Source organism: Vibrio sp. SCSIO 43155, from assembly GCF_023716605.1.
GTDB lineage: Bacteria > Pseudomonadota > Gammaproteobacteria > Enterobacterales > Vibrionaceae > Vibrio > Vibrio harveyi.
In genome coordinates, this window is record NZ_CP071852.1 from 401,007 (window position 1) to 458,677 (window position 57,671).

General features: G+C 45.9%; 52 protein-coding genes and 1 other RNA gene (2 of these 53 cut by a window edge). 39 read left to right on the top strand and 14 right to left on the bottom strand.

What is annotated here, in order from left to right:
* Window positions 1–243, bottom strand: the 5' portion of a protein-coding gene (plsY, locus tag J4N44_RS01910; RefSeq protein WP_005450419.1) for a glycerol-3-phosphate 1-O-acyltransferase PlsY. The gene continues 369 nt to the left of window position 1, outside the view; only the first 243 of its 612 coding nucleotides appear in the window; its start codon is at window positions 241–243; its stop codon lies off the left edge, out of view.
* A gap of 265 nt (window positions 244–508) precedes the next feature.
* Here plsY and folB point away from each other — a divergent pair, with 265 nt between their 5' ends.
* From folB to J4N44_RS01925, 3 genes are read left to right on the top strand one after another with little or no spacing between them, the layout of a single operon-like run.
* Window positions 509–868 (top strand): bifunctional dihydroneopterin aldolase/7,8-dihydroneopterin epimerase, encoded by a 360-nt coding sequence (gene folB / locus J4N44_RS01915; protein ID WP_005436044.1) that lies wholly within the window; start codon window positions 509–511, stop codon window positions 866–868.
* Entirely contained in the window at window positions 865–1,347 is a 483-nt protein-coding gene (folK, locus tag J4N44_RS01920; RefSeq protein WP_005450416.1) for a 2-amino-4-hydroxy-6-hydroxymethyldihydropteridine diphosphokinase, read from the top strand. The genes folB and folK overlap by 4 nt, the downstream gene beginning before the upstream one ends.
* Window positions 1,348–1,362: 15 nt before the next feature.
* Window positions 1,363–2,166 carry an undecaprenyl-diphosphate phosphatase gene (locus tag J4N44_RS01925; protein WP_009697588.1) on the top strand — a complete coding sequence of 268 codons (804 nt, stop codon included), beginning with the start codon at window positions 1,363–1,365 and terminating at the stop codon, window positions 2,164–2,166.
* A 78-nt stretch (window positions 2,167–2,244) separates the two neighbouring features.
* Here the strand turns inward: J4N44_RS01925 and J4N44_RS01930 are convergent, their stop codons facing one another.
* Window positions 2,245–3,465, bottom strand: coding sequence for a multifunctional CCA addition/repair protein (locus J4N44_RS01930; protein ID WP_252044805.1), 1,221 nt, complete (start codon window positions 3,463–3,465; stop codon window positions 2,245–2,247).
* A 148-nt stretch (window positions 3,466–3,613) separates the two neighbouring features.
* On the opposite strand from J4N44_RS01930, the gene J4N44_RS01935 reads away from it, so the two are divergent.
* On the top strand, window positions 3,614–5,242 hold the full coding sequence (locus J4N44_RS01935) for an ExeA family protein (RefSeq protein ID WP_252044806.1): 1,629 nt from the start codon (window positions 3,614–3,616) through the stop codon (window positions 5,240–5,242).
* A complete protein-coding gene (locus J4N44_RS01940) occupies window positions 5,242–5,967 on the top strand; it encodes a general secretion pathway protein GspB (protein ID WP_009697591.1) in 726 nt (241 codons plus the stop codon). Before J4N44_RS01935 ends, J4N44_RS01940 begins: the two co-directional genes overlap by 1 nt.
* Before the next feature lie 107 nt (window positions 5,968–6,074).
* Here J4N44_RS01940 and J4N44_RS01945 read toward each other — a convergent pair whose 3' ends face one another.
* The 3 genes from J4N44_RS01945 to J4N44_RS01955 form a co-directional block, all read right to left on the bottom strand.
* Window positions 6,075–6,686 (bottom strand): TIGR04211 family SH3 domain-containing protein, encoded by a 612-nt coding sequence (locus tag J4N44_RS01945; protein ID WP_005450408.1) that lies wholly within the window; start codon window positions 6,684–6,686, stop codon window positions 6,075–6,077.
* A 194-nt stretch (window positions 6,687–6,880) separates the two neighbouring features.
* Complete coding sequence (locus J4N44_RS01950; protein ID WP_005450407.1) at window positions 6,881–8,140, bottom strand: inorganic phosphate transporter; 1,260 nt, start codon at window positions 8,138–8,140, stop codon at window positions 6,881–6,883.
* A 130-nt stretch (window positions 8,141–8,270) separates the two neighbouring features.
* Window positions 8,271–8,951 carry a TIGR00153 family protein gene (locus J4N44_RS01955; protein ID WP_005450406.1) on the bottom strand — a complete coding sequence of 227 codons (681 nt, stop codon included), beginning with the start codon at window positions 8,949–8,951 and terminating at the stop codon, window positions 8,271–8,273.
* A 205-nt stretch (window positions 8,952–9,156) separates the two neighbouring features.
* Here J4N44_RS01955 and J4N44_RS01960 point away from each other — a divergent pair, with 205 nt between their 5' ends.
* A complete protein-coding gene (locus tag J4N44_RS01960; RefSeq protein ID WP_009697592.1) occupies window positions 9,157–10,689 on the top strand; it encodes a CYTH and CHAD domain-containing protein in 1,533 nt (510 codons plus the stop codon).
* A gap of 25 nt (window positions 10,690–10,714) precedes the next feature.
* Here the strand turns inward: J4N44_RS01960 and J4N44_RS01965 are convergent, their stop codons facing one another.
* Window positions 10,715–11,533, bottom strand: coding sequence for an ion transporter (locus J4N44_RS01965; protein WP_005450400.1), 819 nt, complete (start codon window positions 11,531–11,533; stop codon window positions 10,715–10,717).
* A gap of 48 nt (window positions 11,534–11,581) precedes the next feature.
* Between J4N44_RS01965 and J4N44_RS01970 the strand changes: the two genes are divergently transcribed.
* The 3 genes from J4N44_RS01970 (at window position 11,582) to hldE (ending at window position 17,310) form a co-directional block, all read left to right on the top strand.
* Entirely contained in the window at window positions 11,582–12,838 is a 1,257-nt protein-coding gene (locus J4N44_RS01970; protein ID WP_005450397.1) for a methyl-accepting chemotaxis protein, read from the top strand.
* Between the two features lie 120 nt (window positions 12,839–12,958).
* Window positions 12,959–15,802, top strand: a complete 2,844-nt coding sequence (gene glnE / locus J4N44_RS01975; RefSeq protein WP_252044807.1) for a bifunctional [glutamate--ammonia ligase]-adenylyl-L-tyrosine phosphorylase/[glutamate--ammonia-ligase] adenylyltransferase — start codon at window positions 12,959–12,961, stop codon at window positions 15,800–15,802.
* 77 nt (window positions 15,803–15,879) lie between these two features.
* On the top strand, window positions 15,880–17,310 hold the full coding sequence (gene hldE, locus J4N44_RS01980) for a bifunctional D-glycero-beta-D-manno-heptose-7-phosphate kinase/D-glycero-beta-D-manno-heptose 1-phosphate adenylyltransferase HldE (protein WP_005450394.1): 1,431 nt from the start codon (window positions 15,880–15,882) through the stop codon (window positions 17,308–17,310).
* A gap of 206 nt (window positions 17,311–17,516) precedes the next feature.
* On the opposite strand, the gene tolC is transcribed toward hldE, so the two are convergent.
* Complete coding sequence (gene tolC, locus J4N44_RS01985) at window positions 17,517–18,839, bottom strand: outer membrane channel protein TolC (RefSeq protein WP_005450392.1); 1,323 nt, start codon at window positions 18,837–18,839, stop codon at window positions 17,517–17,519.
* A gap of 229 nt (window positions 18,840–19,068) precedes the next feature.
* Here tolC and nudF point away from each other — a divergent pair, with 229 nt between their 5' ends.
* The 6 genes from nudF to parC all read left to right on the top strand — a co-directional run bounded on the left by nudF (window position 19,069) and on the right by parC (window position 26,096).
* On the top strand, window positions 19,069–19,719 hold the full coding sequence (gene nudF, locus J4N44_RS01990) for an ADP-ribose diphosphatase (RefSeq protein WP_005450390.1): 651 nt from the start codon (window positions 19,069–19,071) through the stop codon (window positions 19,717–19,719).
* Window positions 19,719–20,162 carry a DUF1249 family protein gene (locus J4N44_RS01995; RefSeq protein WP_005395930.1) on the top strand — a complete coding sequence of 148 codons (444 nt, stop codon included), beginning with the start codon at window positions 19,719–19,721 and terminating at the stop codon, window positions 20,160–20,162. Before nudF ends, J4N44_RS01995 begins: the two co-directional genes overlap by 1 nt.
* Window positions 20,163–20,223: 61 nt before the next feature.
* Complete coding sequence (gene cpdA, locus J4N44_RS02000; RefSeq protein WP_009697596.1) at window positions 20,224–21,030, top strand: 3',5'-cyclic-AMP phosphodiesterase; 807 nt, start codon at window positions 20,224–20,226, stop codon at window positions 21,028–21,030.
* A gap of 54 nt (window positions 21,031–21,084) precedes the next feature.
* Complete coding sequence (yqiA, locus tag J4N44_RS02005; protein WP_009697597.1) at window positions 21,085–21,669, top strand: esterase YqiA; 585 nt, start codon at window positions 21,085–21,087, stop codon at window positions 21,667–21,669.
* Between the two features lie 254 nt (window positions 21,670–21,923).
* Window positions 21,924–23,804 carry a DNA topoisomerase IV subunit B gene (gene parE / locus J4N44_RS02010; RefSeq protein WP_005447744.1) on the top strand — a complete coding sequence of 627 codons (1,881 nt, stop codon included), beginning with the start codon at window positions 21,924–21,926 and terminating at the stop codon, window positions 23,802–23,804.
* A 3-nt stretch (window positions 23,805–23,807) separates the two neighbouring features.
* Entirely contained in the window at window positions 23,808–26,096 is a 2,289-nt protein-coding gene (parC, locus tag J4N44_RS02015; RefSeq protein ID WP_005447746.1) for a DNA topoisomerase IV subunit A, read from the top strand.
* 38 nt (window positions 26,097–26,134) lie between these two features.
* Here parC and degS read toward each other — a convergent pair whose 3' ends face one another.
* The 3 genes from degS to zapG all read right to left on the bottom strand — a co-directional run bounded on the left by degS (window position 26,135) and on the right by zapG (window position 29,438).
* A complete protein-coding gene (gene degS, locus J4N44_RS02020) occupies window positions 26,135–27,202 on the bottom strand; it encodes an outer membrane-stress sensor serine endopeptidase DegS (protein ID WP_009697598.1) in 1,068 nt (355 codons plus the stop codon).
* A gap of 206 nt (window positions 27,203–27,408) precedes the next feature.
* Window positions 27,409–28,776, bottom strand: a complete 1,368-nt coding sequence (locus tag J4N44_RS02025) for a Do family serine endopeptidase (RefSeq protein WP_005447751.1) — start codon at window positions 28,774–28,776, stop codon at window positions 27,409–27,411.
* A gap of 218 nt (window positions 28,777–28,994) precedes the next feature.
* Window positions 28,995–29,438 carry a Z-ring associated protein ZapG gene (gene zapG / locus J4N44_RS02030; RefSeq protein WP_005447760.1) on the bottom strand — a complete coding sequence of 148 codons (444 nt, stop codon included), beginning with the start codon at window positions 29,436–29,438 and terminating at the stop codon, window positions 28,995–28,997.
* Between the two features lie 196 nt (window positions 29,439–29,634).
* Here zapG and zapE point away from each other — a divergent pair, with 196 nt between their 5' ends.
* The 8 genes from zapE (at window position 29,635) to sspB (ending at window position 36,197) form a co-directional block, all read left to right on the top strand.
* A complete protein-coding gene (zapE, locus tag J4N44_RS02035; RefSeq protein WP_005447762.1) occupies window positions 29,635–30,738 on the top strand; it encodes a cell division protein ZapE in 1,104 nt (367 codons plus the stop codon).
* A 254-nt stretch (window positions 30,739–30,992) separates the two neighbouring features.
* Complete coding sequence (rplM, locus tag J4N44_RS02040; RefSeq protein WP_005372872.1) at window positions 30,993–31,421, top strand: 50S ribosomal protein L13; 429 nt, start codon at window positions 30,993–30,995, stop codon at window positions 31,419–31,421.
* A gap of 15 nt (window positions 31,422–31,436) precedes the next feature.
* Window positions 31,437–31,829 (top strand): 30S ribosomal protein S9, encoded by a 393-nt coding sequence (gene rpsI, locus J4N44_RS02045; RefSeq protein ID WP_005436094.1) that lies wholly within the window; start codon window positions 31,437–31,439, stop codon window positions 31,827–31,829.
* Between the two features lie 547 nt (window positions 31,830–32,376).
* Window positions 32,377–32,967: a ubiquinol-cytochrome c reductase iron-sulfur subunit gene (petA, locus tag J4N44_RS02050; RefSeq protein WP_005436095.1), complete on the top strand. Its 591-nt coding sequence runs from the start codon at window positions 32,377–32,379 to the stop codon at window positions 32,965–32,967.
* On the top strand, window positions 32,967–34,232 hold the full coding sequence (locus tag J4N44_RS02055) for a cytochrome b (RefSeq protein ID WP_005447764.1): 1,266 nt from the start codon (window positions 32,967–32,969) through the stop codon (window positions 34,230–34,232). Before petA ends, J4N44_RS02055 begins: the two co-directional genes overlap by 1 nt.
* The gene (locus tag J4N44_RS02060; protein WP_005447766.1) at window positions 34,229–34,966 is read left to right on the top strand and encodes a cytochrome c1; all 738 of its coding nucleotides are present in this window, start codon (window positions 34,229–34,231) and stop codon (window positions 34,964–34,966) included. Before J4N44_RS02055 ends, J4N44_RS02060 begins: the two co-directional genes overlap by 4 nt.
* Before the next feature lie 96 nt (window positions 34,967–35,062).
* Window positions 35,063–35,698 (top strand): stringent starvation protein SspA, encoded by a 636-nt coding sequence (sspA, locus tag J4N44_RS02065; RefSeq protein WP_005436105.1) that lies wholly within the window; start codon window positions 35,063–35,065, stop codon window positions 35,696–35,698.
* A gap of 19 nt (window positions 35,699–35,717) precedes the next feature.
* A complete protein-coding gene (gene sspB, locus J4N44_RS02070) occupies window positions 35,718–36,197 on the top strand; it encodes a ClpXP protease specificity-enhancing factor (RefSeq protein ID WP_005447768.1) in 480 nt (159 codons plus the stop codon).
* A gap of 63 nt (window positions 36,198–36,260) precedes the next feature.
* Here the strand turns inward: sspB and J4N44_RS02075 are convergent, their stop codons facing one another.
* Genes J4N44_RS02075 through J4N44_RS02090 form a run of 4 tightly spaced genes read right to left on the bottom strand, consistent with a single transcriptional unit; the run spans window position 36,261 to window position 39,685 of the window.
* Complete coding sequence (locus J4N44_RS02075) at window positions 36,261–36,902, bottom strand: BON domain-containing protein (RefSeq protein WP_005447770.1); 642 nt, start codon at window positions 36,900–36,902, stop codon at window positions 36,261–36,263.
* A gap of 22 nt (window positions 36,903–36,924) precedes the next feature.
* Complete coding sequence (locus J4N44_RS02080; protein WP_005447772.1) at window positions 36,925–37,515, bottom strand: phosphoheptose isomerase; 591 nt, start codon at window positions 37,513–37,515, stop codon at window positions 36,925–36,927.
* A 3-nt stretch (window positions 37,516–37,518) separates the two neighbouring features.
* Complete coding sequence (locus J4N44_RS02085) at window positions 37,519–37,887, bottom strand: YraN family protein (RefSeq protein ID WP_029788788.1); 369 nt, start codon at window positions 37,885–37,887, stop codon at window positions 37,519–37,521.
* Window positions 37,874–39,685: a penicillin-binding protein activator gene (locus J4N44_RS02090; protein WP_009697603.1), complete on the bottom strand. Its 1,812-nt coding sequence runs from the start codon at window positions 39,683–39,685 to the stop codon at window positions 37,874–37,876. Before J4N44_RS02090 ends, J4N44_RS02085 begins: the two co-directional genes overlap by 14 nt.
* A 68-nt stretch (window positions 39,686–39,753) precedes the next feature.
* Between J4N44_RS02090 and rsmI the strand changes: the two genes are divergently transcribed.
* The 16 genes from rsmI to lpxC all read left to right on the top strand — a co-directional run.
* Window positions 39,754–40,617: a 16S rRNA (cytidine(1402)-2'-O)-methyltransferase gene (gene rsmI, locus J4N44_RS02095; protein ID WP_005447783.1), complete on the top strand. Its 864-nt coding sequence runs from the start codon at window positions 39,754–39,756 to the stop codon at window positions 40,615–40,617.
* Window positions 40,618–40,973: 356 nt separating this feature from the next.
* Window positions 40,974–41,402, top strand: an RNA gene (rnpB, locus tag J4N44_RS02100) — RNase P RNA component class A.
* Between the two features lie 176 nt (window positions 41,403–41,578).
* Window positions 41,579–42,529 carry a 16S rRNA (cytosine(1402)-N(4))-methyltransferase RsmH gene (rsmH, locus tag J4N44_RS02105; protein WP_005447784.1) on the top strand — a complete coding sequence of 317 codons (951 nt, stop codon included), beginning with the start codon at window positions 41,579–41,581 and terminating at the stop codon, window positions 42,527–42,529.
* Between the two features lie 5 nt (window positions 42,530–42,534).
* The gene (ftsL, locus tag J4N44_RS02110; RefSeq protein ID WP_005428577.1) at window positions 42,535–42,852 is read left to right on the top strand and encodes a cell division protein FtsL; all 318 of its coding nucleotides are present in this window, start codon (window positions 42,535–42,537) and stop codon (window positions 42,850–42,852) included.
* Window positions 42,849–44,654, top strand: a complete 1,806-nt coding sequence (locus J4N44_RS02115) for a peptidoglycan glycosyltransferase FtsI (RefSeq protein ID WP_005447785.1) — start codon at window positions 42,849–42,851, stop codon at window positions 44,652–44,654. The genes ftsL and J4N44_RS02115 overlap by 4 nt, the downstream gene beginning before the upstream one ends.
* A gap of 60 nt (window positions 44,655–44,714) precedes the next feature.
* On the top strand, window positions 44,715–46,190 hold the full coding sequence (murE, locus tag J4N44_RS02120; RefSeq protein ID WP_050934694.1) for a UDP-N-acetylmuramoyl-L-alanyl-D-glutamate--2,6-diaminopimelate ligase: 1,476 nt from the start codon (window positions 44,715–44,717) through the stop codon (window positions 46,188–46,190).
* Window positions 46,191–46,192: 2 nt separating this feature from the next.
* Window positions 46,193–47,557 carry a UDP-N-acetylmuramoyl-tripeptide--D-alanyl-D-alanine ligase gene (locus J4N44_RS02125; protein ID WP_005447788.1) on the top strand — a complete coding sequence of 455 codons (1,365 nt, stop codon included), beginning with the start codon at window positions 46,193–46,195 and terminating at the stop codon, window positions 47,555–47,557.
* Window positions 47,557–48,639, top strand: a complete 1,083-nt coding sequence (mraY, locus tag J4N44_RS02130) for a phospho-N-acetylmuramoyl-pentapeptide-transferase (protein WP_005447790.1) — start codon at window positions 47,557–47,559, stop codon at window positions 48,637–48,639. The genes J4N44_RS02125 and mraY overlap by 1 nt, the downstream gene beginning before the upstream one ends.
* 39 nt (window positions 48,640–48,678) lie before the next feature.
* Window positions 48,679–49,992, top strand: a complete 1,314-nt coding sequence (murD, locus tag J4N44_RS02135) for a UDP-N-acetylmuramoyl-L-alanine--D-glutamate ligase (RefSeq protein WP_050925266.1) — start codon at window positions 48,679–48,681, stop codon at window positions 49,990–49,992.
* A gap of 18 nt (window positions 49,993–50,010) precedes the next feature.
* A complete protein-coding gene (ftsW, locus tag J4N44_RS02140) occupies window positions 50,011–51,207 on the top strand; it encodes a cell division protein FtsW (protein WP_017190080.1) in 1,197 nt (398 codons plus the stop codon).
* Entirely contained in the window at window positions 51,194–52,261 is a 1,068-nt protein-coding gene (murG, locus tag J4N44_RS02145) for an undecaprenyldiphospho-muramoylpentapeptide beta-N-acetylglucosaminyltransferase (protein ID WP_005447796.1), read from the top strand. Before ftsW ends, murG begins: the two co-directional genes overlap by 14 nt.
* Before the next feature lie 22 nt (window positions 52,262–52,283).
* Window positions 52,284–53,741: a UDP-N-acetylmuramate--L-alanine ligase gene (gene murC, locus J4N44_RS02150; protein WP_005447797.1), complete on the top strand. Its 1,458-nt coding sequence runs from the start codon at window positions 52,284–52,286 to the stop codon at window positions 53,739–53,741.
* 191 nt (window positions 53,742–53,932) lie between these two features.
* On the top strand, window positions 53,933–54,718 hold the full coding sequence (locus J4N44_RS02155) for a cell division protein FtsQ/DivIB (RefSeq protein WP_009697609.1): 786 nt from the start codon (window positions 53,933–53,935) through the stop codon (window positions 54,716–54,718).
* Complete coding sequence (ftsA, locus tag J4N44_RS02160; RefSeq protein ID WP_005447800.1) at window positions 54,711–55,973, top strand: cell division protein FtsA; 1,263 nt, start codon at window positions 54,711–54,713, stop codon at window positions 55,971–55,973. The genes J4N44_RS02155 and ftsA overlap by 8 nt, the downstream gene beginning before the upstream one ends.
* A gap of 30 nt (window positions 55,974–56,003) precedes the next feature.
* Window positions 56,004–57,248, top strand: a complete 1,245-nt coding sequence (gene ftsZ / locus J4N44_RS02165) for a cell division protein FtsZ (RefSeq protein WP_252044808.1) — start codon at window positions 56,004–56,006, stop codon at window positions 57,246–57,248.
* A 101-nt stretch (window positions 57,249–57,349) separates the two neighbouring features.
* Window positions 57,350–57,671: the 5' end (the start) of a UDP-3-O-acyl-N-acetylglucosamine deacetylase gene (gene lpxC / locus J4N44_RS02170; RefSeq protein ID WP_005447804.1), read on the top strand. Its footprint extends 596 nt past the window's final position; 322 of the gene's 918 nt are visible here — the first part of the coding sequence; it begins with the start codon at window positions 57,350–57,352; the stop codon falls past the right edge of the window.

Sequence of the window (57,671 nt, forward strand, 5' to 3'; positions counted from 1 at the left end):
GATTGGGTCGATACCAAGAAAGTAGCCGCTCCAAACTGGAATTGTTCCTTTGAGCATGTCGAACAGCAACACTGCCGCCGCTGCACCTTTGCCTCCGATACGCAGGACATTGGTGGCTCCAGGATTGTTAGAGCCCACTTTACGCGGATCCGGCAGTCTTAATAAACGACAAATTAGCACCGCGCTGGAGATAGAACCCAGCAAATAGGCTGCCATTGTCATTATTAGTGCCAGTGCGTCCATAGAAGTCCTTGATGGATTGGAATTTAATGCTCAGTTCCTGAGTAATTGCTATCATACCGTGATTCGGCTTTGAGCAAAAATACTCTCTGCGATAGAGCTTGCATTATGGGATTTCTTGTATATAAAGAGTCTTCGCAGTTTATACCCAAGCGACTTTTTCAGCCAATTTACAGAGTGAAAGGTCATAGTAGGTTGCTTGGGTATAGAATAGTACGATCAATTTGCCCAAATCGGGTATCCGACCTCTGTAAAAGAAGGACATAAGATGGCTCTGGATAAAGTTTTTATTGAACAGTTAGAAGTAATCACCACCATCGGCGTTTACGATTGGGAACAGCAAATCAAGCAAAAGCTGGTTCTGGATATCGAAATGGCACACGACAACAAACCTGCGGGTAAGAGTGATGATGTTCAAGATGCGTTGGATTACTCACAAGTGAGTGAAGCGGTGTTGAATCACATCGAAAATGGTCGTTTCTTGTTGGTTGAGCGTGTCGCAGAAGAAGTTGCAGAACTTATTATGCAACGTTTCTCTGTACCTTGGGTGAAAATTCGTTTAGCGAAGCCTGGTGCGGTTCCTCAAGCACGCGCAGTTGGTGTTGTGATTGAGCGAGGTCAGGCATGATCAAAACGTATATCGGAGTAGGCACCAATATAGAAAGAGAGCAGCACGCGCGAGTAGCTTATCAAGAGTTGCAAAAGCTAGGCTGCGATCTGTGTGTTTCTCCGATATATGAATGCGAGCCAATCGGCTTTAGTAGTCAAAACTTCTACAACTTCGTGATTAGTTTCTCCACGAAGCTATCACTCGAAGAGTTGAGTCACCACTTACGCGAGATTGAATTTCAGTGGGGGCGCGAAGAAAACGCGCAAAAGTATCAGGATCGAACCTTAGATCTCGATATAGTCTTGTTCGGTGAATGCATTTCGCCACAAAAACCTGAGCTACCTCGCAGTGATATCTACAAATATCCTTTTGTAACAAAGCCCCTGTATGATCTCGAACCTCAATTGGTGATCCCCGGCGATGGAAGAACAATCGCAGATATTTGGCAGGCGATGCAGCCAGTCGATTCACTCAAACCAGTTTCTTTTTCACTTTAATTTTGAGTTGTTTACATGAGTTACTTTGAAGCCTTTATTTTGGCTCTGATTCAGGGTCTGACAGAGTTTTTGCCAATTTCCAGCTCTGCCCATTTGATCCTGCCTTCTGCCATTCTTGGTTGGGAAGACCAAGGTCTGGCATTTGATGTTGCTGTTCACGTTGGTACGTTAATGGCCGTTGTGATTTACTTCCGACAAGAAGTCATCACGCTATTCCAAGCGCTATTTGCTTCTATCTTTAAGGGTGATCGCAGTAAAGAAGCCAAATTAGCATGGATGATCGTGCTGGCTACGATTCCTGCATGTGTATTTGGTTTGTTGATGAAAGATATCATTGAGATCTATTTGCGCAGTGCCTATGTAATTGCAACGACGACCATCATTTTTGGTCTGCTACTTTGGTGGGTAGACAAGAATGCAAAACTGGTTGCCGATGAATACCAAACGGGTTGGAAGAAAGCGCTATTTATTGGTATCGCTCAGGCGCTTGCTATGATCCCTGGCACTTCTCGTTCTGGTGCCACGATTACTGCGGCTTTGTACCTTGGCTTTACTCGTGAAGCTGCGGCGCGTTTCTCGTTTCTGATGTCGATTCCAATCATCACCTTGGCTGGTGGTTACCTAGGCTTGAAACTGGTAACAAGTGGCGAGCCAGTCCACGTTGGCTTCCTGCTAACCGGTATTGTGACTTCCTTTATCAGTGCGTACATTTGTATCCACTTCTTCTTGAAGATGATTTCACGTATGGGTATGACGCCATTTGTGATTTACCGTCTGATTCTAGGTTTCGGTTTATTCGCCTTCTTGCTAACGGCTTAAGTTGAGCAGCTAAAACTGAAATAAAAACGCCCGCTTTTAATTGCGGGCGTTTTTGTCTGTCTACCTGCTTTGCCGGGCTTATTTGCCTAATGCAATTCTAACCGCTTCTACACGGCGCTTCTCTTGTTCATCACGAATAGCAGGTCCTTGAAAACCGTCTTTAATAATGGCTTGCACATCGACTGATGCCGCTGCTTTATAGGCTTGCATAAACAATTCTGCTTGCGGGTAGGGTTGCAGTTCTAATCCTTTACGACCTGCGTGATCGGCTTGGCAGCAAATTAAGATATCTTGCAAGCGTTCGGATTTACGCCAAACATCAAACTTATTGAGAATTTTGATGACGGTTTGAGGTTTAAGCTCAGCCGCTCGATGAATATTGGAGTGCTGCTCGCACACCATTAATGCTAAGTCGCGGAACTCATTAGGTACACGTACACGATCGCACAGCTTTTTGATTAGCTTCAAACCGGTATGGCAATGCATCTTATGGCTCGGCCATTCCTTTTCTGGCGTGATGCCTTTACCCAAATCATGCACTTGTGCAGCAAATCGAACTGGCAGTGAATCACTGAGTTTTGCTGCTTGCTCAGCCACCATTAAGGTGTGGATACCAGTATCAATCTCCGGGTGCCACTTCTCTGGTTGAGGGACCCCAAACAATGCATCAATTTCAGGCAAGACAACCGCTAATGCACCGCAATCTCTAAGCACTGATAAGAATACGTCAGGTCGAGCAGTGGACAATGATTTGTGCCATTCTTGCCAAACGCGTTCTGGTGTCAGCATGCTCAGTTCTCCTGATTCTGCCATATTGCGCATCAGCAGCATGGTTTCTTCTGCGACACTAAAGCCTAAGTGGGCTAACTTTGCAGCGAAGCGTGCGACACGCAAAACACGCAGTGGATCTTCGATAAAGGCATTCGAAACATGGCGCAGCACTTTAGCTTGCAGGTCTTGCTGGCCACCATGGGGGTCGTACAACTTACCGTCATTATCCATTGCCATCGCATTGATAGTGAGGTCACGACGGATCAGATCGTCTTCTAATGTGACACTTTGATCGAAAAAGCAATCAAAGCCAGTGTAGCCTGCGCCAGATTTTCTTTCGGTTCGTGCAAGGGCATGTTCTTCTTTGCTTTTAGGGTGTAAGAACACAGGAAAATCTTTTCCAACCGCAGTATAGCCTTGGCTAAGCATGATTTCCGGCGTTGCTCCAACTACAACCCAGTCTTTGTCGTAGCTGTCTATTCCAAGCAAATGATCTCGAACTGCTCCACCAACTAAATAAACTTGCACGGATTACCTCTTAATTTATCGATCTGACGTTGGACATTGTAGCAAGCAATGGTACTTTTCTTTACTTCTAAAAGAACTTAGCGCTTTGTTTAAGTCTAATAAGGAAATACCCGATTTGATTGAGGGTGGGTTTTAGCTGGAGATCCTAATGTATAAGGACTTTTTCGGGTTTGTTGAACTGCCATTTTCCATAGTTCCAAACTCGCGTTATCTGTATCTGAGTCAACGTCATAAAGAGGCGATTACGCATCTGCAGGCGGGGTTAGGCGATGGTGGTGGTTTTGCAATGCTAACCGGTGAAGTAGGGACAGGTAAAACCACGGTTGCTAAAGCCATGCTGGCAAACTTGGATGAGAATACGAAAGCGGGCTTGATCCTTAATCCGACCTTCTCAAGCCGCGATTTACTTGAAGCCATTTGTGACGAGTTCAAAGTCACCTACCCCGAAGAAGCGAGCCTCAAGCAGCTTAACCAAGCGATTCATGATTACTTATTGCGCAATCATAAAATGGGCTGGACGACCTTATTGGTGATTGATGAGGCTCAGCACTTAGCCGCTGATGTGCTTGAACAGCTTCGCTTATTAACCAACTTAGAAACGGACACCAGAAAGCTCCTCAAAGTGCTGTTAGTTGGTCAGCCAGAGCTGCAACGCTTGCTGCAAACCACTCAATTGCGTCAACTTGCTCAACGGATTACTGGTCGATATCACCTGCTACCACTCGATGAGAAAGAGACTGCGGACTATATTACTTTCCGCCTGCATACTGCTGGTGGTGATAAACAGTTGTTTGACCGTAGCTCGACCAAATTGATTGCTAAGTACAGTCACGGCATCCCACGCTTGATTAACCTGATTTGTGATAAGTCGTTAAACCTGAGTTACCACAAAGGTAATGTTGTGGTTGATAAGCAAACAGTACATCAGGCTTGTGAAGAGGTGATGCAGTTCCAAGCGGAAATTTACCAGCAAGACCAGCCTATCCGTCGTAGCTTTGAATGGCCTACTTGGGGCTCTGCTGCGATTGGCGTGTTTGCCGCGGTAGGTATTGGTTGGGCAGTGATGCAGAAAATGCCATCTCAAGTTAGTACCAGTATCCAATCTAACCCCATTCAAGTTGCTCAGACGACATCGCAACCTGTAACTGCAGAGATAAACGAGCAACTCACCAGTGAACAACGCAATATGCTCTTAGAGCAGACGCAATCGAACTTGGCAGTTAATGAACTGTACAAGCTGTGGGGCTATCGTGCCTCTGTTCGTGACAACTTGTGTTTGTCCGAACCGCAATCAACCATGCGTTGTGAGCGTAAAATGGCAACGTGGCCGTTGTTAGTGCAACAAAATCGCCCTGTCATCTTAGAGCTGAATTACCAAGGGCAAGTGGGTTATGTTCTGTTGTACGCGATTGGAAATGACAAGGTGGAAGTCCTTAATGGTAGCCAACGTTTGCGATTGCCTGTTTCATGGCTTAAACCATTGTGGCAGGGCAATATCATTGAATTGTGGCAAGCTCCTCTGAGAGACACCCTACGTTTAGATATGGAAGGTCCAGCAATTGAAGTATTGGATACCCTTCTCGCTCAAGCGGTGAATGAACAGCCATTAGGCACGGACATCTTTGATGCTGCATTAAAAGAGCGAGTGGAATTGTTCCAGCGTTGGCAGGGCATTGGCGTTGATGGTATTGCCGGTCAAAGAACTTTAGAGCGCTTACAGCAGAGCGTGCAAACTGATGCTCCTGCCTTGAAACAGATTAAAGAGGAGGGCGCATAATGTCAGTCATGAAGCATGTGGGGCTCTTTTTATTGCCGGTAAGCATTACGGCAGTCGGTGCTGCTTGGTATTTGGACTTATTTGCTCAAGAGGGCATAGCTCCAGCGGCAACAGAGATACAAGCACAAGCAACCAATGCATTGGTCGAGCTTAAATCTACGACTAACTTTGAAAGCTTGAGTTATCCTGAAGAGCCCCAATTGGCGCAGCTTCAGCGTGAATGGCCAACAGCAGAGCTCTCACAGGACATTGGCACCTTTATTGGTGAAGAGTATGCGAGTAATGACGCCGTTCCTGGTGAGCAAGAGCTACTCAACGAGCCTCAGAAAACAGTAAAAACAAGCCCTACAATGCGAAGTGGTGATGACCTTGGTTTGTCTTTAGATGATCTTGATTTGTCCTCATTGTCGCCTGACCTTGCTTTGAAAGTAGAGAACGCGCTTGCGAACGATGACCAGCCATCGACAAACGATAGCTCGTCTGTTGACGATTTAGAGCGAGAAGCTCAACAATGGCATGGTCGTTTGCCTGCTCTTAACTTACAAACTCACATGTACTCAAGTGATGTAAAGCGACGTTGGGTGAAAATTAACAATGTTGAGTACCACCAAGGCGATGTTGTCGATGGGCAAGTGACCTTAAAAGAGATCCAACCTCAAGCGGTCATTGTCGAATTCCAAGGCGAGCAGATCCGTATCCCTGCTTTGTATGAATGGAAAGGCTAGAGGCATCCTATCGTTTCTTTCTCTGTGTCATTCAGGACTAAACAGACAAAACAAAAAAGCCAGTCGAGTTCGACTGGCTTTTCTTTTACCGATTCAGAGTAAGGTGATTACGCCCAACCTGCTGGAGATTTCTTTCTACGTGGGATGATATGAGGAAGAATCAAACCAAACAGTAGACCTAGACCTGCAACACCACCACCGTAAGTAAAGTACTTCAGTAACATGTCGTCTTTTTGTGTGTCTAGTTTGGCGCGAAGTTCGCGGTTTTCTGTTTCAACAGAAGTAAGCTGGTCGCTAATTTCAGAGTATTTCTTCTCTAGATCAGAAATTTGTTGGTTGCGTGTTTCTAGTGACGTTACTAGACCCGCTTTTTCTGTGTCTGAGTTCTGGCGTGCGTTTGCCAGTTGCTCTTTCACTTCTTTCAGTTCTTTCTCAACGCGAGGAAGGCGGATTGCCATGCTCTCTTGGTTAGTTACAAACTTGCTTTGAACCCAGCCAGTACGACCGCGCGCATCACGGATTTGGGTGTAACCCGTGTCTTTGTTTGTTTGAAGAAGTTGTACTTTAGAGCCTGCGTTAACACTACCCATGATACGGTAAGTGTTGTTTGGACCAGAGTGCATGAAAGTGAATAGGTCATCAGAAATATAACGGTCTGCCGCTAGTGCCGCTGGCGCTGCTAGCAAAGTAAACAAAACCGTGATGATTAGTTTTTTCACAGTAAATCCCTTAACGATTTTCTTGGATACAGCTTTGGCACCGAATTATTGGAGCCGGAAATAGACGAATATTATGCAGTTTCAAACTTGGGTGCAACAAAGAAGGGAGGCAAAGCCTCCCTTTCTGTGCGTTTGAGTCAATAATGACAAAGCGTTTACATTGTATTGACCCAGCGCTTCGCGCTAAAGCAGTGTTACGAGAACATCGCTTGGATGCCGTAGAAGAATACGACTGCTAGTAGCGCACCAGCAGGTAGTGTAACGATCCAAGATGCAACGATGTTACGAACTACGCCTAAGTTAAGGGCTGCAATACCACGAGCGAAACCTACACCTAGAACCGCACCAACCAGTGTTTGCGTTGTAGAGATAGGTAGACCTGTACCTGACGCTAGAACTACTGTACATGCTGTTGCTAGCTGAGCAGCAAAGCCACGGCTTGGTGTTAGTTCGGTGATACCAGTACCAACTGTTGCCATTACTTTGTGACCTAGTGTTGCTAGACCAACAACGATACCAAAACCACCTAGAGGAAGAATCCACCATGCGATTGAGCTTTTCGTTGTGATTTCACCCATGTGCTCAACAGTTGATACAACTGCAGACAGTGGACCGATCGCGTTAGCTACGTCGTTTGAACCGTGAGCGAATGCCATAGCACACGCTGTGATAACCATTAGTACGCTGAAGATACCTTCTACGCCAGCAAAGCTGCGGTCTTCTTCACGGTTAGCAAATTTCTTCTGAATGTAGAAGTAACCGCCAGCCATTACTGCTGCAGATACGACTGCTGCCCACATCCATGCTTCACCGTTGCTAAGGTGCAGACCTACGTGTTTCAGACCTTTCTTGATAGTTACAAGTGCAATCACCATTGTCGTGATGAACATGTAAACTGGAACGAAACGTTTTGCGTTGAATAGTGGGTTCTCAGTATCAAAGATCAGACGCTGTGCGCTGACAAAAATGACGTAAGCAAAGAAGCCTGAGATAACCGGAGTAATAATCCAGCTACCGACAATCCCTTGTACACTGCTCCAATCAACTGCTTCAGTACCTACAGACACACACGCAAAACCGATGATTGCACCGATGATAGAGTGAGTAGTCGATACTGGCCAGCCCATGTAAGAAGCAAGTAGAAGCCAAGTACCAGCCGCAAGAAGCGCTGACATCATGCCGTAGACAAGAATATCAGGTTGGCTAGCAAATAGAGATGTTTCGATAACACCTTTACGGATAGTGTCGGTTACTTCACCGCCTGCAAGGTATGCACCCGCAAATTCAAAGATCATCGCAATGATGATTGCTTGTTTTACGGTTAGCGCTTTTGAGCCAACAGATGTACCCATAGCATTAGCAACGTCGTTCGCGCCAATACCAATCGCCATCATGAAACCAAAAATCGCTGCAACAATAATCAGGACAGTGCCGTAGTTCGCAAGGATATCCATCGTAATACCTAGTTGTTTTATAACAAGCGGAGCAAAATTTTGCGCGCGTCAGCCCATAAGACGGTGAATTTTGTCATCGTCCATCTGACACGCGTGAATAATGCTCTTCGTTATGTCGTTAACTTATGTTTTAAGATCGAGATAGCATGACTTCCAAACGAGCACCTACGCGCTGCGCTTGGTCGGCAATACCACCTACCCATTCAAGAATCTTGTACAAGAACATGACATCGATAGGGTTCATGTCAGATTCAATCACCATCAGTTGTTGGCGAAGTTCAATCTGCATTGCATCGGTATCATCTTCAATTACGTCCAATTGATGAATCATTTCAGCAACGAGCGTTACTTCACGGCCTTTGAAGCCGGTCTCTAGAAGTTCATCAAGTTCGTTAATTACTTTTTGCGCCTGATCAGCCGCATCAAGACAACGTTGAACGTATGCGAGGAAGTTTGGTTGGAGAGCCTCAGGAATGACAAGTTGACGACCATATACACGGCCAGCAATGTCTTTTGCCAGGTTAGCAAGTTTGTCTTGTTGAGTTAGAAGCTCAAGCATGTCAGTACGATCGACTGGCATAAACAAACCGCGAGGCAGTTTTAGACGGATTTCACGTTTTAGCACGTCCGCTTCTTTCTCTAGGTGAGAAATTTGAGCACGGATTTCAGCTGCTTTTTCCCAGTCACCCTTTGAAGATACTTCAAAGAACTTAACCAGGTGTGAACAACATTCGTTGACACACACAACGTGGCGCTGCAAAGGCTTAATTGGGGACTTTGCAAATAACCCCATAATTGTATTTACTGGCATGGTCATTCAACCTAATAACTATAACCTTAAAAAAACATACACCATTTCTTGGCGAAATGTTGAACGATGGCTATAAAGGCGCGCATGTTAACGCATTAAATCGCTCATTAAAACTGTTTTAGATCATCATTCGGGTGATATTTCTTTCTTGCCGTGTGAGAAATTAGGCAATATCCTGTTTCTATCTGCTTTGAAAGGTATAGCTATGGAAACCGAGATAGAACTGAAGTTTTTTGTTTCTCCTGAATTTTCAGAGACTTTAAGAGCTAAAATTTCCGAAACAAAAGTACTTCAGCACAGTAGTCGTGATTTGGGTAACACCTACTTTGATACCGCTGATAAATGGTTAAGAAAGCACGACATTGGTTTAAGAATTCGCCGTTTTGATGATGTTTTTGTCCAGACTGTAAAAACAGCAGGACGCGTTGTTGCAGGCCTTCATCAAAGACCAGAATACAATGCTGAGCACACCAGTAATGAGCCGGACCTCACGCTTCATCCTTCTGATATCTGGCCTTCTGGCAAAGATGTTGCTACGCTACAAGCGGAACTGACGCCGCTCTTTTCTACCAACTTTACTCGTGAACAATGGTTGATTGGGATGCCTGATGGTAGCCAAATCGAAGTTGCATTCGACCAAGGAGCTGTGATTGCTCAAGGTACGGATGGAGAAGAGAAGCAAGATCCTATCTGTGAAGTTGAATTAGAGCTGAAATCGGGTCAGACAGACGCTTTGTTTACCCTTGCTCGCAGTTTGTGTGAGGCAGGTGGTATGCGCCTTGGTAACCTGAGTAAAGCTGCGAAAGGCTATCGCCTAGCCAGTGGTTACGCTGGTGATGAAGTCAAACCACTAGCATTAGTGGACAGCACGAAAAACGACACAGTCGAGTATTGCCTGATTAATTCTCTAGAGCATGCGCTATCGCACTGGCATTACCATGAGCAAATCTACACTGAGCGTGATTGCGTTGAAGCATTACGTGAAATCGTTAATGCGATTCGCTTTATCCGCCAGACATTTACTATCTTTGGCAGCATGGTGCCGCGTCGAGCAAGTGCAATTCTTCGCCAAGAAATGAAATGGCTAGAAGAAGAGCTTGAATGGTTAGATGAACACGCTCACTTAGAAGAGCTGCTAGATGATAAAGGCAACGTGCTGCGCAAACTTGATGCGCGTAAGTTCCTTGTTTCTGAGTTGACACAACAACTGGGTGAGTTGCCAAGCCGCGAAGCGGTGTTAGAGCTATTAAGCTCTGCACGTTACACCGGTTTGTTATTGGATTTGAGCCGTTGGATTCTGACGCGTGGTTGGCAGCCGTTTTTGGATGATAAAGCGCGCGAAAAGATGTCGAGCAACATTCAACCTTTCTCAGTGAAGCAGTTGGATCGCACTTGGGCTGAGCTGATGGAAGCTTTCCCCGCAGAGCGAGAGCTCTCGGCACAAGAGTATGTGGATCAGCGATACCGTCTTTTACGTAACTTGTACACCGGTATTGGTTTTGCGAGTTTGTACGATGCAGAAGAGCGCAATACCTTCCGTTTACCGTGGGCAGACCTAGTGCATGGTATCGACGACCTGCTTATGCTTAATCACCTTCTGCCATTAATTGGCATGTTAGAAGGGGAAGAACAAGAGCAGTTAGAGCGCTGGCTGCACCGCCAAGAACGTTCCATCCTGCACGCCATGGATCAGACTCGCGCAATCAGTGTTGAAGTCGAGCCATACTGGCAAGAATAAGAGCAAAAAATAGGACCCTCTGGTCCTATTTTTTTGTCTGTTGTTTTTGCTCTTGCAGTTCATCTTCGATGGACTGCAGTCGATTTAAGATCTGCTCCTGCCTTTCTAATACTTGCTCCAAGAGCTTCTCTTTATTCTTAGAACGATTGTCCTGTTGTCTGGTCGGTGCGGTTAGGATCGACGTGATCAAACCTGAAATCATACCGAAGATGCCGACACCACAAATGATGATCAGTACGGCAAGCAGCTTGCCTCCTGTCGTGACTGGATAGTGGTCGCCGTAGCCAACGGTCGAAATAGTGACAAATGCCCACCACAAAGCGTCTGTTCCTGTTTGAATATTGGCTTCAGGGTTTTGCCCTTCAATAAACAACATGGCGCTAGAACCAAGAGTGATGAGAACCACCATTAACAGCAGAATAGACGCTAATGTAGTTTCACGGCGGTTTTGCTTGAGCTGGAAAAGAATGAACTTTGAAGAGCGTAAGACCAGAATGACACGCAGGATGTGAAATAAGCGAGCGAAGCGCAAAGGCTCAATCATTGGGATGCTCGCCACAAAATCAATCCAGTGATGCTTGAGAAATGACCAACGATCTGTGGCTCGGATCAAATCTACGATGAGCTGCAGTAGAAAAATACTACAGATTATAAAATCCAGACCGATAAGAACTTGACGGGTTTCGTGATCAAGTGGGAAAAACAACAGGCCTGAGATCACAAATAGCGCCATAAAGGACAATATTAGTGATAGCAACCCCATCGGTTTGGTGCTGTCTTTGATATCATAGTTTTTCATACGAAGCTCGAAATAAATCGCGCAACCAGAGCCAATCGCGCGCATAACTATAAGTAATACAAAGACTATATAAGACTCGGTGGAGAACTGACAATGGAAAAGCTGGCATTTAAGCCGTGGGAAAGGGTGATATCCGACATCAAGCTCGTTCCGAAAATGGTCATGTTGATGGTATTCAGCACCATCTTGATTGTGGCAAAGCAATTGTGGGACGCAAGTACCTTCTATAACTCATTACTTGCAGCAACGCAAAATGAACAAGTTGCCCAACAGCACTATGAAGCCTACTTAACACAAGTGGCTTGGCAAACTGCATTGTTGATTGTGGTGTTTGTGGTGTTACTGCTTGCAGCAGCTCGTGTCATGCTACGACAAACACAATACTTGAACGATGCAATCAAGTTAATGGCAAGCAAAAACCTTTCTGTGCCATTTGGTATGGATTGTAAAGACGAATACGGTGACGTAGCGCGTGAGCTAGAGAAAACCCGTCGTCAGTTGCATGATGTCATCCAAATGCAGATCAACGCATCTGATGAGCTTGCAACGTTGACCGAAGTGATGACATTGAGTATGTCGGAAACGAAAGAGTCGGCACAAGAAGAGTTTAATGAGATCGATCAACTTGCTACCGCAATGAGTGAGATGTCATCGACAGTTCAAACGGTTGCGGATCATGCGCAGACGGCATCTTCATTGACCGAGCAGGCATCAACGCAAGCCGTGACTGGTCAGCAGTTCTTGCAGAAAACGGTCTCTAAGATGAGTGAACTGTCTTCCGATATCGCGTCTTCGGCAAGTGCCGTTAACCAAGTAGAAGAGCGTGTTGACGCAATTGGTAGTGTCGTTGGCACCATTCAAGGTATTTCTGAGCAAACTAACTTGCTTGCACTGAATGCGGCAATTGAAGCGGCGCGAGCTGGTGAAGCTGGTCGCGGCTTTGCTGTCGTTGCAGATGAAGTTCGTAACCTTGCACAACGCACTCAGCAAGCAACCGTTGAAATCCAAGAGATGATTACTCAGCTTCAATCAAGTGCCACCTCAGCAGTGGAGTTGATGGAGAAAAGTGTTGTTGAAGCAGCAGAAGGGGTAGAGCTGGTATCAAATGCTGGTAGCGAGTTGGATGGCATTGTTGGGCAGGTGACGCAGATTAACGACATGAATTTCCAAATCGCAACGGCGTCAGGTCAACAAAGCAGCGTTGCAGAGGAAATGAGTCAAAACTTAACCAATGTTCGTGAGCTTGTTGAAGCTTCAGTTGTGGTCGTGACTGAGCTATTGGAAACCTCTGAGATGATGCAAAGCAACGCCGAAGAGCTAGATAAGAAGATTAAATCTTTCGAAGTCTAGTTTCTGTAAGCTTTGATAAAACGCCCACAAACCTTTTGTGGGCGTTTTTATTTATGTCAACTCTGGTATAAAAGAGTGTATACCTCTCAAACCACAGTGCTTTTCAAACAAGGAAGAAAAATGCAGCTGCCTTCGTCACTGATTTCTGTCGCGGATTCCGCGGTTCAAAATGCTGAGCAAGCGGGATACTTTCAACAATGGCCTACCGAGATTGCCGAACAGTTTCGTTTTGTGTCTGGTCTAAGTAAGTTCATTACCGAAGCGATTCACCGCGATGAGAAACTCGCGCAAGACTTGCCAAACATGCTGGCAGAAAGCAGTCGACAACAAGCGTATCGTACTCGTCTAGCAGAGCTATTGGCTGGATGCCAAGATGAGATGGCTGGGCATCGTGTGTTGCGTCAGTTCCGTAACCGCGAAATGATTTACATTGCGTGGAAAGACTTCACCCATACTTGGACGTTAGAAGAATCGCTTTGCCATTTGTCTCAACTGGCTGAAGCGATGATCTTCGAAACTTATCAATGGCAATACAAGATTTGTTGCAATGAATGGGGCACGCCAACCAATGCAGAAGGTGAAGCGCAGCCTATGCTGATCATCGGCATGGGTAAACTTGGTGGCGGCGAGCTGAACTTCTCTTCTGATATCGATCTGATTTTTACTTATCCAGAAAACGGTGAGACACAAGGCGCGCGCCGCAGCATTGCTAATGCGCAATTCTTTACCCGTTTAGGGCAGCGCATCATTAAAGCGCTCGACCAACAAACCTTTGACGGCTTCTGTTACCGTGTAGATATGCGTTTGCGTCCGTTTGGTGAGAGTGGTCCGTTGGTAATGAGCTATGCGGCACTAGAGGATTACTACCAAGAACAAGGAAGAGATTGGGAACGTTACGCGATGATCAAAGCGCGTGTGATGGGCAGTGAAATGTATCCGCAATATCAAGAGTTGCGCCAGATGCTGCGTCCGTTTGTTTTCCGCCGTTATATCGACTTCAGCGCGATTCAATCCCTGCGCCGCATGAAATCAATGATCAGCAGTGAAGTGCGCCGTCGCGGTTTGAGTAACAACATTAAACTGGGTGCTGGCGGCATTCGCGAGATTGAGTTTATCGCTCAAGTGTTCCAGTTAATTCGTGGTGGTCGTGAACCTTCTTTACGTGGTCGTGGTTTACTAGAAACTTTGAATGCCATTGGTGAGCTAGGTCAGCTGACTCAATCAGAGGTTGATAATCTTGAAGCTGCCTATAAATATCTGCGCCAGCTAGAAAACCTGTTGCAAGCCATGGCAGACAAGCAAACGCAAACCTTGCCGGATTGTGAAGATGAGCAATTGAAACTTGCTACGGCGATGCGTTTTGAATCTTGGGATACGCTCATTGCTCAAACCCAACAACACATGGCAAATGTCCACAAGGTGTTTGAAAGCTTAATCGGTGATGACGAAGAAGATGAAACAGAAGCGGTGGCTCGTCATTTTCACGAATTGTGGGACATGGCGACCAAGCAAGATGTGCTTGAACACGTTCTACAAGAGGACATTAAAGCTGAAAACTCACAAGAGCTAGCAAAAACCATCATGCAGTTCAAAGCGGACTTGGCAAAGAAAACACTTGGACCACGTGGTCGTGAAGTGCTGACTAAGTTGATGCCTAAAGTCTTTGATGCGGTATTTGCCCACCCAGATGCGCAATTCGGCTTGCCACGTGTTTTGCACTTGCTGCACAACATCTGCACTCGTACAACGTATCTTGAATTGTTGGATGAACATCCGGCAGCCTTGGTACAGCTGGTTCGTTTATGTACCGCCAGTCCTATGATTTCAGAGCAGCTATCGCGTTATCCGATTCTGCTTGATGAGTTGATCGACCCTCAGCATCTGTACAACCCAATTCCACTTGATAGCTACCGAACAGAGCTACGTGATTTCCTTGCCCGCATCCCAGAGGATGATATGGAGCAGCAGATGGAAGCGCTGCGCCAGTTTAAGCAAATCTGTATCTTACGTATTGCAGCGGCAGACATTGCTGGTGTATTGCCCGTCATGAAAGTGAGTGACCACTTAACGTATTTAGCGGAAGCGATCGTTGAAGCGGTAGTGAACCAAGCGTGGCTGCAAGTGTCGGAAAAGTATGGCGAGCCAACGCATGTGAAAGATCGTGAAGGCAAAGGCTTCGCCGTGATTGGTTACGGGAAAGTCGGCGGCTGGGAACTGGGTTATAACTCAGACCTTGATATTGTGTTCATGCACGATTGCCCAGTTAACGTTTATACCGATGGTAAAAAAGAAATCGATGGTCGCCAGTTCTATCTTCGTTTAGCGCAGCGCATCATCCATATTTTCTCAACTCGTACAGCATCAGGCATTCTGTATGAAGTGGATACTCGCTTACGCCCATCTGGCGCTTCAGGCTTATTAGTCAGCCCAACAGATGCATTTGATGATTATCAACATAAAGATGCCTGGACGTGGGAGCATCAAGCTCTTGTGCGTGCTCGTATGATTTATGGTGATGAGCCTTTGGCGATCGCCTTCCATAACACTCGCCATGATGTGTTGTGTAAACCGCGTGACCAAGACACGTTAAAGAAAGAAGTGGTCGATATGCGTGAGAAAATGCGTGACCATCTTGGCGGGAAAAAGTCCGGTCGTTTTATGCTTAAGCAAGATAATGGCGGCATTACCGATATCGAATTTCTCGCTCAATACCTTGTGCTCAACTACAGTCACAGTAAGCCTAAGCTCATTCGCTGGTGCGATAACGTACGTATTTTTGAAACTCTAATCGCACAAGGTGTCATGGAAGAAGATCAAGCGATGCAACTGACACGCGCATACACATCAATGCGCGATGAAATTCATCGTCGAAACTTGCTTAACTTAGATGCCGATGTGGCAGAAGAGAAATTTATTGCAGAGCGAGAGTGGGTGAAGCAAGCATGGAATCAATGGTTTGCCTAAGCAGAAGCAGTGCACAAGGTTCAGCCTAGAAAAAGGCTGTGTTAAACTCACCACGATTTAATTTTTGGAGACCAATAATGAAACCAATTCTACCTGATTACAACAGCGCTGGTGTGCTTATCATCGGCGATGTCATGCTAGATCGTTACTGGTATGGCCCGACTGGACGTATCTCTCCTGAAGCGCCAGTACCTGTTGTGAAAGTAGAAAATAATGAAGAGCGTCCAGGTGGTGCTGCGAACGTGGCAATGAATATTGCCTCACTTGGCGGTCACGCTCACATTGTTGGTCTAACGGGGATGGATGAGCCAGCGAAAGTTCTGACTGAAACGCTGAACTCGCTAAAAGTAAAATGCGATTTCGTCGCGCTGCCTGATTACCCAACCATCACTAAACTACGTGTGATGAGCCGTGGTCAGCAATTGATTCGTCTGGATTTTGAAGATAAGTTCGAAAACACCGATGCTGAACCTGTGTTATCTCGTATGGAAACTGCTTTGCCAAGCGTGAAAGCTGTGATCATGTCTGATTACGCGAAAGGTTCGTTAGAACATGTACAGGCTTACATCCAGAAAGCACGTGCTGCGAATATCCCAGTCTTCATCGACCCGAAAGGCGCAGACTTCGAACGCTACCGTGGTGCAACGCTACTGACACCAAACATGAAAGAGTTTGAAGATGTTGTTGGTAAGGTGAAGTCAGAGCAAGAGCTGGTAGAAAAAGCGCTAGCACTAGTAGAAGAGTTCGAGTTTGAAGCTCTATTGGTAACGCGCAGTGAAAATGGTATGACGCTGATCCGCCGTGGTCAGGAACCATTCCATCTACCGACTCAAGCAAAAGAAGTCTATGACGTAACTGGTGCGGGCGATACGGTGATCTCTGTATTGGCGGCTTCTGTTGCCGCAGGCAAATCATTTGAAGAAGCTTGTGCTCTAGCCAATGCAGCGGCAGGTGTTGTGGTTGGTAAATTGGGTACCTCAACGCTTTCTGAAATTGAGCTGGCAGAAGCCATTCACGGTAGCCAAGATACAGATTACGGTGTGATTTCAGAGCAAGCTCTGATTGAAGCCGTGAAGAAAGCACGAGCGAAAGGTGAGAAGGTTGTGATGACTAATGGTTGTTTCGATATCTTACACGCTGGTCACGTGTCTTACTTAAACCACGCCGCAGAACTTGGTGATCGCTTGATTGTTGCGGTAAACACGGATGATTCGGTAAAACGTCTAAAAGGTCCTGGTCGTCCAGTAAACCCAACCGATCGTCGTATGGCTGTGTTAGCTGGTTTAGGTGCTGTCGATTGGGTTGTGCCTTTCAGCGAAGACACGCCTCAACGCCTTATTTCGGAAGTATTACCAAGTTTGTTAGTGAAAGGTGGTGATTACAAGCCTGAAGAGATCGCTGGTGGTAAAGAAGTGATTGCCGCAGGCGGTGAGGTTCGCGTGCTGAACTTTGAAGATGGTTGCTCAACTAGCGAAATCATCAATGCCATCAAAGGCGGTAAAGGCTAAGCCTTCCTTGCTTTCGATTCTTAAAGAAAAGGTCGCTCTATGGGCGACCTTTTTTGATCGTAATTGTTTTTTGGAATGTAATGCTTAGCAAAATAGCTCGCAATAAAAAACGCCAGTTGAAAGCTCAACTGGCGTTTTATGCATTATACCCAAGTCATTCTCGCTGAACTAAGCGTCTAGAGGTTACTTGGGTATACATGAGACATTTATTTTGCTGGCTTAAGGCCTGCATCAACATCTAGGATATCTTGCTCGCTCAGTGTACCTACCGCTTGGCGTAGCTGAAGACCAGCAAGAATGTAGTTGTAACGTGCGTCTGACAAGTTCTTGTTTGCATCGTATAGACGGCGAGTTGCGTCTAATACGTCAACGATAGTACGAGTACCTACATCGAAACCGGCTTCTGTCGCTTCTAGTGCAGATTGCGCTGACACTACAGACTGTTCGTATGCTTTTAGTGCGCCGATAGAAGCGTTGATGTTGTTGTTTTGTGCACGCACTTCTTTCACAACACTACGGTATTCTTTTTCCAGCTCTTCGCTTGCTGATACATAGCCGTATTCTGCTTGTTTCACTTCAGACGTTGTACGACCACCAGTGTATAGAGGAACTGCTAAGTTAACACCGACTTTGAAACCGTCAGTCGTGTTATCTGTAACACTTTCAGATGTATCTGCGTAGTTGTAGCCACCGTCTAGCGAAAGCGTTGGCAGGTGACCAGAGCTTGCTAGTGAGATGTTATCGCGCGCGATGTCTTGTCCGATACGTGCAGATAATAGACTTAGGTTGGTTGTCTTCGCTTCTTCAATCAATGTTTCAGCAGCTTCAGAAGAGCGGCTTGCAGAGAAGCGAGCTGTATCTAGAACGTTTAGGTTCTTGTGCTCTTGACCTGTAATCTCACGTAGCGATTCGTAGCTGTTGATTAGCGAGTTTTCCGCCAATACTTCGTCTGCAAGTACAGCATCGTATTGTGCTTGCGCATCGTGTACGTCAGTGATTGCTGACAAACCAACTTCAAAACGTTGTTTAGTTTGCTCTAGTTGGCGACCAACCGCTGCTTTTTCTGCACGAACGAACACTAGGTTGTCTTGTGCGCGTAGCACTTCGAAGTACGCTTGAGAAACTCGAAGGATCAAACCTTGTTGTGTTGCGGCATAGTTTGCGTCGGCACGACGAGCTGTTTTCTCTGCGGTATCAAGCGTGATCCAAGATGCACGGTTGTATAGCTCTTGTGTAAAACCAACACCTGCTGACAGTACATTTTCGTCAGTAGACGTTTTTCCGCCTGCATCTAGATCTCTGTCGCCACGAGTGATGTCGTAGCCTGCTGTCAAGTTGATCTGTGGTAGTAGGGCACTGCGGCTAGAGTTGATTGCTTCAAAAGCTTGATCACGCTGCGCTGCTACACTGAGCAATTGAGGATCATTTTGTTTTGCTAAGTCATAGATTTCAGCAAGAGAGTCTGCCCATGCAGATGTACTCATACTGCCTAGCGCTGCACTGATAAATAGTGGAAGCAGTTTTTTCATTTTCTATTCCCGCGGTCTATAGATTGGTTAATTCTCAGTAGTTTAACTCAATTTGGACGATATTTACTCGAAACTTTGCACTTTTTTACACGTAATTATCCAGTTGTGCAATAAATAAATGAGAATTGCTTAAAATAATTTATAACTATTGTACAAAAAGTTGAGCCAAGTCCTTTGAGCAAGCGAATAACAATGAGTAAACTACAAGATTCACTCAGAGAGGTGTTGAATGCAACAGTGTGACAAGCAACAGAATGATTTTACTCCCCAAGATGTGGAAATAATCTCAAAAGAAACCGTATTTAAAGGCTTCTTTAAAATGGTGAAATACCGTTTTAAGCATAGATTATTCGCCGGTGGCTGGAGTGGGATTGTCGAACGAGAAATGTTCGAACGTGGTCATGCTGCAGCCATGCTCCCGTATGACCCCGTGACTGACCAAGTCGTGATCATCGAGCAGATCCGCGTTGGAGCATTAGAGCATTCGCACCCATGGCAGTTCGAAATTGTTGCTGGCATGATTGATCGAGATGAATCAGCAGAAGCTGTGATTCGTCGAGAAGCAGAAGAGGAAGCGGGCATTCAAGTAGGACGTGTTGCTTCGGTTACCTCTTATTATCCCTCTTCGGGCGGCTGCTCAGAGAAGCTTGATGTGTTCATTGGTGAAGTCGATGCATCTAAAGCGCATGGCATTCATGGTTTAGACTATGAGAATGAAGATATTCGAGTCCATGTAATGAGCCGTGAAACTGCGTATCAGTGGGTGAAAGATGGCAAATTTGAAAATGGTGCTTCAATCATTGCGCTTCAATGGTTGCAGTTAAATCATCAAGAATTGACATCACAATGGGGTAAATCCCCTATGGTGGAGAGTAAGTAATGGCGCAAGTAGCTGAAAAGCAAAGATACCATGTCGACTTAGCAGGTCTTATGAGAACTTATGAGACCAACTATGCGAAGTTGAACGCTTTGCTGCCTGCCTCTGCCGAAGTTGGTGACGTACGCTGTTATCAGGCGGCGAATATGGTTTATCAACTGACCGTGAATGAAATCACAAAATACACCACAGTTGTTGAGATATGTCAGAGTGATGAAACACCAGTGTTTCCTTTACCGACGATGTCTGTCAGGCTTTATCACGATGCGAGAGTAGCTGAAGTATGCTCAAGCGGAGAGTTTTCTCGCATTAAAGCTAAATATGATTATCCCAACGACCAGTTGATGCAGAAAGATGAAAAGCATCAGCTTAATACGTTTCTTGGTGAATGGCTGACATTCTGTTTACGAAGTGGCATTAGTAGAACGCCGCTTGCCTTCAATTGATTGTCACGTCACTAAGGAAAAATAACAAAAAACTATATAGTGGACGAATCAGGTTTTCATTTTGCAACCATCTAGTGACAGCATAAAGCTATTACAAATCACGGATACTCATCTGTTTGAGGCAGATGAGGGCAGTTTGCTGAGCGTAAGAACCGCCGACAGCTTTGCAGCCGTGGTAAAAGAGATTCTTCATCGTCAAGTGCCATTTGAATATATCTTGGCTACAGGCGACATTTCACAAGATCATAGTGCAGAGTCATATCAGCGTTTTGCTGAGGGTATCTCGCCGCTGAAAAAAGATTGTTTTTGGCTTCCGGGCAACCACGACTACAAGCCAAACATGGGTAGTGTGCTACCATCCCCTCAAATTCAAGCTGTTGAACACCTAAAGCTGGGTGACCATTGGCAGGTAATTCTGCTGGATTCGCAAGTGGTTGGCGTTCCTCATGGGCGATTAAGCGATCAACAACTGACTTTGCTTGAAGAAAAGCTCGCAGAAAATCCGCAGCGACATACGTTGGTGCTTTTGCATCATCATCCACTTTTGGTGGGCAGTGCTTGGCTAGATCAGCACACGCTGAAGGACGCAGAGGCGTTTTGGCAGGTCGTAGACCGATTTGATAATGTGAAGGGTATTCTCTGTGGTCATGTTCATCAGGATATGAACATTATTCACAAAGGTATTCGTGTGATGGCAACACCTTCAACGTGTGTACAATTCAAGCCGAACTCTGATGACTTTGCATTAGATACACAGTCTCCAGGCTGGCGGGAATTAGAACTACATAGTAACGGTGACATCTCGACACAAGTTAACCGTTTACCAGATGGTCAATTCCAGCCAGACTTTACCTCAAGCGGATACTAATCATTACCATGCCCGAACTTTATGTTCGGGCTTACTTTTTTACATGAGGCAACCATGAGCCAATCTTCTTTGCTGCTTTATATTCACGGTTTTAACAGCTCACCGCTTTCGATGAAAGCGAACTTAATGAAAGAGTATTGTGAGCAGCAGCGTCCAGATATAAAAGTCATCGTGCCTCAGTTACCATGCTTCCCTCAACTTGCTGCACAATGCTTGCTCGATATCATTGAGCAATACAAAGATGACTACAACATCGGCTTGGTGGGTAGTTCATTGGGTGGATACATGTCTACTTGGCTCAATGATAAGTTTGGTTTTAGAGCAGTGGTTGTTAACCCCGCGGTGAAGCCGTATGAGTTGCTGGTGGACTATTTAGGGGAGCAAACTAACCCCTACACGCATGAAACCTATACACTTGAAGCTTGTCATATTGACGAGCTAAAAGCTCTTGATGTACAAAGCATCGCGTCGCCTCAATCCTTTTGGCTTTTACAACAAACCGAAGATGAGGTTTTAGACTATCGCCAAGCCGTAGAAAAGTTCGCACAAGCGACGCAAACGGTAGAAGAGGGCGGTGATCACAGTTTTGTAGGCTTTGAGCGTTATCCTGCTCAAATCATTGAATTCTTAAAACTGTAATACTAAAGAGACGGATTGGAATAGGCTCATAGTTTTTATTGATATATCCAACTGTTTCTTGACATAGTCGATATGCTTTCCGACTATGTTTTGCCAAAAAGATCTTAAGGGTATTTAAGCCCTGACTACTTTGTTATGCATCCTCTTTATCTTTAGATAAATGTGCAGACGGGGTAGCTTTTTCGTTTCTCGAGTACAGCTCGCGTGAATGCGAGGCTCGGGTTACAAGTAAACTTTGAGAACAATTCCGTATTATGACTGAACAATATAATGCTGGTGCCATTGAAGTACTGAATGGCTTAGAGCCAGTACGTCGCCGACCAGGGATGTATACGGATACAGCGCGCCCAAACCACTTGGGCCAAGAAGTTATCGATAACAGTGTCGATGAAGCGCTTGCCGGACATGCCTCAAAAGTACAAGTCATCCTACATGCTGACCAATCACTAGAAGTGATCGATGATGGTCGAGGCATGCCTGTTGATATACACCCAGAAGAAAAGGTATCAGGCGTTGAGCTGATCCTATGTAAGCTTCATGCGGGTGGTAAATTCTCCAACAAGAACTATCAATTCTCTGGTGGTTTGCATGGTGTAGGTATCTCTGTAGTAAACGCGCTATCAAAGCGTGTTGAAGTGACGGTTCGTCGTGACGGTCAAATTTATGAGATTGCTTTCGAGCATGGTGACAAGGTTTCTGACCTAACTGTCACAGGGACATGCGGTCGTCGTAACCGTGGTACCAGCGTGCATTTCTGGCCAGATGCAAAGTACTTTGATTCCGCAAACTTCTCTGTTACGCGTCTGGTGAACAACCTACGTGCGAAAGCAGTACTTTGCCCGGGTCTGGAGATTACGTTTACCGATAAAGTAAACAACAAAGACTACAAATGGCACTACGAAGATGGTCTTAAAGACTATCTAGCGGAAGGTGTGAAAGGTTATCCAGTTCTACCTGAAGAACCATTTACTGGTGAGTTCTCAGCAGAGACTGAAGCGGCAAACTGGGCGGTAATCTGGCAGCCGGAAGGCGGCGAGATGATCACGGAAAGTTACGTGAACCTTATCCCTACCGCTCAAGGTGGTACACACGTTAACGGTCTACGCCAAGGTTTGCTTGATGCGATGCGTGAGTTCTGTGAATTCCGCAACTTGTTACCTCGTGGTGTGAAGCTAACTGGTGATGACGTTTTCGACCGCTGTTCTTACGTCCTGTCAGTCAAGATCCAAGACCCGCAATTTGCCGGTCAAACCAAAGAGCGTTTGTCTTCTCGTCAAACGGCTGCCTTTGTCTCTGGTGTAGTAAAAGATGCATTCAGCCTATGGTTGAACGAAAAGCCACAACTGGCTGAGCAGTTAGCGGAAGTGTGTATCGCGAATGCCCACCGCCGTATGCGCGCTAGTAAAAAGGTTGTGCGTAAGAAGGTTGCATCAGGTCCTGCTCTACCAGGCAAACTGACAGACTGCTCTGTGCAAGACCTCAACCGCACCGAAATCTTCTTCGTGGAGGGTGACTCGGCGGGCGGTTCTGCTAAACAAGCGCGTGATCGTGAGTTCCAAGCGGTAATGCCACTGCGCGGTAAGATCCTAAACACGTGGGAAGTCTCTGCAGACCAAGTGCTTGCATCTCAAGAAGTGCATGATATCTCAGTTGCTCTGGGCATTGACCCAGACAGCGACAACCTAGACAGCCTTCGTTACGGTAAAATCTGTATCCTTGCCGATGCGGACTCGGACGGTTTGCACATCGCAACGCTGTTATGTGCGCTGTTCACTCGTCACTTCCGTGCGCTGGTTGAAGCTGGTCATATCTACGTCGCGATGCCGCCTCTATACCGTATCGACTGTGGCAAAGAAGTATTCTATGCCTTAGACGATGACGAAAAAGATGGTGTATTAGAGCGCTTGTCTAAGAAGAAAGCCAAAATCAACGTGCAACGATTCAAAGGTCTGGGTGAGATGAACCCACTTCAGTTGCGCGAAACGACCATGGATCCAAACACGCGTCGCTTGGTTCAGCTAACCATCGATGACTCGGCGGCGACCATGGAAATGATGGACATGCTGCTTGGTAAGAAACGAGCAGATGATCGTCGTTCTTGGCTGCAAAATAACGGCGATATGGCAGAGGTTTAACGGATGTCTACAGAAATTACTTACGATGGCGTTGAACAGTTGCCAATGCGCAAGTTCACCGAAGACGCTTATCTGAACTACTCGATGTACGTGATCATGGACCGCGCATTGCCATACATTGGCGATGGTCTGAAACCGGTTCAACGACGCATCATTTACGCAATGTCGGAGCTTGGTCTTTCGGCATCAGCAAAATACAAAAAATCCGCACGTACCGTTGGTGACGTGTTGGGTAAATACCACCCGCACGGTGACTCTGCATGTTACGAAGCGATGGTATTGATGGCGCAGCCATTCTCTTACCGTTACCCATTGGTTGACGGTCAAGGTAACTGGGGTGCGCCAGATGACCCGAAATCATTCGCAGCAATGCGTTATACCGAAGCAAAACTGTCTAAGTTTGCCGAAGTACTGTTAGGCGAATTAGGTCAGGGTACAGTTGAATGGCAACCTAACTTTGATGGCACGATGAAAGAGCCACAAATGTTGCCAGCACGTCTGCCTCATATTCTGCTAAACGGTGTAACCGGTATCGCGGTTGGTATGGCGACGGATATTCCACCTCACAACGTTCGTGAAGTGGCGGATGCGACCATTCATTTGATCGACAACCCGAAGGCGGAACTGCCAGATGTGATGCAGTTCGTTAAAGGTCCGGATTACCCAACAGAAGCGGAAATCATCTCGCCACAAGCAGATATTGAGAAGATTTACCGCAACGGTCGTGGCAGTATCAAGATGCGCGCGGTATGGCACAAAGAAGGTTCAGATATCGTGATCACTTCTTTGCCACACCAAGTATCAGGTGCAAAATTACTTGAGCAAATCGCTAACCAAATGCGTGCTAAGAAGCTGCCAATGGTTGACGATCTTCGTGATGAATCGGATCACGAGAACCCGACGCGTATCGTTGTGGTTCCGAAGTCAAACCGCGTTGATTGCGATCTGTTGATGAACCACTTGTTCGCTTCTACGGATCTTGAGCGCAGCTACCGCGTTAACTTGAACATGATTGGTTTGGATAACCGTCCTCAAGTTAAAGGTCTGGTACAAATTCTGTCTGAGTGGATCGAGTTCCGTCGTACGACTGTACGTCGCCGTCTACAACATCGCCTAGACAAAGTAATGGCTCGCCTACACATCTTGGAAGGTTTGTTGGTTGCTTACCTAAACCTAGATGAAGTGATTGAGATCATTCGTACTGAAGACGATCCAAAAGCAGTGCTGATGGAACGCTTTGGCATTACCGATATCCAAGCGGATGCAATTCTAGATACCAAACTTCGTCATCTAGCAAAACTAGAAGAGATGAAGATCCGTGGTGAGCAAGACGAGCTAGAGAAAGAACGTGAGAAGCTAGAACAGCTACTAGGTTCTGAGCGTCGTCTGAACACACTACTGAAGAAAGAAATCAAAGCAGACGCAGAGAAATATGGTGATGACCGCCGTTCTCCAATGGTTGAACGTGCAGAAGCAAAAGCACTGACTGAGCGTGACCTAGTACCAAGTGAGCCAATCACGGTTGTGCTTTCTGAGAAAGGTTGGATTCGTCACGCGAAAGGTCACGATGTGGATGCTGAAGGCTTGAGCTACAAGTCTGGTGACCAATACTTAGCACATGCGCGTGGTAAGAGTAACCAGCAAGCGGTGTTCTTTGGCAGTGATGGTCGAAGCTACTCACTTGAGTCGCATTCATTACCGTCTGCAAGAAGTCAAGGCGAGCCAATTACAGGTCGTTTGAATATCACCGCAGGCAGCAATATTCGCCAAGTGATCATGGGTGAAGAAGATCAGCTTTGGCTGGTGGGTTCTGATGCTGGTTACGGCTTTGTATGTAAAGGCTCAGATTTGCTATCTAAGAACCGCAGCGGTAAAGCATTGGTGACTCTACCTGCAAACTCTGAGGTGATGACACCAAAGACGATTGCAGACTTGGATTCAGATGAAATTCTAGCCATTACGAATCAAGGTCGTATGCTGTTGTTCCCAATCAAAGACCTACCGCAATTAGCGAAAGGTAAGGGTAACAAGATCATCAACATCCCAGCAGCGAAGGCGAAAGAACGTGAAGAGGTGCTTTCTCACTTGATGGCTCTGCCACAAGGTGCGTCTCTTACACTTTATGCGGGTAAGCGAAAATTAGGTTTGAAACCTGCTGATCTTGAGAACTTCCGTGGTGAACGCGGACGTCGAGGCAGCTTGCTACCGCGAGGTTTGCAGCGCGTAACTCGAATTGAAATTGAAATGGGTGGAAGCTCAGAGGTTTCAGAAGAGCCGAGCGATAGCGAATAACGCACAAACAAAAATCCCAGCCAATGGCTGGGATTTTTTTATGCTTCTTGTTTGTCTTCGGCGATGGTTACTTTCAAATTCATTTCTTTACCCTTGCGGATAATACCAACATCAACGCTGGTGCCTGGACGCAAGTCAGTAACAATATCCATCACACTTTGACGACCTTGCACCTTGGTTCCGTTAATGCTGATAATGATGTCCTGCTTTTCAAAGCCAGCCGCACTTGCAGGTCCATTTGGATCAATGCCTAGGACGACAATACCGCCAATGTGCTGGTTACCTAGTAAGCGGGCAGTAACCGCATTGATATCCTGTCCGTCAATACCAATGTAGCCACGGATCACGCGACCATCAGCAATGATCTTTTGCATGATCTTATTCGCCAGAGGAGCCGGAATCGCAAAAGAGATGCCGTAGGTCTCAAGGTCTGTAGCCTGTTGGAATGAAGCCGTATTAATGCCTACCAGTTCACCTTGAGTGTTGACCAAAGCGCCGCCAGAGTTACCTTCGTTGATTGCCGCATCGGTTTGAATGAAGGCTTGACGACCATCGCTGATCGATGAGCGTCCTGTTGCTGAGATGATGCCAAACGTCGTGGTTTGACCTAAGTTGTATGGGTTTCCGATAGCCAGTACCACGTCACCAACCTGAGGCTTGTAATCAGGATTCAGTGGGATGACAGGTAAATTAGAGCCTTCAACGCGTAAAATCGCGATATCTGTACGCTTGTCCGTACCGACCAACTGAGCTGCAGCAACACGACCATCTTGCAGTGCGACTACTATTTGGTCTGCTTGAGCGACGACATGGTAGTTAGTAATGATGTAGCCTTTCTCGCTAACAATCACACCAGATCCCAAGCCCTGAGTTGAAAGCTTGCTTCGGTCGTTTTCAACATACTTGCGACTATAGATATTCACAACCGCTGGCGCTGCCTTTCTTACCGCTTGGTTAAAAGAGACTTCGAGCGAGGCGATATTGCTCGGCTGCGGATCGCTGAGTGCTGTAGGAATAACATTGCTGCGCAAAGATGGAACGGCGAGTAATACGATGATGGCAGTTGCTAAGCCTAAAAAGACAGAACGTAACAAAAAGCTAAGCATAACCTCTCCATGATTGAGCGCCCAATTGGCATAGAAAACTGAAGGATAGCATTACATTGAAAAATAACAAAAGGGCAAGACGTAATCGTCTTACCCTTTTATAAAACCATGACATACGAGGTAAAGTGTTCGAGCGTTATCACGAATATCGATGTGGTTAACGCACGTTTACTTCAGCCTACGTGATTGCTGTTAACTCAACACGATTAGCGGATAACGAGGTAAACCGTTCGATCGCCGCGTTGAACGTTGATCGCCAGTACACCTTGATGCTTCTCTACAATCGCACGTAACTCCGCTAAGTTCTTCACGCGTTTACGGTTTACACCAATAATAATGTCGCCTTCTGCCAACTGATATTGTGCTGCTGGCGAGTTCTCAGCAACGCTTGTTACCTTCACACCTTGGATAGAATCACTTGGTGTCGTATTGCTAAGTTCAGCGCCTTTGAGCCCTTCATGTAGAGTCTCAGCCTTCGCTTTGACATTGGTTGATTCTCCCAAGGTCACATCAAAGCTCTTCTTCTTACCGTCTCGGACAACGCCAAGCGTGACTTTTTTACCAGCCCCTAAGGTTGCGACTTTCGCGCGAAGCTCGGCGAACGTATCAATCGCTTTGCCATTAATCGAAACGATGACATCACCAGCTTTTAGACCAGCCTTGTCAGCGGCACTGTCCGGAACCACTTGACTAACAAAGGCACCTTTACTTGATTCATAGCCCAGAGCTTCTGCCAACTCAGAAGTGACTTCACCACCTTGAACACCAAGCATGCCGCGTTTTACTTCACCAAACTCCAAGATTTGATCTGTTAGGTTTTTCATCATGTTGGACGGAATCGCAAAGCCAATACCGACGTTGCCTCCGTTTGGACCAAGAATGGCGGTATTGATGCCGATCAGTTCACCATTGAGATTAACCAAAGCGCCACCGGAGTTACCACTGTTAATTGCTGCATCGGTTTGAATGAAGTTTTCAAAGTTTTCGACATTTAAGCCGCTTCGACCCAGTGCAGAAACGATGCCGGATGTCACTGTCTGACCTAGACCAAACGGGTTACCAATGGCTACGGTAAAATCACCTACGCGTAGTTTGTCTGAATCCGCGACTTTAATTTGTGTCAGGTCTTTTGCTTTTTCGAGCTTAAGCAAGGCAATGTCTGACATCTCGTCTCCGCCGACGAGTTCTGCATCGTACTCTCTACCATCATATAGACGGACACGAATGTCATCAGCGCCTTTGATAACGTGATAGTTCGTTACGATTTGACCTTTCTTAGCGTCAATAATGACACCAGAACCTAAACCTCGGAACGGACGCTCACGAGTTTGTTCTGTCGGGAAATCAGGACCAAAGAAGAACTGAAACTGCTCTGGAATACGACTGGTTTGAACTTGTTTGCCTTCGACCGCAATACTCACAACCGCAGGGGTTACTTTTTCGAGCATTGGGGCAAGACTAGGTAACTGCTCCCCATCCACACTGAGTGGAAGCGCCGCTGTTGCGGTGACTGGGGTGATGATTGAACCCAAGCTTAAAGATAGAACGGTTAACGCAAGCAATGGTTTTTTCATCCAATAACTCCTCTTGAAACGGGTCTGCCAAAAAAGAAATATCCGAATGCTTTGTCTCTTATTGATAGTAATTAATATAGGGACGAATTCGGACAATCAAAACGTGGCGGCAGCACACAAGTTGTTAGAGATGAGTTGCTTAAGAAAAGTTCAACAAGGGTCAATACAAATTGATAAGAAATGTGAATGTATTGACCCAATTAGGCAGGATAAGGGGATTAAGACGCTTTCGCTGTGACTGCTTCAGGTGCGTCGATGATTTCTTTTTCCTGATCTTTTAAAAGACCAGTTGCGCCGTTGGCATAGTCTTTTGGTTGTTCATTGACGTCTGATTGATCCTCTTCGACTTTATCAGATGACATTGCAGTCTTCTTATCGAATGGATTGTCTTGCTCAGGCAAGTTTGGCAGAAGTTCAGAAGACGTCTTCGCCATGTGCTGGTATAGCTTGGTATAATCTTTACCTAAGGTGTCCAGCATTTCTGCAGTTTGTGCAAAGTGATCGACGAGCTCTTGACGTTGTTGCTCTAGTTCAAATTTGGCTGCTTCCAGCTCTTTTTGCACAGACTTTTGTTTTTTGTATTCGGGGGTGGTTAGTCTACTAATGACTACGCCTACGATTGTACCGACCAGCAAACCCACAATGGCATAAATCCAAGGCATAACTGCTCCTTATAGTTGTTTTAACAAGTCTTTTACTACTTAGTTACACGCGGTGCTTGTCCATGTTACTATGGCTTGAACAGCCGATAAAGAAAAATAGCGGTAAGTCTTCGGGGACTGATATCTACCTCTCTCTATGCTCAACGCTGACCCCGAGGTGACAATTTTTTCTGTACCTCTGATACGACTCTATACCATGACACCATTAAAACGATACCAACAAGACATAGCAGAGCATGGATTCCAGCGTGATGAAGCCCAATATAACGCTGTCGTTGCTTTAGACAATCTTTACCATGCGATTGCAGAGTTTCAGTCTGCGCCTATTCCTCAGCTTAGCACTTGGCAGAAATTACTTGGTAAAAAGCCAGAATTACCAGAACCGCCGAAAGGGCTCTACTTTTGGGGTGGTGTTGGGCGTGGTAAAACTTATCTTATGGATGCGTTTTTTGACGCGTTGCCTACAGAACGAAAGATGCGAGTGCATTTTCACCGCTTTATGTATCGAGTCCATGATGAACTCAAGCGGTTAGGGGAAGTTGAAAATCCACTGTCAAAAGTCGCTGACTTATTCAAAAAAGAAGCGGATGTGGTCTGCTTTGATGAGTTTTTTGTTTCTGACATTACCGATGCGATGATTTTAGCGACATTGCTGCAAGAGATGTTTAAACGCCAGATGATTTTGGTTGCAACATCCAACATTGAACCTGAAAACTTGTACCGTAATGGCTTACAACGGGCGCGCTTCTTACCAGCGATAGACATGATCATTCAGCGCTGTGACGTGCTTAATGTCGACAGTGGAGTGGATTACCGTCTAAGAACGCTGCAACAAGCTGAAATCTACCATTATCCGCTAGATGAACAAGCGTCCGTCAATCTCAATAAGTACTACCACCAGTTGATTGGCGAAAGAAAGGTCGCAGCACACAGCATTGAAGTAAATCATCGTGAAGTGAAAGTAATTGAAGCAAGTGATGGCGTGCTACATGCGTCTTTTGAGCAACTTTGCCAGACACCACGCAGTCAGAATGACTATATTGAACTGTCGCGTATTTACCATACGGTATTGTTGGCAGAGGTGAAGCAGATGGATCGTAAGATTGATGATGCAGCAAGACGTTTTATCGCTTTAGTCGATGAATTTTACGAACGTAACGTGAAACTGATTATTTCTGCAGAAGTCTCGATGGAGTCTCTGTATACGCAAGGGCAGTTAGAGTTCGAATTTAAACGTTGTTTGTCTCGATTGACTGAGATGCAAAGCCATGAATACCTCGCTAGAGAGCATCTGGCGTAAAAATCGACAACTCATCTTAAAAAAGTGAAGAAAAAATTCGTGATTTAACGCAAAAAAAGGTGATTTTTTCTTCGCTCTTCTCTATAATCCTGCGACCCACCGTTACTGCAGACCTGATTATCGAAGTTATTTCGACATAGAAGGTCGAGAGTACCAACGACTCGAAGGGGTGATGACTGGGCTCTTAGACAGTGTGGGAGCACTATTGGGTGTTCCTTTAAAGTTTAAATTTTAATTAACGGGTTATTATTAGCATGAAAACTTTCGTTGCTAAACCAGAAACTGTAAAACGCGACTGGTACGTTGTAGACGCAGAGGGTAAAACTCTTGGTCGTCTAGCAAGTGAAATTGCATCTCGCCTACGTGGCAAACACAAAGCTGAATACACTCCTCACGTTGACACTGGTGATTACATCATCGTTATCAACGCTGAGAAAGTTGCTGTAACTGGTAACAAAGCTAAGAACAAAGTGTACTACCGTCACTCTGAATTCCCAGGTGGTCTAAAATCTATCACTTTTGAAAAGTTGATCGATCGTAAACCTGAGATGGCTCTTGAGCTTGCAGTTAAAGGCATGCTTCCACGTGGTCCTCTAGGCCGTGCTATGTACCGTAAGCTTAAAGTTTACGCGGGCGCTGAGCACAACCATGTTGCTCAACAACCACAAGTACTAGACATCTAATTGGGGATTTCGAAAATGGCAGAGAATCAATACTACGGCACTGGCCGTCGCAAAAGCTCAGCTGCGCGTGTTTTCATCAAACCAGGCAGCGGCAACATCGTAATCAACAAGCGTAGCCTTGATGAGTACTTCGGTCGTCCAACTTCTCGCATGGTTGTTAAACAACCTCTTGAGCTAGTTGAACTAACTGAGAAGCTAGACCTATACGTTACTGTTAAAGGTGGCGGTATTTCTGGTCAAGCTGGTGCTATCCGTCACGGTATCACTCGCGCTCTTATGGAGTACGATGAGTCTCTACGTCCTACTCTACGTGCAGCTGGTTACGTTACTCGTGACGCTCGTTGCGTTGAACGTAAGAAAGTTGGTCTACGTAAAGCACGTCGTCGTCCACAGTTCTCTAAGCGTTAATTTCCTTTTATCGGAAATTATGCTGTTCCAGAGTTTCTCTGGATACTGTGTACCAAAGCTCGGCTATATGCCGAGCTTTTTGTTTTTCTAATGCGTGGAAAAGCGTTTTTTCATTTCATATCGAACTTCACATCGCCACTTAATATCCTCGCAACATTTGAATGTTTTATCTGCACTTTTTCTGGATTTATTCGTGCTACAAGACGGAGATAACAAAAGTGGGGAGTCCCTTCACATTCTTGACATATCTTTCTATGTAATCGACTGAAAACAGCCGGAATACAAGGCTTTTTATCCCATTCTTAGCCATTCTTCGTTTCGCTTTCTTGTTACAAATCACATCTATTTTTTATAATTTTGCCGCTTTTGTGACGGCGTGAGCGATTTGCCTCACAATTGTTACAAAAAGGTAGCTTTATCTTGTCAAAAAGTAGGGTTTTCTTTATCATTTCCCCCCAATAAATAGAACTAAATTCATTATTTGTTAGCCATGCTCTTATAAGCGGAATAATAACGATCCAAAGGGAGCAAATGGGAGAATGTTTGGATGAGCAACGCGCCTTTAAATAACGGTCGCAGGCGTTTTCTAACCGCTACAACGGCAGTTGTTGGTGGATTAGGGGCAGCTGCCGTAGCCGTGCCTTTTATCAAATCATGGAATCCGAGCGCCAAAGCAAAAGCTGCGGGTGCACCGGTGGAAGTGGATATCAGTAAAATCGAAGCTGGTCAGATGGTTCGTGTTGAGTGGCAAGGTAAGCCTGTATGGGTTGTACGTCGCACTCAAGAAGTGGTGGATAACCTAAAGAACATCGACGGACAGCTTCGTGACCCACAATCAGAAATGGAGCAACAGCCAGTTTATGCTCAGAACGCGCATCGTTCGATCAAGCCTGAGTATTTCGTGGCAGTTGGCTTCTGTACTCACTTAGGTTGTTCACCGACCTATCTACCTGACACGTTCTCTGAGCAAGTTCAAGGCGTTAAGTCTGGCTTCTTCTGTCCATGTCACGGTTCTAAATTCGATATGGCTGGTCGAGTGTTCCAAGGTGTTCCTGCACCTCTGAACCTTGTGGTTCCTAAGCACATGTACTTGAGTGATACGAAGCTCATGATCGGTGTTGATGAGGGAGACGCATAATGCAAGCACTACTAGACTGGGTTGAAAAACGAATTCCCGCGATGAATGCTTATAAAAAGCATTTGTCTGAATACCCAATGCCTAAGAACTTCAACTTTTGGTACCTTTTCGGTTCTCTGGCAATGTTGGTACTGGTTAACCAAATCCTAACCGGTATTTGGTTAACAATGAACTACGTTCCTTCTGGTGATGGTGCGTTTGCTTCTATCGAATACATCATGCGTGACGTTGATTACGGCTGGTTGCTGCGTTACATGCACTCAACTGGCGCGTCAGCGTTTTTCGTTGTTGTTTACTTGCACATGTTCCGTGGTCTGATTTACGGTTCATACCAAAAACCTCGTGAGCTACTTTGGATCTTCGGTATGTTGATCTTCTTGGTTCTAATGGCTGAAGCTTTCATGGGTTACCTATTACCATGGGGTCAGATGTCATACTGGGGTGCTCAGGTAATCATTTCTCTATTTGGTGCGATTCCTGTTATTGGCGATGACTTAACGCTTTGGATCCGTGGTGACTACATCATCTCAGGTGCAACGCTAAACCGTTTCTTCGCACTACACGTTATTGCGCTACCTATCGTTCTACTTCTTCTTGTTGTTCTGCACGTATTGGCACTACACGAAGTTGGCTCTAACAACCCGGATGGTATCGAGACTAAGCTACCAAAAGGCTCAATGGGCGATGATTACGAAACACAGTTCAAGTTCCACGATTACTACACGAAGAAATACGACATCATCGATTCGATTCCTTTCCATCCATACGGTACGGTTAAGGACCTAGTTGGTGTGGCTGGTTTCTTGTTCTTCTTCTGTTATGTGCTGTTCTTCAACCCAGAAATGGGTGGATACTTCCTTGAGCCACCTAACTTTGAAGCTGCAAACCCACTGAAGACACCTGAGCATATCGCTCCTGTTTGGTACTTCACACCATTCTACGCAATCTTACGTGCGGTTCCAGACAAGCTATTGGGTGTAATCCTAATGGGTGCGTCAATTGCAGTACTGTTTGTTCTACCTTGGTTGGATCGTTGTAAAGTTCGTTCTTACCGTTACCGCAGCAAAATTCACCTATTGAATATTGTTCAGTTCACTATCGCCTTTATCGCTCTGGGTATTTTGGGTGCACTACCGGCAACGCCGCTGTACACGCTTTTGTCTCAGATCTTTAGCTTGTGTTACTTCATGTTCTTTGTCCTGCTGTTCTTCTACAGCAAAAATGAAGCGACCAAACCATTACCAGAGAGGGTGACATTCAAATGAAGAAGTGGATTGTAATTCTATTTGCTATGTTGCCATCTCTCGCGATGGCAGCGGGTGCCAACGTACCGCTAGACAAGGCGAACGTGGACCTATCGGATAAAGCTTCGCTACAAAACGGCGCGAAGCTATTCATGAACTACTGTTTTGCTTGTCACTCAACGCAATACCAGCGTTACGAGCGAGTAGCGACAGACTTGGATATTCCTGCTGACCTAATGAAGGAAAACCTGATTTTTGATCCTGAAGCGAAAATCGGTGACCTAATGGTAAATGCGATGCCTGCGAAGCAAGCGGGTGACTGGTTTGGTGCTCCGCCACCGGATCTAACACTTGTTGCTCGAGTTCGTGGTGCAGACTGGCTATACACTTACCTGCGCTCTTTCTATGTTGACCCATCACGTCCATTCGGTGTGAACAACATTGTATTCCCAAGCGTTGGTATGCCACATGTGCTTGAAGAGCTTCAAGGCATTCCTACTCCAGTCTACGGCACGAAAGTGGTTGACGGTGAGGAAGTTCAGGTCGTTGTAGGTACTGAAACAGACGGTACTGGTGAGCTAAGCTCTGGCGAATATGACAAAGCGGTTGGTGACCTAGTTAACTTCCTAGTTTACTCAGGCGACCCAGTTCAACTAGAGCGTCATGCGCTTGGTTGGTGGGTGATGGGCTTCCTCGTTCTACTAACAATTGTTGTCGTGATGCTCAAGAAAGAGTATTGGCGTGATGTGCATTAATTGTGCTATCATACCGTGCTAATTCCCAATTTTAATTGACGAATAATGGAGGCTTAGCCTCCATTATTTTTATTTGTAAGTGTGCTGGAGGGCTCCATGGCTGTAGCTGCCAATAAACGTTCTGTGATGACTCTTTTCTCAAGTGCATCAGATTTGTATAGCCATCAGGTTCGCATCGTATTAGCTGAAAAAGGCGTAAGTGTTGAAGTTGAGCTTGTTGATGAAGCTAACCTTCCTGCTGAGCTTGTGGAACTGAACCCATACAAATCAGTACCAACTCTTGTGGACCGTGAGCTAGCTCTTTACGATTCAAAAATCATCATGGAGTACTTGGACGAGCGTTTCCCTCATCCACCTCTAATGCCTGTTTACCCAGTTGCTCGTGGTAACAGCCGTTTGATGATGTACCGTATTGAACGCAACTGGTACTCATTAGCTGAAAAAGTTGTTAAGGGTAACGCGGAAGAATCAGAAAAAGCACGTACTAAACTACGTAACGATCTTCTGACTCTAGCGCCAATCTTCGCTGAATACGAATACTTCATGAGCGAAGAGTTCAGCCTAATCGACTGCTACCTAGCTCCACTATTGTGGCGTCTGCCTCAACTAGGTATCGACCTTGTAGGTCCTGGTTCAAAAGAGATCAAAGTTTACATGAACCGCGTATTTGAGCGTGATTCATTCCTTGCTTCTCTAACTGAAGCTGAACGTGAAATGCGCCTAGTTCGCTAAGCGATTTAGATAACACGTTATGGATATTGCAAAAATGACTGCTCGCCGTCCGTATATGCTTCGTGCATTTTACGATTGGTTGGTAGACAACGACTTAACTCCTCACTTGGTGGTTGATGCAACGATGCCGGGTGTGCGTGTACCAGTTGAGTTTATTCAAGATGGTCAAATCATCTTGAATATTGCTCCACGTGCTGTTGGTCAACTTGAGTTGGGTAATGATGCGATTACCTTCCATGCTCGTTTTAGTGGTCGACCTCATTCAGTGATCGTACCGGTTTATGCGGTACAAGCGATTTACGCTCGAGAGAATGGTGCTGGCACCATGTTTGAACCTGAAGAAGCGTACACTCATATCGAAGAAGAAGGGATTGTTGAAGAAGAACAGTCACCAACTTTTACTACCGTGAGTGATGATTCAGAAGTCATGGACTCGGAGTCTGAAGAGGAAGAAGCACCTCGTCCGAAAGGCAGGCCAAGCTTACGAGTTATCAAATAAAAAAAGCAGCGTGCCCACGCTGCTTTTTTATTATCTGCTAAGTTGTATTAAACAACTGTCTAGCTAGTTCACTTGAGAGCCTAATTCAGTGACTGTTGCTTCAGGCTGTGTTGTTTCTGGTTCTTCCACTTTTAATGGCTTTTCATCACCATATTGGAAGCCTTTAATCACTTGTTTTACGCCTGAGATATTACGTGCAATCTCTGTTGCTCGATCGCTTTGTTGTGGCGTGACGTAACCAAACAAGAATACATCGCTATCTTCAGTAATCACTTTTACTTTGATGCCATTTAGCTCGCTATCAGTCAGTAATGCTGATTTAACCTTGGTGGTGATCCAGCTATCGTTGCTGATTTGAGTTACGCTCAATGGTTCTTTTTGTTTGATCTGGTTATGGATATTTTTCACACCACTCACAGCGCGAGCTCGACGTTCAAACTCATTAATCAGTTCGCGAGTTGGGGCTTGTCCCATTAATACAACGGTCCCATTGTATGAACTCGCAACGACGCGAGCTTTTCCTTTGAATGGTGCTTTATTGCCAATCGCTGCAACTTCAAATTCGATGTTGTTGTCTTGCCAAATTTCTTTGGTTGTACGTGTATCTGTAACGATATTGGCAGTAGTTGCTGCCCCTGCAATAAACAAACCCGCACAGCCACTCATGCTGAGTGCTGCAAATAAAATGACAAGACTACGTATCATATTTCTAAACTCTCAATTTCAATTATTCTTCGTGAGCAGGGAAAAGAACTTGGTCGATAAGGTCACACAAGCAATGAAGGGTCACCATATGTACTTCATGGATGCGTGCTGTCCGATGTGATGGAATGCGAATTTCCACATCATTTTCACCAAGCAAGCCAGCCATTTCACCGCCATCTTTACCAGTAAGAGCAATGATCGTCATATCGCGAGTTACCGCGGCTTCCATTGCTTTGATGATGTTTTTGCTGTTACCACTGGTAGAGATTGCGAGCAAGATGTCGCCCGGCTGACCAAAAGCGCGTACTTGCTTGGAGAAGATCTCTTGGTAGTGGTAGTCATTGGCAACGGCAGTGAGCGTTGTGTTATCCGCCGTCAACGTCATTGCTGGTAGGCTAGGGCGCTCTGTTTCGAATCGGTTCAAAAGACAAGAGACAAATTGTTGTGAATTCGACGCACTGCCCCCGTTGCCACAGCATAGGATTTTATTGCCGTTGAGTAAGCTTGAAACCATTGCCTGAGCAGCGTGAGTAATTGCATCTGGTAGTGCTTCTGCTGCAGCGATTTGAATTTGAATACTTTCTGTAAAACTGTCTTTAATGCTGTCTAGCATCGTTTATCCTTCAGAGATTGCATTTTGTATCCAGTTGATGTCTCGACCACTGTCGTGAATGGCAATAACATCAAACCGATAATCGATATTGTGTGCCGAGCATTTTTGCTGGCTTAGCCAAATTTGAGCCGTTTTGACTAGTTTACGCATTTTTGCGTAGGTGACCATTTCTGCTGCAGAGCCAAAAGCATCATTCTTACGATATTTGACCTCAACAAAGACGATAGTTTCACCTTGTTGGAAAATTAAATCAATTTCGCCGACTTTCGTTAGGAAGTTTTGATCTAAAAAGCGCAAACCCTGACGCTGCAAATATCGCTTCGCCAGGGTTTCGTATTGATTGCCGATTTGTCGCTTACTAAAGAGCCCCACGCTCGGCCCAGTCTAACTCACGTTGTACTACACAGTTGTTGTTGATACTTAATACACCTGTTTGACCATCAACTGAGTAGCCCGGTAGTAACTTCATTTGCGGTAACTCACCAAGCAGTTTGTATGCGTCCATACCTAATGCTTCTAAGCGTTTTTCCATATTGGATTGATCTGGCCATAGCTCATTCATTTGTGTCGCGATGGTTGGATCTGGATTGATTAACATCGGAATGTCGCTGTACGCCACGCCTGATAGATCTTCGTAAGTTGCGCCACCACTGTTACTGCGAGAGTTAGAGAACAACTTAGGTGGTTTTGCATCAGGGTTAATCGCGACTTCGATAAATGGCTTGATCAACGTCAGTTCGGAACTGCGTGCGACAATATATACCGCATCCACATCACGACGACTACGAGGTTGGCTCTCTAAAGAGATGCGCATCAGAGACTGCATTTGTGCGATGCGTTGCTGACTCTCTTGTAAGCCAAATACACCATTAATGTTCTTTTGCAGTTGGCGTTTATCACCAAAGTAACTAGTCGCAACTTTGTTTGAGCTGTATTTGCTCCACTCTTCATTAAACGCTTCAACAACACGCTGACCATAAGCTCCGTTTGGCGCTAAGATCATTGGGAATTGGTAGCCTTGGCTGAATAGGTACTTGGCTGCCTGTGCAACTTCTTGCTCTGGAGAAAGTGCTAGGTAACACATGTCTGTGCCAGCTTGCACTTCTTCCGGAATGTTAAGTGCCAATGTTGGAATTTTCACGCCTGTTTCGGAACCGTCTAATGTCGCTTGTAGCTTCTCTACGTTTTCTTTTTGTAGAGGACCAACGACAAAATCGATGTTCTCATTGATTAAGCGCTGTTTGATTTGATCAGCGCTGTAAGCGTGTGTATCAATCACCGTCAGCGTCGCACTTGGATCTCGTGCTTGGTCGTTCATCATCGCAAAGATGAAACCATCGCGGATCAGTTGTGCTTGCGGAGCAAATTTACCCGTTAGCGGTAACAGAAGCGCTGTGTTGTTTGGTTTCACAATCTCTAACGAGAGGATGTTTTGAATTTCTGCAGGAGTATAAACCGCTGCTGGATGTGAAGGGTTTTCACTTAACCAGTGCTCAAGCGTGTTTTTAAGCTGAGGAATATTGCTCGATAACGTTTTTGCATAGATCGCTAATTGTAGCCAACCATCTAGCACGTCTTCGCTTGGTTCAGTTTGTAATGCCGTCAGTTCATTTTCAGAGTAACTGCCGAAGTTCATCCAAATACGGCTAGAGATCTCACGTTGCTCTGCTGATGACGCGTATTGACCTTCGGCTACCAATTGGCGGTTTGCTTCAAACGGTTGGTTTAAGCTTTGGTAAGCGTCCGCGCGCAACTCGTAGTAGTCTTTCCACTGTTCGCTTGGCAGTTTCCACCAAGGTTTAAAGTTCAGCCCTTGCAGCAATTGTGAGTATTTACCTTGCTTTTGCTGTAAGGTCGCACGAGCCAATTGCCACTCAGCCTGTTGAACTTCGCTCAGTTGCTGACGAGAAAGACGTTTGATTAACAGCTCAGCTTGGTCTAACTCATTTGCTTGGATTGCCGCTTTGGTTGCCATGATCAACCAGTCGTTTTGTAGGCTACCTTCGGTGCTATCAGCTTGAATCATGTAGTTCTGAACAGACTGTGTCGGCTCAAGTGTAATATCTACGCTATCTGGTTGTCGCGGACCTGAAGAACAGGCGGCGAGCGTAATTGCCAGTGCAACAGGAGTGAGTAAGCGTGGTACACTGAGTCTCTTATGGTTCATCATTGCCGTGAGTTCTCTATAATTTTGTACAAAATTGTCTCTATATTAATCGTTGAAGTGATGGTAAACAAATGACAGATAAAAATAAGTTGCCGAATGAGGGGCCAACTCTATACATCGTACCGACTCCAATCGGAAATTTAGCGGATATCACTCAACGTGCTATCGAAGTTCTGTCGAATGTGGACATCATTGCCGCTGAGGATACTCGACATACAGGCAAATTACTGTCTCACTTCAATATCCAAACCAAAACTTTTGCGCTGCATGATCACAACGAGCAACAAAAAGCACAAGTTCTAGTTGAAAAGCTACTGTCAGGTCAGTCTATCGCATTGGTTTCTGACGCTGGTACGCCGCTAATAAGCGATCCAGGATACCATTTGGTGACAAAATGTCGTCAAGCGGGCGTAAGAGTTGTGCCTCTTCCTGGTGCGTGTGCGGTCATCACTGCGTTAAGTGCTTCAGGTCTACCATCTGACCGATTCAGTTTCGAAGGCTTCTTACCACCGAAAAGTAAAGGTCGTAAAGACAAGTTCTTGGAGATTGCTTCTGTTGAACGTACTTGTATCTTCTACGAATCTCCGCATCGTATTTTAGACTCTCTACAAGATATGTTAGACGTTCTTGGTCCAGAACGTGAAGTGGTATTGGCTCGTGAACTAACCAAAACCTTTGAAACTATTCAAGGAATGCCTCTTGGTGAGTTGATTGAGTGGGTGAAGAGTGACGATAACCAACAACGTGGCGAGATGGTATTACTGATTCATGGTCACCGAGATTCAACGGAAGAGAGCCTACCTGATGAAGCGACGCGTACATTGGGTATCTTGACTAAAGAGTTACCATTGAAGAAAGCTGCTGCGCTTGCCGCTGAAATCTACAGTTTGAAGAAGAATGCTTTATACAAGTGGGGCTTGGAGAATCTGGGTTAAAAGCTTCTAGAACGAACGCTGGCACTTTGGAAACGCTTCGCTTCTGGAGGTGAGACTCGAGAATATAGCGGTCTTAATCCTGCGCTAAGCTATCAATATATCCCAAGACGTACATTTATCTTAAGTGAATTTCTGTTTGAAAGGAGAACCATCAACTCGGTTCTCCTTTTTATTTTCTAAGCTTACCTACAACGTTCTATCTTCGGAGTATCGCGCTCCCGGTTCTCTAATCCGGCAATGCAGTGTTCCCCCAATTTGAGTATTCTTGTCTGTTTTCTGAGCAATCAACATCCTCATTTCATCATATCTGTGATCTCACTAGACTCAGAAGGGATAACTCTATACAATCCGCCATCGGAGCTGACTGGGTAGTCGCTGCTTTGTTGATGTCCTTCGGGAGACTGACGTCGAAGTCCCTTTGGGAGACTGACGTTGACGTCCTTCGGGAGACTGACAAAGGGGAGGAAAGTCCGGGCTTCATAGAGCAAGGTGCCAGGTAACGCCTGGGGGGCGCAAGCCTACGACAAGTGCAGCAGAGAGAAGACCGCCGATGGCCTTAGGGCACAGGTAAGGGTGAAAGGGTGCGGTAAGAGCGCACCGGACGACTAGTAATAGTTCGTAGCAGGGTAAACTCCACCTGAAGCAAGACCAAATAGGCCTCCACATTGCGTTGCTCGCGTAAGGAGGCGGGTAGGTTGCTCGAGCCAGTGAGTGATTGCTGGCCTAGACGAATGGCTACCGCCGCGCAAGCGGAACAGAACCCGGCTTATGTGTCGGCTCCACCTATTCGAGACCCATCCCTACTTCGGTAGTGATGGGTTTTTTGCATTTTATTGACGCAAACTATGTCATTACCAATAAACTTGGCGCTGAATCACGTCTAACTTTAGACTTGAGGTGGCGATGATGTGGGAAATCAGTACACTAAAGAATCGCTTCAAGATCATTCAACGAGAAAGCTATGACCGAAACATTTCAACATATCTCAGTGTTATTAAATGAATCCATTGATGGCTTGGCTATCAAACCCGATGGTATCTATATCGATGGAACATTTGGCCGTGGCGGTCACAGCCGAACTATCTTGTCGAAGCTCGGGGAGAATGGTCGTCTATACAGTATCGACCGTGATCCACAGGCTATCGCAGAAGCGAGCAAAATCGACGACCCTCGTTTTACCATCATTCATGGTCCATTTTCTGGTATGGCGAAGTACGCAGAAGAATACGGTTTAGTTGGTAAAGTTGACGGTGTCCTGCTTGATCTTGGCGTGTCTTCTCCACAGTTAGATGATGCTGAGCGTGGCTTTAGCTTTATGAAAGATGGTCCACTAGATATGCGTATGGACCCAACATCAGGTATCCCTGTTTCTCAATGGTTGATGGAAGCGGATTTGGATGACATTACTTGGGTCATTCGCGAGTTCGGTGAAGACAAACACGCACGTCGCATAGCGAAAGCGATCGTGGCATACCGCGAAGATGAAGAAAACGAGCCTATGGTTCGTACTGGTCAATTAGCTAAATTGATCTCGGATGCCGCTCCAAAGAGTTTCAAAGAGAAAAAACACCCAGCGACTCGTGCTTTTCAGGCGTTTCGTATTTACATCAACAGTGAATTAGAAGAAATTGATACAGCACTAAAAGGCGCTGCGAGCATCTTGGCTCCAGAGGGGCGCTTATCAGTGATCAGTTTCCACTCTTTAGAGGACCGTATGGTAAAACGCTTTATTCGTAAAGAGAGTAAAGGTCCAGAAGTGCCACACGGCATCCCAATGACAGAAGAGCAGATTCGTGCTCTGGGTAGTGCAAACATGAAGCCTGTTGGTAAAGCTATCAAACCAACTAAGCAAGAAATTGACATGAACCCGCGTTCTCGAAGCTCAGTGCTAAGAATTGCAGAAAAGCTTTAATTATTATGACGAAAACCACTCCTAACCTTGCTAAGTTGATAGCGACGGATTTGATTACCGTCGGTCGCTGGTCGTTGTTGTTGATGATTTTGATCTTCGCAACCGCAATGGGAGTGGTGTTTGCAACCCACCATGCGCGTCAAGCGATCACTGAAAAAGATCATACATTGGTTGAGCGGGAGCGATTGGACAGCGAATGGCGCAACCTAATGTTGGAAGAAACAGCTCTCGCAGAACACAGTCGCGTTCAAGACTTGGCAAAGAAGGATCTTGAAATGAAACGACCAGATGGCGATAAAGAAGTGGTTATCACGCTAAAATGATTGGAAAGAAAGCCAAATCTAAACAAGGAAATACGCGCAAGTCTGCTGCAAAAGAAAAGAAAGTTTCTGCAGCAAAACCGCAACCCACCAAAGAAACAAAAGAAACAGAAGTAACGGCAGAACCAGAGTCATTTTTGATTCGCTGGCGTTTTCACTTGCTGCTGTTTTTTGTCTTCTGTGCCTTCGCTCTTCTCGTTGGGCGCGTGGCTTACATTCAAATCATCGAGCCAGACAACCTTATCAAGCAAGGTGATCTTCGTTCTATCCGTGTAAAAGCCATTCCTTCCGCGCGTGGGATCATCTCTGACCGTAACGGTGAACCGCTGGCAGTGAGCGTACCGGTAGAAGCCGTTTGGGCAGACCCGAAAACCATCTTTAAAGAAGGCGCACTGCAGCAAACTAAGAGTTGGTACGCACTTGCAGACGTGCTTGGCTTAGATCGCCAAGGTCTGATTAACAAAATTAAGAAGAACGAATCCCGCCGTTTTATTTACCTTCAACGTCAAGTAAGTCCAGCGATGGCGAACTACATTCGAGAGTTAAAGCTGCCGGGAGTGGGGTTGAAATCCGAATCTCGTCGTTACTATCCCGCAGGTGAAGTTAGTGCCCACTTAGTCGGTGTAACAGGCATTGATGGACATGGTTTAGAAGGTGTTGAACGTAGCTACGATGAATGGCTGACTGGCGCTGCGGGTAAGAAAACCATTCGTAAAGACCGTTATGGTCGTGTCGTCGAGAACATTGCTTTGGAAGAGAAGCAAGAAGGTAAGCCGCTGCAACTGACCATTGACCAAAGACTGCAAGCCATCGCGTATCGCGCAATTAAGCAAGCTGTAGCCGATCACCGTGCAACTTCCGGCTCTGCAGTAATGCTTGATGTAAAAACAGGTGCTGTGTTAGCGATGGTGAATGCGCCATCTTATAACCCAAATAACCGCAGCGACTGGCAAAGCTACAAGATGCGTAACCGAGTTATTACCGACTCAATGGAGCCTGGTTCGACGATTAAGCCATTCGTGATCTTAGCCGCTTTAGAAAATGGTGTGGCGGACAAAGATACGATCGTCGATACCGGAAATGGCATTCTTCAACTCGGGGGTAGCCGTGTTCGTGACGTGTCCAAAGTAGGTAAAGCAAGCCTGACCAAGATTTTGAAAAAATCGAGTAACATCGGTGTGACCAAGCTTGCGATGCGAATGCCAGTGGAAGCGTTATTGGGTTTGTATAGCTCTGTTGGTTTGGGCGAATTGTCCGGCTTGAACTTGGTTGGTGAGGTGACCGGTATTTTCCCAAGCCGCTCTCGTTGGTCTCCTATTGAGCGAGCAACAATTTCTTTTGGTTACGGCTTATCCATCACGCCAATTCAGCTTGCTCATGCGTACGCGACGCTAGGCAACTTAGGAAAATACGAACCGATTCATATTATCGAAAGTAACGATAACGATATGTCACGCCAAGTGGTGAGCAAAGAGCATGCTCGTCAAGTGTTAGATATGCTAGAGACGGTAACACAAAAAGGTGGTTCAGCTCGAAGAGCGGCTGTTCCAGGTTACCGAGTCGGGGCAAAAACCGGTACGTCACGTAAAGCGACAGCAGGTGGCTATAGTGATGAATACATTACATATACCGCTGGTCTTGCGCCTGTGAGCGACCCGCGAATTGCGTTGGTAGTGATTGTGAATGAGCCACAAGGTGATGATTACTACGGTGGTTCAGTAGCATCTCCTGTCTTTTCCGAAATCATGAAAGGTGCGCTGCAAATCTTGAATGTTGCCCCTGACGAAAATAAATTCCAACAGTAGGCTTGTAAGTCTGCTAAGAAACAAAATGAAGAAAGCTGAGCGCATGCTCGGAGAACATATATGACTAAAGCCATCAGTATGGACACGCTGCTTTCCGCTTGGGTAGATTGCCCTAGCTTGTCCTCTATCCTTGTCTCTGAATTGGAACTCGATAGCCGAAGAGTTCAATCTGGTACCACGTTTGTTGCCATTATCGGTCATGTTGTCGATGGACGTCAGTTTATCCCAACAGCAATTGAACAAGGAGCGAACGCGGTTATCGCTCAAGCCTGTGATGTAAAAGCGCATGGCTCGATTGAGATCATTAACGACGTACCAGTTGTTTATCTTGATGCATTAGACAAATGCTTATCTCAAATTGCGGGTCAGTTGTACCACTATCCAAATATGGAGCTGATTGGTGTCACAGGTACGAACGGAAAAACCACTATCACTCAACTGATTGCTCAGTGGATTGATTTAGTCGGTGCAAAAGCAGCGGTTATGGGTACAACGGGTAATGGTTTCCTTGATAACCTGCAAGAAGCTGCAAATACAACGGGCAACGCCGTTGAAATCCAAAAGACACTTGCTTCCCTCGCTGAGCAAAAAGCGCAATACACTGCGCTTGAGGTTTCTTCCCACGGTCTGATTCAAGGTCGTGTTAAGGCTCTGTCTTTCGCTGCGGGCGTATTTACTAACCTAAGCCGAGATCATCTAGACTACCACGGCACTATGGAAGAGTACGCTAAAGCTAAACTTACCCTATTTACAGCCCATCAATGCGAACACGCAATCATCAATGTAGACGATGTAGTCGGTGCAACTTGGGCGAAACAGCTTCCTAATGCTCTAGCCGTATCACTCAAACCAACGACAGATTTTGCGCATACAGTGTTTGCTAATCATATTGCTTATGCAGAATCAGGCATTACGATTGAGTTTAGCGGCAAGTTTGGTGAGGGCACATTACATGCTCCGCTGATCGGAGAATTTAATGCAGCGAACCTAATGTTGGCATTTACAACGTTGCTTAGCCTAGGTTTCGATAAACAGAGCTTGCTTGCAACGGCTGCACAGTTGCAGCCTGTACTTGGTCGAATGGAACTGTTTCAAGCGGAAGAGTGCGCGAAAGTGGTTGTGGATTATGCTCATACACCTGATGCTTTGGAAAAAGCGCTGCAAGCGCTTCGTGTTCATTGCCAAGGTAATCTTTGGGCTATCTTCGGTTGTGGGGGCGATCGTGATGCTGGAAAACGCCCAATGATGGCGGAAATTGCTGAGCGTTTGGGTGATAAAGTGGTTCTGACGGACGACAATCCACGCAGTGAAGATCCGGCTCTTATCATGAAAGATATGCTGGCAGGGTTAACTAAGCCAGCTGATGCTATTGTGCAACACGACCGCTTCAAAGCACTGTCTTATGCACTTGAAAATGCCTCTTCTCAAGACATTATTCTTCTGGCTGGTAAAGGTCATGAAGACTATCAAGTTCTAAATTCTGGAACCATTCACTACTCTGACCGCGAGTCAGCCATGACATTATTGGGGCTTTGATCATGATCACCGTAACGCTTTCTCAAATTGCTGAAATCACAGGTGGTGAATTGGTTGGCAATGACGTTGCCATCGAATCTGTTTCTACTGATACTCGCACAATCGACCTAGGGGCACTATTTGTTGCTTTAGTCGGTGAGCGTTTTGATGCTCATGATTTCTGTGAACAAGCCGTAGAGTCTGGTGCTGGGGCACTATTGGTGCAAAAAACACTTAATGTGAATGTGCCTCAAGTTGTTGTTGCTGATAGTAAGATAGCATTGGGCGAAGTTGCTGCGTGGGTTCACCAATCATGTCAAACACCAACGGTTGCGATCACCGGAAGTTGTGGAAAAACCACAGTAAAAGAGATGGTCGCAAGCATCTTACAATTGAAAGGTCAGGTGTTATTTACTGCGGGTAACTTTAATAATGACATCGGCGTTCCGCTGACACTATTACGTTCGCAAAAAAACGATGACTACGCTGTGATTGAGCTTGGAGCAAACCACATTGGTGAGATTGCTTATACTACTCAATTAGTTAAACCCGATATGGCCCTTGTTAACAACGTAGCTGCAGCACACCTTGAAGGCTTTGGTTCGATTGATGGAGTGAAGCAAGCAAAAGGAGAGATCTACCAAGGGCTTTCCGCTGGTGGCGTTGCGATTGTGAACTTAGACAGTCATGGTGAAGCTAAGTGGGAGGGGGTTCTCGCTGATAAGAAGGTGATTACTTTCTCACAAAGCAACACAAACGCTGACTTTTATGCGACAAATATCGTGATGAACGCCGCAGGTGAAGCAAGCTTTGACTTACATATCGCCGCAGGTTCACAAGAAATTGAACTGTCTCTGGGTATTATTGGTCAACACAACGTGTCTAACGCAATTGCCGCTTCTATCATTGCACTGCAAATGGGAGCGACCTTAGAAGAGGTTCGAGCTGGTCTTAAGCATCTTAATAAAGTTAAAGGTCGTGTCGAAGTGGAAGAGCTGAGCGACAAGATCAAACTGATTGACGACAGCTACAACGCAAGTGTTCCCGCAATGAAGGCTGCTGTTGATTTGCTAGCGGCATTTCAAGGACAACGTTGGTTGATTTTAGGCAATATGGCGGAGTTGGGTGAGGAAAGTCTTGCACTTCATCGTCAAGTCGGGGAACATGCTGCCCCACAAAAATTTGAACATGTTCTCACGTATGGTGCAGATGCAAGGGTTATTAGCGAACTCTGCGACGGCATCCATTTTGAGACACATCAAGAGATGATTGACTACATCAAGCAGCATCTAGACCAAGCGGCTCCTGAGCATCACACGATGTTGGTGAAAGGGGCGAACGGTGCACGTATGTTTGAAGTCGCTGCTGCTTTGAAGGAGTATTATTAATGATTATTTGGCTTGCCGAGCTGCTACAGCCATACCTATCTTTTTTCCGATTGTTTGAATACCTCTCTTTTCGAGCAATCCTCAGCGTATTAACCGCTTTAGGTTTATCCCTATGGATGGGACCTATCATGATCAAGCGTCTACAGATGCTACAAATTGGTCAGGTTGTTCGTAACGAAGGTCCAGAATCCCACTTTAGCAAGCGTGGTACCCCAACGATGGGCGGTATCATGATTTTGGCAGCTATTTCTATCACCATTCTTTTGTGGACTGACTTATCAAACCCTTACGTATGGGCAGTACTAACCGTGTTGTTAGGTTATGGTGCGATTGGCTTTGTCGACGATTATCGTAAGGTCGTTCGTAAGAACACCGATGGTTTGATTGCTCGTTGGAAGTACTTCTGGCAGTCGTTGATTGCATTTGTTGTGGCGTTTGCGTTGTACGCTTATGGCAAAGACACAGCCGCTACTCAACTTGTTGTGCCGTTCTTCAAAGACATCATGCCGCAACTTGGTTTCATGTACATTATCCTCACTTACTTTGTGATTGTGGGTACCAGTAATGCGGTAAACCTAACCGATGGTCTGGATGGCTTGGCAATTATGCCGACCGTTTTAGTTGCAGCCGGCTTTGCCGTGATTGCGTGGGCGACGGGTAACGTTAACTTCTCAGAATACCTTCACATTCCATATCTACCACACGCATCTGAGTTGGTAGTTGTATGTACGGCAATTGTTGGTGCGGGTCTTGGTTTCTTGTGGTTTAACACATACCCAGCGCAAGTGTTTATGGGTGATGTTGGCTCACTTGCTCTTGGTGGTGCGCTTGGTACGATCGCAGTACTTGTTCGTCAAGAGTTGGTATTGGTGATCATGGGTGGTGTGTTTGTAATGGAAACACTGTCGGTAATCCTACAGGTAGGTTCGTACAAGCTACGTGGTCAACGTATTTTCCGTATGGCACCGATTCACCATCACTACGAATTGAAAGGTTGGCCAGAACCTCGCGTAATCGTGCGTTTCTGGATTATTTCTATGGTTCTTGTTCTGATTGGTCTAGCGACACTGAAAGTGCGTTAATCGCACTTTCCAAGAATAAGACAAATTGCGTGAGCAAATATGGAACGTTGGCAAAACATACATAAGGTTGTTGTTGTAGGGCTCGGTATTACCGGGCTCTCTGTCGTTAAACACCTAACAAAAACACAACCGCAACTAGTGGTCAAAGTCATTGATACGCGTACTAACCCTCCTGGGGCTGAACGCTTGCCTGAGCAAGTCGAATTGCACAGTGGCGGGTGGAATACTGAGTGGCTTGCAGAAGCTGACTTAGTTGTGACTAATCCCGGCATTGCTTTGGCGACACCAGAAATTCAAGTCATTCTTGCGAAAGGGACGCCAGTTGTTGGCGATATTGAACTCTTCGCTTGGGCTGCCGATAAACCTGTTATTGCGATTACTGGCTCTAACGGTAAAAGCACAGTAACGGACTTAACTGGTGTCATGGCGAAAGCCGCAGGTCTAACAGTAGGTGTCGGTGGCAATATCGGTGTTCCTGCTCTTGATTTGCTAGAGCAAGATGCAGATTTGTATGTCCTTGAATTGTCCAGCTTCCAATTAGAAACTACGTCGAGCTTAAAACTCAAAGCCGCTGCGTTTCTAAACCTTTCTGAAGACCACATGGATCGTTATGACGGCATGGCGGATTATCGACAAGCTAAATTGCGTATTTTCAACCATGCAGAACTGGCAGTTGTAAATCGAGATGACCAAGAGACCTTCCCCGATATTGATATGCCGTTAGTGACATTCGGGAGCGATGAGCAAGCTTACGGTCTTGAATTGGATGGCAATCGTACTTGGTTGCTCGATCATGGTCAGCGTGTCATTGCTAGTGATGAGCTAAAGCTGGTTGGTAAGCACAATTTAGCCAATGCTCTAGTCGTACTTGCACTGCTTAAAGCGGCAGGTGTGGATTATCACAAATCATTGAATGCACTTAAAACTTACACGGGTTTGACACATCGATGCCAAGTGGTTGCGGATAATCGTGGCGTAAAATGGGTGAATGACTCAAAAGCGACCAATATTGCGAGCACTATGGCAGCGCTTTCTGGTTTAGAGTCGACGGGCAAACTGTACTTGCTCGTTGGTGGTGTTGGTAAAGGTGCGGATTTCACTCCACTAAAACCGATCTTCGCGACACTGAACCTGCAACTTTGCTGTTTTGGCGCTGATGGCGATGAATTTATGCCACTGCACGAATCAGCAACTCGTTTCGACACCATGGAAGATGTGATTCAACAGATATCTTCGCAGTTAAAAACGGGTGATATGGTGATGCTGTCTCCGGCATGTGCTAGCTTTGATCAATTCGACAACTTTATGGCAAGAGGTGACGCATTCGCAGCTCTTGCCGAGAAATACGCATAATTAAAGGTCACACACTTCGTGGGTTTAGGTAACGTTAAACGCAGCATTGGTACTTGGCTTAAGCATCCTGCACCTGAGGCGCTTTTTGATCGTCAGCTTGTATGGATTGCGTTGGGTTTGATGTTAACGGGTTTGGTGATGGTGACATCAGCATCATTTCCAATCAGCTCTCGTTTGACGGATCAGCCATTTCATTTCATGTTCCGTCATGCAACCTTTCTTGTACTCGCGATAGGTGTCTCTTCCGTAATTCTGCAAGTGCCATTAGAGCAGTGGTTTAAGAGAAGTCATTATCTTCTTTGGCTCTCTTTTGGGTTACTGATTGTTGTACTGCTCGCGGGTAAGTCGGTGAACGGTGCATCGCGTTGGATACCTCTCGGTCTGTTTAACTTGCAGCCTGCCGAAGTCGCCAAACTCTCGCTATTTGTCTTCATGTCTGGTTATTTAGTACGTAAGCAAGACGAGGTCCGTCAGACTTTCTTTGGCGGATTTATGAAGCCAATCATGGTATTTGCTTTCTTCGCAGTATTGCTCCTGGGGCAGCCCGATTTAGGTACTGTGGTTGTAATGTTGGTGACCTTGTTTGGCATGTTGTTCATTGCAGGGGCGAAGCTGACACAATTCTTGGCTCTAATGATTGCCGGTATTGCGGCTGTTGTTGGCTTGATTTTGGTCGAGCCATACCGTATTCGTCGTGTCACTTCGTTCTTAGACCCTTGGGAAGACCCATTCGGTAGTGGTTATCAGCTAACGCAATCTTTAATGGCATTTGGTCGCGGTGAGTGGTTTGGTCAAGGTCTTGGTAACTCAATCCAAAAACTTGAATACCTACCTGAAGCGCACACTGACTTCGTGTTTGCGGTACTGGCTGAAGAGCTGGGTTTTGTTGGTGTCGTGTTAGTGCTAATGCTGATTTTCAGCTTGGTGCTTAAAGCGGTTTACATTGGCAAACGAGCGTTCGAAGAAGGCGAAATGTTTGGTGGTTACCTCGCATTTGGTATTGGTATTTGGTTTGCCTTCCAGACGTTGGTTAACGTCGGCGCTGCTGCCGGTATCGTTCCAACCAAAGGTCTTACTCTTCCACTGATCAGTTATGGTGGTTCGAGTCTTATTATTATGTCCGTGGCGGTGTCTATCTTGCTGCGTATCGATCATGAATGCCGCTTAAAGCACGGCAAGAAAGAATCAGAACAACAAGTCGATGAAGAAAAATAAACGTTTGATGGTGATGGCTGGTGGTACTGGCGGTCACGTATTCCCTGGTCTAGCGGTAGCTAAGCAGCTACAAGAGCAAGGTTGGGAAATTCGCTGGTTGGGTACCGCGGATAGAATGGAAGCTGATTTGGTGCCAAAACACGGTATCGAAATCGACTTTATCAAAGTAAAAGGTCTACGAGGTCAAGGCGTTAAGCGTCTTCTTGCAGCACCATTTCAGATTATTAATGCCATCATGCAAGCTCGCACTCATATGAAGCGCTGGCAACCCGATGCTGTGCTGGGCATGGGCGGCTATGTCAGTGGTCCCGGTGGTATTGCGGCTTGGGTGAGCGGAATCCCTGTCGTATTGCACGAGCAAAATGCAGTAGCAGGTTTAACGAACCAATGGTTATCAAAAATCGCTAAGAAGGTTTTTCAAGCTTTCCCGGGCGCTTTTCCAAATGCCGAAGTGGTTGGTAACCCAGTTCGTGAAGACGTGACTCAATTGGTCGCGCCAACCGAACGCATGCAAGAACGCCAAGGTCCAATTCGCATTCTGGTTATGGGTGGCAGCCAAGGCGCACGCATTCTTAACCAAACTCTGCCAGAAGTGATGGCGAAATTGGGTCAAGATTACATTATTCGCCATCAAGCGGGCAAAGGCGCAGCGGAAGAAGTCAACGCAGCATACCAAGCCAATGGCGTGGTGAATGCAGAGGTAACAGAGTTTATCGATGATGTGGCGCAAGCTTATGCGTGGGCAGACTTACTGGTTTGTCGCTCAGGCGCGCTAACGGTATCTGAAGTGTCTGCTGCTGGTGTGGGTGCTATCTTCGTTCCGTTTATGCATAAAGACCGTCAGCAAGCATTAAATGCAGACCACTTAGTGGATTGCGGTGCAGCGAAAATGATTGAACAACCAGATTTAACCGTTGAGTCACTGACTCAGCAGATCCAACAATTGGATCGACATGCTTTACTTACAATGGCAGAGCAAGCGCGTGGCGCTGCAAAATTGAATGCGGACCGAGTTGTCGCACAAGCCATTGTCGCTTTGACCGAAAAGCGTTAACGAATTATTGAGAATAGAATTGATGACTATCCAACATACACAAGACTTAGCTCAGATTCGCGCAATGGTGCCAGAGATGCGCCGCGTGAAATCCATCCACTTCATCGGTATTGGTGGTGCGGGCATGAGCGGCATTGCAGAAGTGCTGTTGAACGAAGGCTACCAAATCACAGGCTCTGATTTATCAGAGAACCCAGTGACAGAGCGTTTAGTATCAAAAGGTGCGACGGTATTTATCGGTCACCAAGCAAGTAATGTTGAAAAAGCCAGTGTTGTTGTGGTTTCAACCGCGATCAACGAAGAAAACCCAGAAGTGATGGCAGCACGTGAGTTGCGTATCCCTATCGTGCGTCGAGCTGAGATGCTTGCTGAATTAATGCGCTTCCGTCATGGGATTGCTGTTGCGGGTACACACGGTAAAACGACGACGACTGCTCTAGTTACGCAAATCTATTCTGAAGCAGGTCTTGACCCAACATTTGTTAACGGTGGTTTAGTTAAGAGTGCAGGTACAAATGCACGCTTAGGTTCGAGCCGAATTCTGATTGCAGAAGCAGACGAAAGTGATGCTTCATTTTTACACCTACAACCTATGGTAAGCATCGTGACGAACATCGAAGCTGACCACATGGATACTTACGGTGGCGATTTCGAAACGTTGAAGCAGACATTCATCGATTTTCTTCACAACTTGCCGTTTTATGGTCAAGCTATTGTCTGTATTGACGATCCAGTCATTCGTGAGCTTATTCCACGTATTAGTCGCCAAGTGATTACTTATGGCTTCTCTGAAGACGCTGATGTGCGCATAGAGAATTACCATCAGGAAGGTCAACAGGGCAAGTTCACGGTGGTTCGTGAAGGTCGCGCAAACCTGGATATCACGCTGAACATCCCTGGTCGCCATAACGCATTGAACGCATCTGCAGCGATTGCGGTTGCTACAGAAGACGACATCAGTGATGAAGCAATCTTAAAAGCAATGGCGGGTACACAAGGTACAGGTCGTCGATTTGATCATTTAGGCGAGTTCGATACTGGTAATGGTCATGCAATGCTTGTCGATGACTATGGTCATCACCCAACAGAAGTGGACGTGACGATTAACGCAGCACGCAGCGGCTGGCAGGATAAACGTCTCGTCATGATTTTCCAGCCTCATCGTTATAGCCGTACCCGTGACTTATACGATGACTTTGCGAATGTGCTGGAGCAAGTGGATGTTCTGATCATGTTAGATGTATACGCTGCGGGCGAAAAACCGATTGCCGGCGCGGATGGACGTGCTTTATGCCGCACTATTCGTAGTCGCGGAAAGGTCGATCCAATTTTTGTCCCAGAAATCGAGCAATTACCTTCAGTTTTGGCTAACGTTATACAAGATGGCGACCTGATTTTGACTCAAGGCGCAGGTGATGTTGGTAAAGTTGCCAAGCAGCTTGCTGCTCTTGAATTGAATATAAATAAGATGCTTGGCTAACAATAGGGACGGGCGCAAAGTGCAGAGAAAGACCTAGATCTCGATTTTGCGTCAAGAACGTTGTGATTTATCACTATCAGTGTTTGATAGTTTACAAGAGCTCAGTATAATCCCAAGGTTAAAGTCAATGCTTTTGCCAATGTGTACTAACACGGTGAAAAGTACAGGACAAAAGTCAGGAAACGAAGACGTTGTTGAATATTGCACTGAATGAAGAGCGACTTAACACGGACAATAACCGTGGTCGTCAAGATAAAATCTTGGGTGCGCTATTTTTCTTTGTTGTGGTGACCTTAATTAGTTCTGTTTTGTACTCAGCGATCAGTTGGATGTGGGATGACCAAAGGTTACCTCTCTCCAAAATTGTACTTCAGGGAAAACTGGAGTATGTCACAGCAGACGATGTGCAAGCAGCGTTTGGACAAATTGATCATATTGGCACCTTTATGTCTCAAGACATTGATGTGTTGCAGCAAAGTGTCGAAGCCCTTCCATGGGTCGCGCATGCTGCGATTCGTAAGCAATGGCCAGACACGGTAAAAGTATTTTTGACAGAACATCAACCCGTTGCCATCTGGAATGGCAATGAGCTGTTAGATGCTAATGGCTTAGTATTTAATGGTGATGTTGGCCTGCTAAAGGAAGAAAAAGTTAAGTTATATGGTCCCAATGAGACTGGACCGGAAGTTTTGCAAACCTATCGCGATCTCCGTCCTAAGTTCCAAACGTTGGGGCTGGCTATTTCGTCATTAGTGTTAAACGAACGACGAGCTTGGCAGATCATCCTTGATAACGGTATTCGACTAGAGCTCGGTAAAGAGTCTCTGGATGAGCGGATAGAGCGCTTCTTTTTGCTTTATAACAAGCTCGGCAGTGACACTCAAAGAATCAGTTATATCGATCTTAGGTACGATACGGGAGCCGCAGTTGGTTGGTTCCCTGAACATGAGTTAGAACAAGAGAGTACGAATGACTAAGGCCGCTGATGACAACATTATTGTTGGTCTTGATATAGGCACTGCAACCGTATCAGCTCTAGTGGGTGAGATTCTACCGGATGGCCAAATAAATATTATTGGTGCGGGTAGCAGCCCTTCACGTGGCATGGATAAAGGCGGCGTGAATGATTTGGAGTCGGTTGTAAAATCAGTGCAACGCGCAATTGATCAAGCTGAGTTGATGGCGGAATGCCAAATCAGCCGAGTATTTATTTCGTTGTCTGGTAAGCATATCGCAAGCCGAATTGAAAAAGGCATGGGCACCATATCTGATGAGGAAGTGTCTCAGGAAGATATGGATCGCGCTATCCATACTGCAAAATCGATTAAAATCGGTGATGAACAGCGAATCCTTCATGTGATTCCACAAGAGTTCACCATCGACTACCAAGAGGGCATTAAAAACCCACTTGGTTTATCAGGAGTGAGAATGGAAGTCAGTGTCCATTTGATCTCATGCCATAATGATATGGCACGCAATATTATTAAGGCTGTAGAACGTTGTGGTCTTAAAGTAGAGCAACTTGTGTTTTCTGGGCTTGCTGCAAGTAATGCAGTGATCACCGAGGATGAAAGAGAGCTTGGGGTTTGTGTGGTTGATATCGGTGCCGGCACGATGGACATTTCTATCTGGACCGGTGGTGCGTTACGTCACACTGAAGTATTTTCTTACGCAGGAAATGCAGTAACTAGCGATATTGCTTTTGCTTTTGGTACGCCAGTGAGCGATGCTGAAGAAATAAAAGTCAAATATGGCTGTGCCTTGAGCGAACTAGTCAGTAAGGATGACACGGTTAACGTTCCTAGCGTAGGTGGTCGACCTTCACGTAGTCTGCAACGTCAGACGTTGTCAGAAGTGATTGAACCACGATACTCTGAGCTTATGGGACTGGTTAACCAAACTATCGACTCTGTACAAGCGAAATTGCGCGAAGAGGGCATTAAGCACCATCTCGCTGCGGGTGTAGTTCTTACCGGCGGTGCTGCGCAAATCGAAGGAGTGGTAGAATGTGCGGAACGCGTATTCCGCAACCAAGTAAGGGTTGGCAAACCGCTTGAAGTCAGCGGGTTAACTGACTATGTAAAAGAGCCGTACCATTCTACGGCAGTTGGATTACTTCATTACGCAAGAGACATGCAGTCTAGCGACGATAGCGATTATAATGAACCTAAGCGCTCATCTGTTACTGGCTTTTTCGGTAAATTGCGTAATTGGATACAAAAAGAGTTTTAACCTGAGTTGCAGGATAAACGGAGACAACACATGTTTGAACCGATGATGGAAATGTCTGACGATGCAGTAATCAAGGTCGTTGGAGTTGGTGGCGGCGGTGGTAACGCCGTTGAACACATGGTGCGTGAATCCATCGAAGGTGTGGAATTCATCAGCGTCAACACTGATGCGCAAGCACTTCGTAAGACAAGCGTTGGCAATGTCATTCAGATTGGTGGTGATATCACTAAAGGTCTGGGTGCAGGTGCGAATCCACAGGTCGGCCGTGAGGCAGCTCTCGAAGACAGAGATAGAATTAAAGATTCCCTAACTGGTGCCGATATGGTGTTTATCGCAGCAGGTATGGGTGGCGGTACAGGTACTGGTGCAGCACCTGTTATTGCTGAAGTAGCTAAAGAGCTTGGCATTCTTACTGTTGCGGTAGTAACAAAACCGTTCAGCTTTGAAGGCAAAAAGCGTTTGGCATTTGCTGAGCAAGGTATCGATGAGCTATCTAAGCATGTTGACTCTTTGATCACAATTCCAAACGAAAAGCTACTTAAAGTACTTGGTCGCGGTGTAACGCTATTAGAAGCTTTCGCAAGTGCGAACGACGTTCTTAAGAACGCTGTTCAAGGTATTGCGGAGCTAATTACTCGCCCTGGCATGATCAACGTCGACTTTGCAGACGTACGTACTGTAATGTCTGAAATGGGTCACGCAATGATGGGTAGCGGTATCGCGAAAGGCGAAGATCGTGCAGAAGAGGCAGCGGAAATGGCAATTTCTAGCCCACTTCTAGAAGACATCGATCTAGCTGGTGCTCGTGGTGTTCTTGTTAACATCACTGCAGGTCTGGATATGCGTCTTGATGAGTTTGAGACTGTTGGTAACACAGTGAAAGCATTTGCTTCTGACAATGCAACCGTAGTTATCGGTACTTCTCTAGACCCAGATATGACGGATGAAATCCGCGTAACAGTTGTTGCGACAGGTATCGGCAACGAGAAAAAACCAGACATTACGCTAGTTGCTGGTGGCAAAGCGAAAGTAGCACCAACTGCTACTCCGCAAGCTCAACCACAACAGCAAGCTGCGGCACCACAAGCTGAAGAGAAACCGGCACAGACTTTGCAAACTACTCCAGTGCAAGAGAAGCCACAGGTAATTCCTCAGCCGACAAACACAGTTTCTTCTTCTCCAGCTTCTGCGGGTCAGAGTTCTGCCGCTCCTAAGCAAGAGAAGGAAAGTGGTTATTTAGATATCCCGGCATTTTTGCGTCGTCAGGCTGATTAATCTTTAACCCATAAATTTGACATAGCTCAAGATTATGGTAGCATTCACGGTCGACGTTACAGACGACCGTGTTTTGTAGCATATTTTAGAGAGGCAAGCAGATGATCAGACAACGTACTCTGAAAGAAATAGTGAAAACAACTGGTGTGGGTCTCCACTCTGGTCGTAAAGTCACACTTACTCTGCGCCCAGCTGCTGCAAACACAGGTATCATTTACCGTCGTACAGATGTAAACCCACCTGTAGATTTTCCAGCTGACCCAGCGTCTGTTCGTGACACTATGCTATGTACAGCATTGGTGAACGATGAAGGCGTGCGAATTTCAACTGTAGAACACTTGAATGCAGCACTTGCTGGTATGGGTATCGACAATATTATTGTCGAAGTAGACGCTCCTGAAATTCCAATTATGGATGGCAGTG

Coding starts and splice junctions, on each gene's coding strand:
- folB (WP_005436044.1), top strand. CDS start 509: ATGGCTCTGGATAAAGTTTTTATTGAACAGTTAGAAGTAATCACCACC.
- folK (WP_005450416.1), top strand. CDS start 865: ATGATCAAAACGTATATCGGAGTAGGCACCAATATAGAAAGAGAGCAG.
- J4N44_RS01925 (WP_009697588.1), top strand. CDS start 1,363: ATGAGTTACTTTGAAGCCTTTATTTTGGCTCTGATTCAGGGTCTGACA.
- J4N44_RS01935 (WP_252044806.1), top strand. CDS start 3,614: ATGTATAAGGACTTTTTCGGGTTTGTTGAACTGCCATTTTCCATAGTT.
- J4N44_RS01940 (WP_009697591.1), top strand. CDS start 5,242: ATGTCAGTCATGAAGCATGTGGGGCTCTTTTTATTGCCGGTAAGCATT.
- J4N44_RS01950 (WP_005450407.1), bottom strand. CDS start 8,140: ATGGATATCCTTGCGAACTACGGCACTGTCCTGATTATTGTTGCAGCG.
- J4N44_RS01955 (WP_005450406.1), bottom strand. CDS start 8,951: ATGCCAGTAAATACAATTATGGGGTTATTTGCAAAGTCCCCAATTAAG.
- J4N44_RS01960 (WP_009697592.1), top strand. CDS start 9,157: ATGGAAACCGAGATAGAACTGAAGTTTTTTGTTTCTCCTGAATTTTCA.
- J4N44_RS01965 (WP_005450400.1), bottom strand. CDS start 11,533: ATGCGCGCGATTGGCTCTGGTTGCGCGATTTATTTCGAGCTTCGTATG.
- J4N44_RS01970 (WP_005450397.1), top strand. CDS start 11,582: ATGGAAAAGCTGGCATTTAAGCCGTGGGAAAGGGTGATATCCGACATC.
- glnE (WP_252044807.1), top strand. CDS start 12,959: ATGCAGCTGCCTTCGTCACTGATTTCTGTCGCGGATTCCGCGGTTCAA.
- hldE (WP_005450394.1), top strand. CDS start 15,880: ATGAAACCAATTCTACCTGATTACAACAGCGCTGGTGTGCTTATCATC.
- tolC (WP_005450392.1), bottom strand. CDS start 18,839: ATGAAAAAACTGCTTCCACTATTTATCAGTGCAGCGCTAGGCAGTATG.
- nudF (WP_005450390.1), top strand. CDS start 19,069: ATGCAACAGTGTGACAAGCAACAGAATGATTTTACTCCCCAAGATGTG.
- J4N44_RS01995 (WP_005395930.1), top strand. CDS start 19,719: ATGGCGCAAGTAGCTGAAAAGCAAAGATACCATGTCGACTTAGCAGGT.
- yqiA (WP_009697597.1), top strand. CDS start 21,085: ATGAGCCAATCTTCTTTGCTGCTTTATATTCACGGTTTTAACAGCTCA.
- parE (WP_005447744.1), top strand. CDS start 21,924: ATGACTGAACAATATAATGCTGGTGCCATTGAAGTACTGAATGGCTTA.
- parC (WP_005447746.1), top strand. CDS start 23,808: ATGTCTACAGAAATTACTTACGATGGCGTTGAACAGTTGCCAATGCGC.
- degS (WP_009697598.1), bottom strand. CDS start 27,202: ATGCTTAGCTTTTTGTTACGTTCTGTCTTTTTAGGCTTAGCAACTGCC.
- J4N44_RS02025 (WP_005447751.1), bottom strand. CDS start 28,776: ATGAAAAAACCATTGCTTGCGTTAACCGTTCTATCTTTAAGCTTGGGT.
- zapG (WP_005447760.1), bottom strand. CDS start 29,438: ATGCCTTGGATTTATGCCATTGTGGGTTTGCTGGTCGGTACAATCGTA.
- zapE (WP_005447762.1), top strand. CDS start 29,635: ATGACACCATTAAAACGATACCAACAAGACATAGCAGAGCATGGATTC.
- rplM (WP_005372872.1), top strand. CDS start 30,993: ATGAAAACTTTCGTTGCTAAACCAGAAACTGTAAAACGCGACTGGTAC.
- rpsI (WP_005436094.1), top strand. CDS start 31,437: ATGGCAGAGAATCAATACTACGGCACTGGCCGTCGCAAAAGCTCAGCT.
- petA (WP_005436095.1), top strand. CDS start 32,377: ATGAGCAACGCGCCTTTAAATAACGGTCGCAGGCGTTTTCTAACCGCT.
- J4N44_RS02055 (WP_005447764.1), top strand. CDS start 32,967: ATGCAAGCACTACTAGACTGGGTTGAAAAACGAATTCCCGCGATGAAT.
- J4N44_RS02060 (WP_005447766.1), top strand. CDS start 34,229: ATGAAGAAGTGGATTGTAATTCTATTTGCTATGTTGCCATCTCTCGCG.
- sspA (WP_005436105.1), top strand. CDS start 35,063: ATGGCTGTAGCTGCCAATAAACGTTCTGTGATGACTCTTTTCTCAAGT.
- sspB (WP_005447768.1), top strand. CDS start 35,718: ATGGATATTGCAAAAATGACTGCTCGCCGTCCGTATATGCTTCGTGCA.
- J4N44_RS02075 (WP_005447770.1), bottom strand. CDS start 36,902: ATGATACGTAGTCTTGTCATTTTATTTGCAGCACTCAGCATGAGTGGC.
- J4N44_RS02080 (WP_005447772.1), bottom strand. CDS start 37,515: ATGCTAGACAGCATTAAAGACAGTTTTACAGAAAGTATTCAAATTCAA.
- J4N44_RS02090 (WP_009697603.1), bottom strand. CDS start 39,685: ATGATGAACCATAAGAGACTCAGTGTACCACGCTTACTCACTCCTGTT.
- rsmI (WP_005447783.1), top strand. CDS start 39,754: ATGACAGATAAAAATAAGTTGCCGAATGAGGGGCCAACTCTATACATC.
- rsmH (WP_005447784.1), top strand. CDS start 41,579: ATGACCGAAACATTTCAACATATCTCAGTGTTATTAAATGAATCCATT.
- ftsL (WP_005428577.1), top strand. CDS start 42,535: ATGACGAAAACCACTCCTAACCTTGCTAAGTTGATAGCGACGGATTTG.
- J4N44_RS02115 (WP_005447785.1), top strand. CDS start 42,849: ATGATTGGAAAGAAAGCCAAATCTAAACAAGGAAATACGCGCAAGTCT.
- murE (WP_050934694.1), top strand. CDS start 44,715: ATGACTAAAGCCATCAGTATGGACACGCTGCTTTCCGCTTGGGTAGAT.
- J4N44_RS02125 (WP_005447788.1), top strand. CDS start 46,193: ATGATCACCGTAACGCTTTCTCAAATTGCTGAAATCACAGGTGGTGAA.
- mraY (WP_005447790.1), top strand. CDS start 47,557: ATGATTATTTGGCTTGCCGAGCTGCTACAGCCATACCTATCTTTTTTC.
- murD (WP_050925266.1), top strand. CDS start 48,679: ATGGAACGTTGGCAAAACATACATAAGGTTGTTGTTGTAGGGCTCGGT.
- murG (WP_005447796.1), top strand. CDS start 51,194: ATGAAGAAAAATAAACGTTTGATGGTGATGGCTGGTGGTACTGGCGGT.
- murC (WP_005447797.1), top strand. CDS start 52,284: ATGACTATCCAACATACACAAGACTTAGCTCAGATTCGCGCAATGGTG.
- ftsA (WP_005447800.1), top strand. CDS start 54,711: ATGACTAAGGCCGCTGATGACAACATTATTGTTGGTCTTGATATAGGC.
- ftsZ (WP_252044808.1), top strand. CDS start 56,004: ATGTTTGAACCGATGATGGAAATGTCTGACGATGCAGTAATCAAGGTC.